Source organism: Roseovarius albus (genome assembly GCF_900172335.1).
Classification (GTDB): Bacteria; Pseudomonadota; Alphaproteobacteria; order Rhodobacterales; family Rhodobacteraceae; genus Roseovarius; species Roseovarius albus.
Genome location: NZ_FWFX01000002.1, coordinates 54,606 through 111,088 on the forward strand (window position 1 = coordinate 54,606; position 56,483 = coordinate 111,088).

Genomic DNA, 56,483 nt, shown 5'->3' on the forward strand with positions numbered 1-56,483 from the left:
TATCAACAGGAGCCCATGCCAAAACAGCATCAGAGTCATCCAGAGAAAACGGATAGGTATATAGTGCCAAGCCATCCAGCCATCCAAACGGCGCGGCGATCAGGATGGCCCCGACGTTGTTGATGAAATGGAGGGCGATTGCTGGTCCAAGTGATCCAGCACGTGCGGTCAGATCTGCCGCCGCAAGACCAAAAGCACTAGCCCACCCAACGATCAGCCAGGCCTGTGAGCCCTTGAGGGACGGATCATAGTGGACCAATCCAAACAGAATGGACGGCAGGCCGAGCCAGATCAGAGGTTGATTGAAACGCGCCGCCAGTTGGCTTTGCAGGTATCCACGAAACAGTGCTTCTTCAGCCGATGTCTGGATCAAAACCCCCAGGAGGCCGGGGATCAGGTAGGCCATCCATAAACGGGTCGGCAGGTTCTTTTCCGGCTCCATCCCGTCGGGCGATGGCAGGATGAGAATGATCAGCGATAATGCGATCAAGGGCCAGAGGGCGTATTTGAACTGTGCCCAGAGAAGCCGGATAGGACCAAAAAGCGTATGCAACGCGCGATCATGAACCAGCCGCGCTGTCATCCACAGTGCGCCAAAAATGATGAGGAAGCTGTAGAGTGTCAGTAATGCCCCACCCGGCGAGGTGCCGTAGATCAGATCATCGCGCGCAGATTGATCTTGTGGCAGAATCTCATTGATCGCCTGAGAAGCAAAAGCCTGAAGCAACAGGAACGTGACAACGATCATCACCAGCCCACCCGCTAGACGGGATAGGCTGGCCGTTGGTAGGGCCGGGTCGGTCAATAGGTGATGGGCCGCATATCGCATAACTTAAAGCTATGATGGCGAGCGCAGGGTTGCAATTCCAAGATCGGTCTCGAGATGAAACTAAGGTTCCCACCAGAGCTGTCTTGCGCCCCGGGTGAAGGGTTCGAAATTGCTCGGATTCTCAGGTGGGAACTTGTTGTTTTACGACGCTAGTCCGGCATCCCAGAACACAATTGCTGTCAGGATGAAGATAACAACAGGCCCTGCGAGATGCGCATATTCCTTCGCTCGAAGAAGCGTCGCTGCCGCAGCCAGCATAATCATCATTCCAAGGCCTGCACCAAAGAGGCGGGTTTCAGGAAAGATAAGCAGAACTGCGACAGCAAATTCCAAGGCTGAGGTGACATATCTAAACCAAGAGGGGTATCCCCATTTTGCGTAACTTTCGCGAATTTTCTTAGGGCCAATTCCGTTTGTCAGCGTGCCAACGACAAAGAAGGCAACAAGGAACCAGATCAAAAAGTGTATCATGTTTGTGGTCTCGCCATATCAATCAGATCAGGGTGCTTACAGGCTGAGAGTGATATGATATCCCACGCGCCGCCCCCGAAAGTTAAGGGTTGCGCCGTGGTCGAAGTAGAACCGACCATTTGGTCAGCGCAGGAGACACCACCCTGCTACTCTATTTTCGGCATTGTTTGGGTATCGTTGATTTAGATTTCCGTCAAGTTCGTTTGGTCACAAATTCACGTTCTGAAGGGTGTGGTTCGGTTGTATCACACTTGTATCGCGCGCGCGGCGCGTCTATGCCCCTAGCTGACTAGATTTCCGGGAGTCCGCCATGACCAAGTTTGATAAAGCAAAACTTCCCAGCCGCTATGTGACCGAAGGTCCGGCGCGCGCACCGCACCGGTCGTATTTGTATGCGATGGGTTTGAGCGAGGAAGAGATTCACCAGCCTCTGGTTGGTGTTGCCACCTGCTGGAATGAGGCGGCCCCTTGTAACATCGCCCTGAACCGTCAGGCGCAGTCGGTGAAAATGGGCGTGAAGCAAGCGCTGGGGACGCCACGCGAATTCACCACCATCACCGTGACCGACGGGATTGCGATGGGACACGAGGGCATGCGGTCATCGCTGGCGAGCCGTGAGGCGATTGCAGATACTGTTGAGTTGACCATGCGCGGCCATGCCTATGACGCGATTGTTGGTCTGGCGGGTTGTGACAAATCCCTGCCGGGCATGATGATGGCGATGGTGCGTCTGAACACGCCGTCGGTTTTCATCTATGGCGGCTCGATCCTTCCGGGTCGCTATGAGGGCCGTGACGTGACTGTTCAGGACGTGTTCGAGGCCGTTGGGCAGCACCAAGCGGGCAACCTGTCGTCGTGCGAGCTGGAGAAGCTTGAAGCCGTGGCGTGCCCGTCCGCAGGTGCATGTGGTGGTCAGTTCACCGCCAACACCATGGCCTGTGTGTCTGAGGCCATCGGTCTGGCGTTGCCAAACTCTTCCGGTGCGCCTGCGCCCTATGAAAGCCGCGACCAGTATGGTGAGGCGTCGGGTCGTGCAGTGATGAACCTGATCGCACAAAACATCCGTGCGCGTGACATCGTGACGCTGAAGTCGCTGGAAAACGCAGCCCGTGTTGTGGCCTGCACTGGTGGCTCGACCAATGCTGGCCTGCACCTGCCTGCGATTGCGCATGAGGCGGGGCTTGAGTTCTTCCTTGATGATGTTTGCGAGATCTTCAAAGACACGCCGTATTTCGTCGACCTGAAACCCGGCGGCGCTTATGTTGCTAAAGACCTTTATGAGGCGGGCGGCGTTCCGGTTGTGATGAAAGAACTGCGCAAAGCGGGCCTGATCCACGAGGACTGCATAACTGCAACTGGCCGCACCATGGGGGAAGAGCTGGATTTGGTCGAACGCGAAGCCGACGGCAAAGTGATCTATCCGGTGGAAACACCGATCACCAAAACTGGTGGTGTTGTTGGCTTGAAGGGTAACCTCGCCCCAGCCGGTGCCATCGTGAAAGTTGCGGGCATGAGCGAAGAGCAACAGGTCTTTACCGGCCCCGCGCGCGTGTTTGAATGTGAAGAAGATGCCTTTGCCGCCGTTCAGGAACGTGCCTACAAAGAGGGCGAAGTTCTCGTGATCCGCAACGAAGGCCCCGCAGGCGGCCCCGGCATGCGTGAAATGCTTGCCACCACAGCGGCGCTCAGCGGGCAGGGCATGGGTAAAAAGGTTGCCCTGATCACCGATGGCCGTTTCAGCGGTGCAACCCGTGGTTTCTGTGTTGGGCACGTCGGACCAGAGGCCGCGCATGGCGGACCGATTGCGATGCTGAACAACGGAGACATGATCACCATCAATGCTCTGACCGGCGAGATCAGCGTCGACCTGAGCGACGAAGATCTGGCCGAACGCAAGAAAGCTTGGGCGGGCCCACGCGAGACAATCTACGCCAGCGGTGCGCTGTGGAAATATGCGCAGCTTGTGGGTGAGACCTACAAAGGGGCCGTCACCCACCCGGGGGGGCAGGCCGAGCGTCACACCTATTTCGACGACATCTAATCTTGAACTGGCCCAGCTAAGCAAAATGCTGGGCCAGTACAAATCTGGATGCAGGTTCATTGTTCGGATTATTTCGCAAACAACAGGATGCGAATAGGCGATAAATTTGAGGTGGGTTGGCAATGACGGGGCCGTTTGATTCGCTAAAGAAGTTGCTGGGTTTGCAAAGCACAGCGCTCTCTGCGAGGGGCTCTGACCAAAATCGGGTGCCCATTCCCGCATCTTCACCCAGCGCTGGGTCCACGAGTTTCCCATTGCCGCATGGTACGGACTGGACATGGCGTCCGGAGTTGTGGTGCACAGAGTTGATGAAGCCTGAAATAGACACGGCAAATTTCGGTGCAAAACTGGGCGCAGAATTGAAGCTCTTTCACGATTGTACACAAGCCGAGATCGCATTGCGCCAGATCCAGATTTCCACGGGACCAAACACCGAAGGCTATGGGTTGAGCGTGGATGTGGCCAAGTTTGACGGCTCATTCCTGTCTTTGGTGCTGGACCTTCCCCAAGACGCGCTGACCGGGTTGCAAAACAGGCACGTCGTCCGGGTTGCAATGAAGGCTGACCTAAGTAGCCCGTTAGATATTTTTACACGATTGAATATCAAGCACGGGCCAAACACCGAACAGCTAGTGCGGCAAATTGCGCTATCGGACGAAGAGGCCATCGCAGAGTTCGATTTAGGCTACAGCGACTTAAATGAGCAGCGACTTGAGAGAGCTTGGGTGGACTTGATTGTAAATAAACCTGAGGGCCGAACGTTAACAGTGCAAGATCTGACCTTATGCCGGTATCCGCGCGCTGAGATTTAGACAGGTTGGTCTGGGAGTGGCGCCTGTTCCTCAAAACGGGTGATCCTTGCTGCTAAACCAGAGCCATATACACCGAAAAACTTAGATCTGACGTACTTGGCGACCCCGGCAGGATTCGAACCTGCAACCTGCCCCTTAGGAGGGAACCGTTCATAGCGCTATTCCTTCTTTGATTTCTGCTGCTTGGGTATTTGTACAGGGCCTTCCTGTACATGGTTTGTACGAAAACGGGCCCTGACATCGGCCTCATCCGTCTCTGCGTGGGCATAGATGCGCATAGGCAAATTGGGGTCTGACCAGCGCCCAGCCTTTGCCGCTGTGACCGGATCGACGCCTTGGCGCACGACCAATTCAGTGAAGAACCCATGCCGCCCTGCTGGGTGCGCAGACAAATACTGGATGCCCGCCCGCTTACAGATTGTCTTCCATCGAGTGTTGTAGCCTGTTGAGCTGCCATAACCGAAAACACGGGCTTTCATCAGCTTGCCGGTCTTGCGGTTCTTGGGCCGTTTGGCTGGCAGTGCGAGAAGCTCGTCCATCATCTGAGGCGAGACGGTGATCCAACTTTCCGGATGTCCTTTCTGCGCTTTTACCCGAACTTTGTTTTCGTGTGGCCGCAGATCGTCTGGCTCCAATGATACGGCCTGATCAATCCGTGCAGCCGTCTCGAACATGAAGCGGACCAGCGCAGCATTGTACGGATCAGCAGCACGGCAAAATGCCTCGATCCATTCCTTATCAGCTGGCGTGCGCTCGACGCGGCTAAGCTTCCCGCGCCGCTTGTCCTGAGCGATGCGCTCAAACTTGTCGTAGGGCTTCACGCGGATGAGAGGCGTGCCTTCCAGCTCATGCGCGTTGTTGATTACAGCACTTGCGGGCGTCACGATCTCACGCCACCAGGTATCGGTCGACGCCTTGGGTTTCAACTTCGGCCCAAGGCTCTTCAATAGCGCACCAGAAATCGCGCCTAGAGACAGGTCCCCGATTGCTTCGACAATCGGGATCAACTGCTTCGCCGCTTTTGGGGACGCGTTGTAGAGCATGATTGCATCAGAGAACGTCTTGCTCGGTTCGTCGCCCACGACATAGCGACGGATCTGACGTTCGGTCTCATGGTTTATCCAGTCCCGTGCGCCCTCTTCTGTAGATGCCTTAGTGCTTCGCCGGTATGGGCCGGCGATTGGCCTGCCGTTGTATTCAATCCACCCCTTGGCCCAGTAGACACGGCCCCTCTTGTAAATTTGGAGCGGCATGACTGGCCTCCTTCAAAAATCGTATCAATCTGCGCGGGCGTGATCAGCATGGTTCGCCCAAGGCGATAGAATGCGCCCGTGTCATTTGCTCGCTCGCGCAACGTGCGTTCCGAAATATCGATCCCCATCCCGGCCATGACTTCGACCCACTGCGCGGGTGTTTTCCCAAGCCCCAGGATCTGAGAGCTGTCTGAATAGTTGGTCTCGGCCATTTCAGTCGTCCTTGTCCGCTTAAGTTGAATCGGCGATGCGCATGGAATCGCTTGTTCTGCACCTTCTGACGTGGTCAGATGTGATTAACAGTAAATGTTCGTCATTTTTTGCAAAGTTCGCGAATTTCGACGAAGTAGTCAATTGGAAAATGTCGATGCCGCAGAAACATGCTGATCTTTTTGCTGCAATGGGTGCTCGTCTCACCATTGCTCGCAATGAAATCGGCTTCTCACAAGCGGCCATGGCGGAAGCTATCGGTGTCTCACCCCGCGCGTATCACAGCTACGAAAAGGGCCAGCGCGGAATGCCTGTAGAAGCCTTGGTCGCGATGGGTGAGCGGTTCGAGGTGGACGTGCCCTGGCTGCTACTTGGCACCAAATCCATTCGGGCGGGGCATGATTTCGAAGCGCTCAAACACATCGAAAGCTCGCTGGATAAGCACCTCACCGATGAGGGCATAAAAATCAAAAGCGAAAAGCGCGGGGCAATCGTGGCCCGTTGGTATCAATCGCATGTCGAAGGCCGTGAAGTGACGGATGACGACGTGCACACATGGATCGAGTTGGTAAGGGAGTAATCTGGTGAACAAGGCAAACAAACGCTGGAACATATTGCGGCACTCAGTCTTGGAGCGAACCCGCCGTGAGGTGATCGAACCCTTTGGGCCACTTTACCTGATCTTCCTTGGAACCAGCGTCTTCTACCTGATTGGTTTAGGCCAACTATTGTTGGCACAACAGTCTGCCGAATACTCGGTTTTTGCTGCCATCCTGATTCTTGCGATCGCTGCAGCTGGCTTGGCGCTTCCATTTTTGACAGGTGCGGTGCTGACCCTACGCGCGGCCGATCGAAAACTGGAACGTCTTCAACGCGGGTGATCCGATGGCCTTCGGTATTTTCATCCATCGCAGCGACTCGATCTACGACGACATTCCCTCGGAGCGGTATCAGTTTCCCAAGCAATACCTCTCGCGTGCCCAACAGTGCGAAGGAGATTGGATCGTCTACCTGGAGCCAAGCAAGGTCAAAGAGACCAAAGGCTATTTTGCTGTCGCTATGGTCCAGGAGATCATTCCGGACCCTAGGAAGCCGGACATGTTCTTGGCGGTGATAGAGCCAGGAACATATCTTGATTTCGGGGACCCCGTTTCATTTCGAGACGAAAACTCAATCGTCGAAAAAGGCTTGTTGAACGATCAAGGCAAGATATCCGGGCGCGCGCAAGCCGCAGTAAGAACCCTTTCAGCTGAAGACTTTGCCCGAATAGTCGAACGTGGCCTTGGACGAGATGAGGACATCCTGCCTCGCGTGGGCGACACGATGCAAATGCCAGGGTTTCAAGATGCTCAAACACCGTTCCAACACATGCCTGCTCGGGAACGAGTCAACCAGCTGACCAATCGCGCGGTTCGCGACCGCAACTTCAGAAAGAACGTCCTGCGCGCCTACGGCGAACGCTGCGCCATCACCGGTCTACGTCTGATCAATGGCGGTGGCCGAGCTGAAGTGGAAGCCGCTCATATCAGGCCTGTAGAGCATGACGGTCCCGACATCGTTAGCAACGGGATCGCCCTGTCCGGGACTGCACACTGGATGTTTGATCGCGGTCTCGTCGGGTTAGCAGACGACCTGACAATTCTGGTTTCCCGTCAAAGCAACGATATCGAAGCCGTGACGTCGATGATCAACTCGTCCGGCAAGACCTTGGTGCCGGACCGCCTCGCTAACCGGCCAAGGACTGAGTTTGTAACCTGGCACAGAGAGAATTGTTTTAAGCAGTAATGGCATATCTATTCTTAGACGACAGTAAGCATCATAGATCCGGATTCTCACTTGCAGCATTCGCCATTTGCGATACGGATCCCACAGAGGAAATGGACGCCCTCTTTCGCGAGTATGGCTTCGATCCGGGCACGTTCGAGTTCAAGTCTTCTGCAACCATGAACGACAACAATAATCTTCAAGCGCTGCGAGACAGCTTGAAACACTTTATCGCACGCAACTGCAAAATGGCCCTATGCATTGTAGATAGTGCAGAAGACACTAGGAAATTAGGCCCCGCTTCGCTGACGCTTTTGCGTAGCGCACTGAAGCATCCCCGGCTCGAGGGCCAGCAGCACGAGGTCTTCTTTGATGAAGGCCTATTCAAACATAAAAGCGCGGCTGAGGCTTTAGTTGCAGGAGATCCGGAACTCCAAGACTGCAACTTCCACTTTGAACAGGATTCCAAGGCGGTAATGGGTATCCAACTTGCGGACATCATGGCCCATACGTGCAGCATTATGCTGTTGGAAGCACTCGGTTATATTACCAAAAAGGTGATCGTCAACGCCCCTGGGGACAGTGTATATGATGGTCTCGAGGTCGAGCTCGGCTTCGAGATGTGGGCAGGGATCCGCTACGCATTTCTCAGCCAAAACAAGCCGAACCCAAAAGACGGTTTCGACCTAGCAAACGTCGACGTTTATCCTTGGGGGTTATTTATTGATGAGAGCGTCAACGAACGAATTGCTCCTGCGGCGATGGACCGATTTGGGGAGAACTATTTGGGGTGCATACATTGATAGTCTTTGACCGACATTGGACCCCCTGCCGGAGTGCTGAAATTGCGGTCCGCCTTGCGGCTTTTCGCGACATCTGTAGAGTTTTGGAGTTTCCGGACATCTTGCTCGATCTAGTGGTTTCGAATTCAACGACAGGAAATCGACCTTTGGCGAAGACTAATATGCCCTGAAGCAGGATGACAGCATGAGCTGAGATGCAAGTGTTCACTCAATCTTCTAAACCTCATCGTTTCGACGGAAAATTATTGCCCCATGAGAAAACAAGAACTCCTAACGAAATCAAGCGGATTACTAGCGCGATTTGCCTATGATGTGCGCGTGAAAAACTCGATGGGGCTTTTCGACATAAACACAATAGCCGAAGACCTGCTGGTACCAGTCTTTTCTGTCGTATTCGATTGTCCGGATCTCCAGAACCAAAATAAAATCCAGATGAATTTTCCGGCGGTTGATCTGGGCTGTTCGAAAAGTAGAGTTTCTCTGCAAATTACTTCCGACGGCTCGAGCGGAAAGGCTCTGAAAACGGTAGAGAAGTTTGAAGAACACGGCTTGGGAAGCGAGTTTGATCGCTTGCTAATCTACGTTCTGACAGAGAAGCAGACGAGTTATTCGTCTAAAAAGCTAGCACAAGCTGCAACGGATTGCTCCATAGATTTTAGCCCTGAGCGGGACATACTAGATTATCAAAACCTATCTCATCTATTGAGCGAACTTCCGGAAGAAAAACTGGAGGCCGTCGCAGACATTCTAGACGGTTTTTTTGCCGCCGAAGATACTGACCGCAAATTTCGGGCGGAACTGAACGCTTTCTTAGAAGTCAGCGTAAGAAAGATCGAAGATGAAAAAAGCTCCAAAAAGTATATTCCATCTGTTTTTGTCGAGACCACAAAGACAAAAGAAGAGATGAGATACTTCGCAAACCCCTTGTTTTTTTGCGAGAAAATCGACGATGCCCTGTCTGACTTCGATTTGGTAGAATACAATAGAATTCTTCAGCTTTCGCACATGCAGCCAATCAGTTTCGACCTAGAAACTACCATTTCATCTCCTTATCCAAACACGCTCTCGGATCTTTTTGGACGTCTGACAACTCAGCTTGATGGCATTTCCCAGATGAAGGCGCACTTGCTTCCATATACTCACGAAGGACAAGCAGAGAAAACGTTCGGCTCGCATGACTACTTGAGTGGTTATTGGGAGGTATTTAGGCACAGTCTGACATATGGCGGTATGGGCTTGGTTCGGTCCCTCGAAGGCATCCAAAAGATGGTTGAACTTGCACACGCAAAGATTTTCCTGGTCACAGGTATGGCGGGTCAAGGCAAAACGAATTTTATTTGCGACCTAGTTGAAAACCAATTCCGAAAGTTTGAAGTCCCAACGATATTTATACCCGCGAGAAAGCTGAACGATTATCCTGGACCGAATCGTCTGCTGTCCTACATCGCAAATAATCGTTATTCTCCTGAGTTCGGTGACCCACATGAGCTCTTTCAACTACTTAATGCTGTCGCTGCCGACTTTGGAAAGCCATTCATAATCGCTATAGATGGTATCAACGAGGTTGGTGACCTGGATGGGTTTGTGTCTGAGCTCAGAGTCTTTTTGGAGGCCCTATGCCAGTACGAGTACATAAAGGTTATTATTTCCTGTCGAAGTGAATTCTTCGATCATAAGTTCTCAGGCCTATTTGAACCTCAGTTCTCAGGATTCATGCACCGTGTGCGAGATCTGAGAAGCAAAATGTCTGACGAAAACAAACTTCAGCTGCTTGCGTCCTATTTGGAGCACTTTAAGGTACGTGGTCGTTTGTCGAGTTACGCTGAAAGGGTGCTACAAGACGACCTAATCTTGCTAAGGATTTTCTGTGACATCAACGAAGATCAGAAGGTTGGTTTCGTACCGGATATCTATAAGGGCGAAATCTTTGAGCGATACCTTATGACAAAGATTCAGGAGTTCCCCAAAGACAAGCAACAAGAGGCTATTTCAACACTCTACCAAGTCTGCGCGAAAATGTTGTCGGTAGGGGACTTCGCCCAAATTGCTCTGGACGGCTTTAGTATGGAGCAAAGGCAGATCATTGACGCTTTTGTAGGAGAAGATATCGTTCTCCGGAGGGAAGTTCCTCCGACTGGGCTCTCCTCTTTGGGCCTTTCCAACATCTCATTCACTTACGATGAGATGAGGGATTTTTTGTTGGCCCACTTTGTGATCAGCCAATTGTCAAAGGACGACCCAGATGCAGTCACTACCATGTTTGGCAATATCAAAAAATGGCCGATCTACGAGGGCTTCTTTCGGTACGCGTATGTTTTATCTCGCAAGGAGCTCAACGACCATGTGATAGCTCTCTGCGAAGCTAACGACGATTTCCAAACCCACTACCTTAACAATCTTCCAGTTCTGTCACCGGACATACAGTCTGAATCCGACGTCTCGACGGTGCATGAGCTGCTTGCCAAACCAGCCGCAGATCGTCAGCTTCGGAGACTGTTTTGGTTCCTTTTCAGGAAACGCGTCCTGACTGATCCTATAAATATTCAGATACTCTTGGATCATTTAGCTGGCCTCGAAGACGCGGGGCTAGAGGCATTTGCAAAGGCAGCATTCTCAAGATCTGAAGGCTATCGAGATGATGAATGGCGGGATCAAATCGGCAGTTTATTGAAGTCTCTTCTTGGTTTAAGTCGCGAGGAACAAATCGGGGTTGGCGAGGCGGCACTTGCAGTGTCGCTGTTCTTTGCTCCTCATGCGCGTTGGGACGAAAGAGAAGCGGTCAAGAACCTATTTTCCGAGAGATTCGAAGTACCAGAGTTTTCTGGTGCGTTAGACCGATGTGCTAAGACAAGTTCAGTGCGTGTCCGCGAATGCCTCGCCGAGATAGCAGAAGGTATCAGTTCGCAATGAGGGATCATGTATTGTTAGTATTACCCACCTCTTGGGAGCCAAACAGGCAGGCATTTCTTACGCAACTTGGGGTATCGGAAGGAGGTCTCGGCGAACAACTTTTCGGAAAGGTGTACAATGCTCTTTTTGTACACTCGACTGAGATGAGACGGGAGTTTGAACGCTACTACGCTGTCGAGTATGGCTCACCTGAAAACTATGCTCGAATTGTGCACGGGCTCGAGTTAGATGACGAAGAACTGGCCCATGATCAGATTTTTTTGGTTACCTGGTTGCCGCAGATTGTCGATGGAGATTATGAAGAGAACCAACTAGACACGGTTCTCGCCTGCATTGAAGAGCTTGAAAGGGCCAACAATGAAGCTAAAACTTGATTTTGTTTCAAATAGTTCGTCGACGTCCTTCGTCTATATCTCAGATAGCGACTTCACTGAGGAGGTTTTCATGAAGGCCGTAGGTGTTGATCCGAATGGTCCCGTAGGTGAACTTTTCCGCGAAATGCATTATGAGATGATCTCTGGAATGCAATACGGTGAGACCATCGCGACGTCCAATCAAGCAGAACAGCTGGCAAACAAACATGAATTCACACCTGACGTAATTGAGCGAATGAAAGAAGCCATAGCCCAAGGAAAATCGGTCTACACAGGTTCTCTCAGTAGCGATGGTCCGTTCGCAGAGTCTTTGTTGTGTATGGAAATGTTTGAAATCAGATCTGATGAATTTTTCATCAACGCATTCAATAACTATTGGTAGATAAATTGCTCAAGTCTGTTCGTTACAGTAGTTTAGGCTACACGTCGTTTTTCAACTCAGAGACCGGATTCTTTGCGAGAATGCCCGACAAAGGAGAGCCTGACCCATTTTGGTCACCTCACGGCCCAGAGCTAATGGACATATCGATAACCAATTGGTGCGATAAGGGCTGTGTCTTCTGCTACAAGTCGTCGACTAAACACGGGCAGCACATGGCGCTGTCAGACTATAAAAACATCATCGATCAAGCTTCCGAAATGGGTGTCTTTCAGGTTGCCTTGGGAGGCGGAAACCCAAACCAGCATCCTGATTTTGTCGAGATTTTAGAATACACTGCTTCAAAGGAAGTTGTGCCGAACTATACGACCAACGGGCGCGGTCTAAGTCGTGAAATCCTGGAAGCGACACGCAAACACTGCGGTGCCGTGGCTGTATCTGCCTACGAACCGTTCAATGAAACAGCTGAAACCATAGAGACGCTGACAAAGTGCGGTATCAAGGTCAACGTGCACTTCATTTTGGATTCAGAGAGCATTGACCTTGCAATTGCATGGCTTCAGGAGCCGCCAGCTTTTTTGTCAGGCATCAACGCCATAATTTTTCTAAACTACAAACCGTCTGGCCGGAAGGTCTTTGAAAAGAAGATGTTGCGGAACAGTGATCGGTTGGATGAGTTTTTCAAGCTGGCAACTTCAAGCCAGCGAAAATTAAAAGTTGGTTTCGACGCTTGTTGCGTAAGCGGTGTCTTCGCTCGAACTAGTTCTAATACCAGCATGGTGGACGCATGCGATGCCGGGCGTTTTTCCATGTACGTCTCTGAAGACCTCTCGGTTCATCCATGTTCCTTCCAGAGCGGCCTTGCAGAGGGCGACAAGCTGACGGACAGTAATTCTCTGCTAGAGATCTGGACCAAGTCCAAAAACATGTCGTCATTTCGTGATTACTTTGCCTCTGACCGCTGCGGAGGCTGCTCGCATCGCTCCAATTGCATGAATGGATGCCCATTGTTCGACGATCTAGTTGTTTGCGGCAACCGCTAAGCTATTATCCCGCGAACGGGGCCATTCGTGAAGTTTCCCGCAATCGACGAACATCAGTGCATTCATTTAGACGGTACAACCTTCACGTCTGAAGCGAACTTTCACTTCCTCGCCAATTAGTGATGCTAGTTAGTCATATATCACGACAACCACCTGTCCTACATCCACTTCTTTTGCATTCAGATCTAGTTCGCGGATGATGTACCGGCCCGCACGGCCGGTGATATGGCGGCGGTAAGTCTTGCCTGTTTGGTCGATGAACAGACAACGAATGTCGCTATAGTCACCCCATATGCCTGCTATGGCCATTAGGGGAATGCCCTCGGGCAGGCGGACGACTTTTTCATAGCCGCGATAGTCGATACCGTATTCTAGGGCTTGCCGGAAACCAAGCGTGAATTGAGGATGGTCAAATTGCATGAAGTGCCTTTCTGCGATTTGGATCTTCGTTCAAAGTGAGTGTCCCGCGCCGCAGTGGCTATCACGGGCCTCTAGCTCTCGTTCAGCCGCTTCTCGGCGTCTTTCGCTAGTTTCCAGCTGGTCTCCAATCTCGCTTGAAGCGTCTCGTAATTCTGCTCCTCGCGCAGCAAGTCGGCCAATGTGGTGACGGACGTGAGATGTGATTTCATCAATAGCGCCACGCAATGTGCCAAGCCATTCACCTTGCTTTCGATCCTGCTGGTCGAGCGTTTCTCCAAGGCGTGCAATTCCTTGGCTGAGCTCTCGCAGGCAGTCACCAATCGTTCGACGGATGCGAGCAATTCGCGCTCCAATGCTGTCAGGGATTGCGTCATCTAAGGCTCCTTGATCTTGATGCAGATGATCGGCGTCTGCGCCAATGTGCAGGTCTTCAATTCGGTCCGTTCGGGGTCCAGCGTCACCCATGTCTGCCCTGCCTGTTCGATCCGGGTCAGGCCAAGCCTCGACATCTCCGAGCGCATGATCAAACCCGTCCAAAACCAACTCGCCAGTAGCACTGTCGCGATCCAGGCTGAGACCATCCCCACGATCACCCAGGGCGAGATCGTTAACCAGCGGCGGATCTTCTCGCTCCGCCTCTCCAGCTCGCTCTTGCTGTCGCTCAGAAAGAACCTGATATCGGTCTCGATTGTATGCAGCGCGCTGGTCGCAATGCTGCTGAAATCGCTCCTGAAGCTCTCCAGCTGAGACTCCATCAAGGCGGCGTGGTCGCTCCGGATCGTCTCCAGATCCGCGTTCAATTTCTCGGCGAGACGGTTCGGCTTGCCAGTCGTCATGGAAAATCTCTCCTTTCAAGCGCCAGCGCTCACCGGTGTCGGGGTCTTTGGCTGTGATGTAATTCTTGCTGGAACGAGGTATCTCGAAGCCCGCGTCGGTGAGCGCATCAACCAGGCTGGCTCGGTCGGTGATGGTGCCGACGCTGATCTGATCGAGGATCCAATCGTGCAGCGCCTCGCGACCTTGCGCGCGCGTCGGCGCTTCAATCGTCACCCTCACTTCGCGAGTGCGTTCTGGGTCCAAAGGGTCTGCCCAACCGTGGATTTGGTTCATCAAATCGCGCAGGCTGGAAAAGGCGCTCTCATGTCCTGGCGGCGCGATGTTCAACGCCTTGCCGGTACTGAGCTCAAGGCGTGGCGTACAGAAGTGCAGCTCGACATTGCCTTCATGCGAGTGGCGCACCCAGAGGCAATCGTATTGATCCCTGTCCAGCCCAGCAAAGGCCAGAGCCTCAAATAGCTCAATGGCCTCCTGCTGGGCGGCGGGGCTGGGGTCATCGCTCTCGGCAAAGCTGATGACACCTGCCGTGTAGCTCCACTTATTGGCGCTCGCATCGATCAGTTCGCGGGTCTGATCGGGATTGCCGTGCAACACCTCGGGCAGCGGGTCGCGGATTTTGGTTTGCGGCTCACCGTTGTCATCGCGGATCAGATTGCGGTTCTCGTCGTAGACCAGAACTTCGCGTGCGGTCAGGTAACCCACGGGTGCCGCGCCGCCGCCAGTTCCGGTGGAGAAGAAAGAGATGATCATTCGATGTTCCCGCCTGTGTGTGCCGCCACGATCTGCGCCAATTGCCTCTCGATGACCACCAGCTGCGTCGCGACCTGAAGCGCATCGATCTGGCTCGCGCGGCCGGATTTGACCGCGCCGTTGATCCAGCGGGAGAGCTGGTTGAGGTTGCCGCCGACACGGGCAATTGCAAAGGTCAGCTTCGGGTCAACACGGGGGACGGGCTTGCGCCGACGTGCCTCGACCAGCCCCAAGGCCTCTCGCATCAGCGTGGCATTGGCCAGGCCAGCGGCGCGCGCTTTGGCCACAAGCGCTGCCTTTTCGGACGGTGTGCATCGAAAGATCACGCTCTCGGAAAGGCCCTCTTTGACGCCGCTTGCGCGCGTCTGGTTGGGGTTTGAAGGGGAGGCTTGCCGCCCCTCACAAGTCCCGCCGATGTAATCGGTGGGTAACCTTGCTCTCTGCTCTTTGTGGGGATCAGTTGCGTTCATGATCTCAGCCCTGCGGCCTCGATTTCGGCGGGGCTGACCAGGTTTGCAGCTAGCAAGGCGGTCACTTGGCCGGGCGTGATGTGACGGCACAGTGGATGGCGATCTGTGACCCATTCGGCCAAGCCTTTCAGCAACTCGGCCTCTTTGGCCTTGCCCTCTTCTCGTGCCTCCTCAACGTCGTGAAGATATTTCAACCAACGGCCAGAGGTGAACCAGTTGTCGGAGAAGCACACCTTGGATCGGGTGAAACTTTCGCTCTCACTCGCATAGGCCCGCACGGCGCCCTCAAGGTCTTTGGCGTCCACACCATCGGCCAGCGCTTGGCGAATTTGTGAAACGCAGACCGCTTTGCCGCGAACGCGATCCTCCGGATAGGCGGACAAAATCTTTTCAGAGACTTCGTCCTCCGCCGCCGCCTTCGCGTGCGAAAGATTTGGTTTTTGATATGGTTTATATCTGTTCTTATAGGATTTGCCCTCTGGGGCAGATGGCTTGCCCTCAGGGGCAAATGCATCATTTTTCCTTTCGGTCGGATCGATTTGCCCATTTGGGCAAATGGAGTTGCCCAGGGCATACCAACAGGTCCGATCATAACGATCATCGCTGAAATTGCCCTTGATGATCAGCTCTGCGCTGACCAGCTTTTCGAGCGCTGTTCGGATCTGCTTCTCGCTCAGATAGGGGAACAACTCGCCGAAGGCAGAGATCGAATTGTAGGTCCAATACCGCCCGTCGCGAAGGTTGCGGCGATTGGCTTGGTTCTTCTCGATCCAGAAGGTGATGTTCTGGAAAATCACCGCCGCGTTCAGGCCAACACGTCCCGCGATTTCGGGATCAAAGCTATGGCGGCTCATGATTGGCCCCCGAAATACGCACAAACGTGCGAATTTTGTACAGGTTTTGTACGAGAAATCAGCCGTTTCAGCTGATTTCGCCGCGAAAGCTCACGGGACTTTTTGCAAGCTTCCGCACAACGTCCTGTAGATAAGCCATATTTTTCAGGTGTTTTTGGCGACCCCGGCAGGATTCGAACCTGCAACCTGCCCCTTAGGAGGGGGCTGCTCTATCCAGTTGAGCCACGGGGCCATTGGGGTTTTTATGGTATATTTCGATCTTGAAGCAAAGAGCAGAAATGCTGGTTGAGACGGGGCGTCGGAAAACTCTATGCCTGCGCAAAACTATATCTGGCAATTGTGCATTCGCGAAGAGATCTCTGTGCGATGCTTTTGCTCGCAATTTGCTTTGAGCAGGCGTAAGGCAAAAGCATGACACGGATCGTACCCCTTGATGACGCACACACATTACCGATTTGGCGGCAGCCTGTGGTGTTGCTGTTTGTCATGGCGGCGGCTTTGCCGGTGGCGTTTTCGACTTGGTCAGCATTGCTGAACAACTTCGTCATTGAGGTGGCCGGATTTGATGGATCGGACATTGGTTGGCTGCATACAGTGCGGGAGATCCCGGGGTTTCTGGCTGTAGGCGTCATTGCGATCATCATTTTCATGCGCGAACAGGTGCTTGGCCTGATTTCATTGATGCTTTTGGGCGTGGCAACGGCTGTGACCGCGTGGTTTCCGACGATGGGTGGGATTTTGACAATCACTATGCTCAGCTCGATCGGATTTCATTATTTTGAGACGGTGAATCAGTCATTGCAATTGCAATGGATCGACAAGAGGCGCGCGCCGCAGGTCTTGGGCTGGATCGTGGCGGCGGGGTCAGCAGCCACTTTGGTGGTTTACATCTTGATCGAGCGCCTGTGGGAGGTATTGGAGCTTAGCTACAATCAGGTCTATCTTATCTCGGGCGGATTTACTGCGCTGGTCGCTCTATTTTGCCTGATTGCCTATCCTCAATTCGAAAGCCCTAACCCGCAGGTCAAGAAGATGATCCTGCGCAAGCGCTATTTGCTCTATTACGCATTGCAGTTCATGTCCGGTGCGCGGCGACAGATCTTTGTTGTTTTTGCGGGCTTCATGATGGTCGAAAAGTTCGGCTTTGAAGTGCATGAGATGACCCGGCTACTGATGCTCAATCTTGTGGCCAATATGGTGTTTGCCCCGCTGATCGGAAAAGCGGTCGGCCATTGGGGGGAACGGCGGGCATTGATTGTGGAATATGTTGGACTGATCGCTGTATTTCTGGCCTACGGCGGCGTCTATTTCTTTGGATGGGGGCTATTGATCGCCTCAGCCCTTTACGTGATCGATCATTTGTTTTTTGCGATGGCGCTGGCCTTGAAGACGTATTTTCAAAAGATAGCGGATCCGGGCGACATTGCCCCAACGGCTGCGGTGGCCTTTACCATCAATCATATTGCTGCGGTTTTTCTGCCTGCGTTGTTGGGATATCTGTGGCTGATCTCCCCCGCCGCGGTGTTTATGCTTGCGGCAGGTATGGCCCTAGTGTCGTTGCTGCTGGCTTTGCTTATTCCGCGATATCCAGAGCCGGGATACGAGACGATTTTCAGTCGTGGACTCGCTGCTCCGGCGGAATAGCCGGGTGGCTTGACCTTGAATGGGCAAGCGACTAGGCGACTTTGGATATGTTTTGAGAGGACCCACCATGCCGACCTATTCCGCCCTGACCACACTTGAGGGAAAAGACAAAGCCGAGGCTTTGGGCGCTGCGTTGGAAAATGTTGAGCCGGAACCAACCGGTATTGGAATTTTCGAAATCGAAGACGATTCCGGCTTGTGGGAGGTTGGCAGTTATTTCCTTGAGGCGCCAGACGAGGTGGGTTTGGCGCTGCTCGCTGCGGCGTTCGGTGCCAAACCTTTTGTCGTGTCAGAAATTCCAGAGACGGATTGGGTTGCCAAGGTCAAGCGTGAGCTGACCCCGGTCGAAGCAGGTCGGTTCTTCGTCTATGGCAGTCACGATGCTGACAAAGTGCCCGAAGGCTCTGAGGCGTTGTTGATCGAGGCTGCGATGGCATTCGGTACGGGCCATCATGGAACCACGCACGGCTGTCTGCAGGCCCTTGATCGCTTGGCCAATGAAGGTTTTGTTGCTAAAGCCGTGGCTGATGTGGGGTGCGGCACCGCTGTATTGGCCATGGGCGCTGCTCGAATTTGGCCAGGCACCTTTTGGGCCAGCGATATTGATCAAGTCGCGGTTGAAGTCGCCGCGGCGAACGTAGCCGCCAATGGTCTTGAGGGACGGGTGAAATGTGTTGAAGCGGCGGGGTTAGGGCACGCCGATCTGAAGGCCGCCGCTCCGTTTGACTTGATCTTTGCCAATATTCTGAAGGGTCCATTGATCGATCTTGCCCCTAGCTTAACGGCAGCTTTGTCGGATGGCGGGTATCTGATTCTATCCGGAATACTGAATGAGCAAGCGGATAAGGTTATCGCTGTTTACGGCGAGTGCGGAAACAGTCTCGTGGAACGTATAGAGATTGGTGACTGGACAACGACAGTACTGTGTCGAATAAGTTGATATTTGGGCGAAAAATGCCTGTGTACGTGGGGTTGCCTTGCTTTTGACCCATTCATAACGTAGTTTTTTCTCATTGCGGTGGGGGCCGTAAATTAGTGAGTGGATGCTGAAAATGAGTGGAGCTTATCAAGACTTCGACACGCGTCTAAAAAAGTTAGATCGTAAACATAGTCGCCTTGCGCATGGCTATTCTGCGCAGGTCAATAAAGATGGATTAATTGTATTTCGACCCAAGCGTCGGCAGATGGCGATCTCGTTGCGCGGGGTTATGCTGCTGGTGATTGGATTCTTGTGCTTTAAGGGATTTTTGGTAGCGCATATTGGGACAACAACCTACGAAAATAGAATTACAGCGCTGCAAGAGGGGACGATGGTTGAACAGGCTGGCGGTTATGTCATGCAGATCGATCCGGTTACCAAAGCGATTGCTGGAAAACTGCACCCTTTCCTGAATTAGGATGCATTTGTGGCAACGCGCTGAGACGCGCATCGGGCCACACCTGTAGTATATAAAAAAACCTGCGCGGTTGTAGCCTGCGCAGGTTTTTTTATCGCATGAGTGAAGAAGCCGCGGAAATTAATGACGTGCAGCAATCTCGTTGATGTCACCGCGGCAAATGCCAATATCTTCAAGCTCGCGGTCGCTCAGCTCGGAAAGAGCGGCGCGGGTTGCGCGTGCGCGGTTCCAGTCAGCAATGACGCTGAACAGTTTTGAGACGCCTTCAAAAACGCCTGCGAAACCTGTGGTCGGGTTTGTTGTTGTATAGGCCATGATGGTCATCCTGATGTGAGAGCGCCCTTGGGCATTTCCTTTGACGCCCAGATAGGAGCGTAAAGGTTTTGTAACAACGCACGGTTTTGCATAGTCCCTATGCAATTTGTGCAACGGTCTTGGGTGGGAGTGCAGGTAGCGCTTGGTCTTTGTTCTTGTTTCGTGCTAGTCGTGGGAAAACAACACGAGCAGGCAAATCATGCGTGTAATTGGAATTGATCCGGGGTTGCGGAACCTGGGCTGGGGCGTGATCGATATGCAGGGCAACCGCTTGACGCATGTGGCCAACGGTATCTGTCAGTCGAAAGGTGATGATTTGGCCGCGCGCCTGTTGTCTTTGCATCAACAGCTTTCGGATGTGATGGTGCAGTACCAACCAGATACAGCTGCGGTTGAGATAACATTTGTGAACAAAGACGGAGCGGGGACGCTCAAATTGGGGCAGGCGCGGGGGATTGCCCTGTTGGTGCCGGCACAGTTTGGGTTGAGCGTAGGGGAATACGCTCCCAACAAGGTCAAAAAAACGGTTGTCGGAGTCGGGCATGCGGACAAGGGGCAGGTCGCGCATATGGTGAAGGTGCAGCTGCCCGGTGTTGAACTGGCCGGGGCAGATGCGGCGGATGCATTGGCGATTGCAATTTGTCATGCGCACCATCGACCTGTTGCAAGCAAACAAAGGATGCAGGCATGATCGGGCGGATTGCAGGGCGGATTGATTACCGCGCCACGGACCATGTGCTGATTGATGTACGTGGTGTGGGTTATTTGGTCTATTGTTCGGAACGTACCTTGCAGGCCTTGCCACGGGTCGGAGAGCATGTTGCACTTTATACCGATCTGTTGGTGCGCGAGGATATTTTACAGCTGTTTGGCTTTACCACATTGGTGGAAAAGGAATGGCACCGGTTGCTGATGTCAGTGCAGGGCGTGGGCGCCAAGGCGGCGCTGGCGATCATGGGCACCTTGGGGCCCGATGCGGTGAGCCGGGCGATTGCGTTGGGCGACTGGAATGCCGTCAAAGCGGCCAAGGGCATTGGTCCGAAGACGGCGCAGCGCGTAGTGAATGAACTGAAAGACAAAGCCCCCGAAGTGATGGCCATGGGGGCAAGCCCATCGGCGACGACGGCACCTGTGGCAGATGTGCCGGTCGACGAGGTGATTGAAACTCCGATGGCCCCGCCCAAAGCACCGGCGGTACAGGAAAATGCGGGCGCACAGGCTGAGGCGCTTTCGGCATTGACCAATCTGGGCTATGCGCCCGGGGAAGCGGCCGCTGCAGTGGTGCAGGTGGCCGGAGATAATCCTGATGCAGGTACGTCTGATATGATCCGGCTGGCGCTCAAATCGCTTGCGCCGAAGGGATAAGACATGTCTGAACCAGATCCCACCGTGCGCCCGGAAGCGTTGCCCGAAGATACGGACCGCGCGTTGCGCCCGCAGCAGCTGGATGATTTTATTGGTCAAGCCGAAGCCCGGGCCAATCTGAAAGTGTTCATTCAGTCCGCCCGCCAGCGTGGCGAAGCGATGGACCATACGTTGTTTCATGGGCCTCCGGGTCTGGGGAAAACCACCCTAGCGCAGATCATGGCCAAGGAGTTGGGGGTTGGGTTTCGTATGACCTCGGGGCCTGTTCTGGTCAAGGCCGGGGATCTGGCCGCGATCCTGACCAATCTGGAACGCAATGATGTGCTGTTCATCGACGAGATTCACCGGTTAAATCCGGCAGTGGAAGAAGTCCTTTATCCGGCGATGGAAGATTTCGAGCTGGATCTTGTGATCGGCGAGGGGCCGGCGGCACGCACCGTGCGGATTGAATTGCAGCCGTTCACGCTGGTGGGGGCGACAACGCGATTGGGATTGTTGACAACACCGCTGCGCGACCGCTTCGGGATTCCCACGCGGTTGCAGTTTTACACCGAGGATGAGTTGCACGAGATCGTGAGCCGTAATGCGCGCAAGCTGAATGTACCTGCGGACTCTGATGGCGCACGAGAGATTGCCAAACGCTCGCGCGGGACTCCCAGGATTGCCGGGCGGCTGCTGCGCCGGGTGGTGGATTTTGCACTGGTCGAGGGTGATGGCACGATTTCACGAACACTGGCCGATGGAGCGCTGACCCGATTAAGCGTTGATGGTCTGGGCCTTGATGGCGCAGACCGGCGGTATCTGCGCCTGATTGCCGAGGCTTATCAGGGCGGACCTGTTGGCATTGAAACGATGAGTGCAGCCTTGTCGGAATCGCGCGATGCGCTGGAAGAGGTGATCGAGCCGTTTTTGTTGCAGCAGGGGTTGATCCAGCGCACACCGCGCGGACGGATGTTGGCCCAACGTGGATGGGCGCATCTGGGGCTGGCCCCACCGCAAAGCAAAAGTCAAAGCGATTTGTTCGGGAAATAGGCCGCTTTTGCAGGTCGCCCACCCTCCCGCCCCGACCTGCAAAAGCGGCCTGAGCGCGCGTCCTCATTTCGTCACTGGCCTGTTCCATAATTGCGGTGTACTGATCAGTACGAATGTTTAAATCCACCCACATCTATAGAGGCCCGGTTCATTGACAGATATCGAGGGTGAAGAGACCCGCGCCAATCTGATTGGGAGCTTATGGATGGTCCTCGCGATGATCGGTTTTGCGATCGAGGATGCGTTGTTGAAGGGCCTGACCATCTCGCAACCTGTGGCCCAGGTTTTGGTCACATTTGGTGTGGTTGGTTTGGTGGCCTTCGCAATTATAGCAAACCTGCGCCGCGAGCCCGTGTTGATTCGGGCGGCAATCTCACCTGCGATGTGTGTCAGATATGTTTTCGAGATTGGCGGGCGATTGTTCTATGTTCTGGCCTTGGCGTTGACGCCGCTTTCGTCGACGACTGCGATCTTGCAGGCAACGCCAATTGTTTTGGTGGCCGGAGCTGCATTGTTTTTTGGCGAAACCGTTGGCTGGCGTCGCTGGTCTGCAGTCGGGTTTGGATTGATTGGCGTCTTGGTGGTTCTCAAACCTGCCGGAGATAGTTTTACAATTTTGTCCATTCTGGCGGTGCTCGGCATGTTGGGCTTTGCAGGGCGGGATCTGGCCAGTCGCGCAGCACCTGCGGCGTTGAGCACATCTGCTCTTGGCGTTTACGGTTTCCTGTCTTTGATCATCGCCGGATCCCTTTACGGATTCTGGGAGCAAAGACCCTTTGTTGCGCCAACGGGCGAAGAAATCGCTGTGTTGGGGGCCGCAGTGGTCTTTGGGATCGTTGCCTATTCGTCTTTGATGCTTGCGATGCGAACGGGCGAGGTCTCAGCAGTAGCTCCGTTTCGCTACTCTAGGCTGCTTTTTGGGATCGGATTGGGCGTGCTGTGGTTTGGTGAAAGTGTGGATCTGCAAATGGTGATTGGCTGCACGATGATTGTGGTATCGGGGTTGTATATTTTATGGCGCGGAAAACGGGTTGCATGAACCCTCGTGTTGATCTGGCGGCGCGGTCTGATAAAGGAACAGCATGACAGACGTGATGACCCCAGAAGAGATCGAAGCTCATTTCACCCGCACAGATGGGCAATACCTGTTCGCCCGATGGCAGCGACCTATCGTGCCGGTGGTGTTTGGCGTCGATGACCAGACACTTGAGATCCTGAAAGGTGCAGTGGAGGCCGGCGTGGCCTTGGCGGGTCATCAGATGGCGGAGACCGATCCGGAACTGGGCGTCAACCTGATGTTCTTTTTCTTCCGGGAATGGGACGAGTTGATTGCTGTGCCAGACCTTGGTCGGATGATCCCTGATCTGGAGCCGCTGGTGGGGCGCTTGAAGTCTGCAGATGCCAATCAATACCGCGCGTTCCGATTTGAAGAAAACGGGGCAATTCGCGCCTGTTTTGTGTTCTTACGGATGGATCAGGCGCTGAGCAAGATGCCAGCGGAATCGCTGGCGCTGGGCCAGGTGGTGCAAAGCCTGTTGCTGTGGTCTGATCAGGCCTTTGCCACGCAATCCCCACTGGCTGTGGCCGAGGGGCACACGATCTTGCGGCCAGATATCGCTGGTTTGATCCGTGCGGCTTACGATCCTGTTATGCCGGTGCAGTCCGGTGACCCTACACACGCCCTACGTCTTTATGCGCGGATGCAAGCAGGTCAGACGTAAACGTGCGTATTCTGTGGCTCACGTTCGGAGTTATCTGTGTCGCACTTGGGGCAATCGGTGTGATTTTACCCTTGTTGCCAACTGTACCCTTCATGTTGCTGGCGGCATTTTGTTTTGCACGGTCTTCCGAGCGTTTGCATCACTGGCTGGTGATGCATCCTCAATTCGGCCCGGCCATTCAAAATTGGCAGGAATACGGAGCGGTCAGTCGTCGCGCCAAACGATTGGCCACGGTATCTGTACTGCTGGTTTGGGGCTTGACGATTGTTTTGGGCGCACCGGGATATGTGATCGCTATACAGGCGGTCGTGTTGAGTGCGGTGATGCTGTTTTTGTGGACGCGGCCCGATTAAATCGGACCGCGCCGGTTTTTTGTAAAGTCTTACTTTTTGAGAGAGTCGCGGATTTCCATCAGGATATCCAGTTCCGAAGGTCCGGCGGGCGCTTCCTCGGCAGGGGCTTCTTCCTCTTTCTTTTTGGCGCGGTTGACTGCCTTGACCAGCATGAAGACAACGAAGGCAATGGTCAGAAAATTGATGATGGCCATGATGAAGCGACCATAGGCAAAAACGGCGGCACCGGCTTCTTCCGCCGCTGCAAGAGAGGCGTATTCGCCACCGTCAAGCACGGCGAACAGGCCTGCAAAATCAATCCCGCCCAGAAACAGGCTGATGACCGGGTTGATCAGATCAGCGACAAGCGAGCCTACAATCGCGGTAAAGGCCGCGCCGATGATGATACCAACGGCCATATCCATGACATTGCCCTTGGCGATGAAGTCTTTGAATTCTTGAATCATGTGAATTGTCCCAGCTTTTCTTGATCATTGGTGGCGAATGCGACCGATTGCGACACGCTTGGCCTATTCATGCTCATTATGTCAGGGGAAAGGCGCGTGCGTGTTCCCTCCTGCAGAAGGTACTTGTACCCTGTTTTCAAGCGTCATAGGGTCCGGCCATGAGCCACAAATTCCCGATCCGCGTTTACTATGAAGATACCGACATGGGCGGTATAGTCTACTATGCCAACTACCTGAAATTCATTGAGCGGGCACGCAGTGACTGGGTGCGCCACATGGGTGTCGATCAAGTTCAGATGATGGAAGAGGACGGTGTTATCTTTGCTGTGCGCCGGGTCGAGGCGGATTTTCATGCGCCCGCAGGCTTTGACGATGAATTGGTTGTGGTGACCAAAACTGTGGCCGTAACTGGCGCGCGTTTAATCGTGGACCAGCAGGTGTTTCGCGATGATGAGTTGCTGTTTTCGGCGCAGGTGACCATTGTCTGCATCGCTGAAACCGGGCAGCCAGCGCGGCTTCCGGCAAATATCCGCCTGATCCTGCACTAAATCCGGGCTTTTTAACCCTGTGATGCGGTTGATGTTGGATTTCCCCTTGGAAATGCGGTAGTTTGCCTCACAAAGGGCCGCAATAAGGCCAATAAAAAAGAGCAGGCAGATGGAAGCAGAAACCCTGGCATTGGCACAGGAGGTTGATTTCTCCTTGTGGGCGCTATTCGCACGCGCCACTTTAATCGTGAAACTTGTGATGTTGATGCTGATCGTGGCCTCGTTCTGGGCTTGGTCGATTATCATTCAGAAAACACTTGTTTACAGACGCGCGCATGAAGAGGCAGATAGGTTTGATCTGCGGTTCTGGTCGGGTGAGCCGCTGGATGAATTGTTTGATGAGATTGGACCGGAGCCCAAGGGGCATTCGGAGAGGATCTTTGCCGCAGGCATGACTGAATGGCGGCGAAGTCACCGAAATGATGGCGGATTGATTGCTGGAGCTACCGCGCGAATTGACCGCAGCATGGACGTGGCCATCGCCAAAGAGGCGGAAGGGTTGCAAAATGGGTTGCAGGTCTTGGCGACGGTCGGTTCAACAGCACCGTTTATCGGCTTGTTCGGGACGGTTTGGGGTATCATGAATGCCTTTATCGAAATTGCCGAGCAGCAAAACACCAACCTTGCGGTGGTAGCGCCGGGGATTGCCGAGGCCTTGCTGGCCACGGGTCTGGGTCTGTTGGCGGCGATCCCGGCGGTGGTTTTTTACAACAAGCTAAGTGCGGACAGTGACCGCATCGTTGCGGGTTATGAGGCCTTTGCCGATGAGTTTGCCACCATTCTTAGCCGCCAGTTGGATAGTTGAGCCATGGGCGCGGGTGTTGTTCAGAAATCGGGAAACGGCGGGCGTCGTCGCCGAGGTGGCGGGCGTAGCCGCCCGATGGCAGAGATTAACGTCACGCCGTTTGTGGATGTGATGCTGGTGCTGCTGATCATTTTCATGGTGGCCGCGCCTCTGAGCATTGTGGGCGTGCCAGTTGAATTGCCGAAAACAGCGGCCAGCGCCCTGCCGGGAGAGCAGGAAGAACCGTTGTCCATTACGATTGCTGCTGATGGACAGGTGATGATCCAGACCACCGAGGTGGAGCGTGGGGAATTGGTGACACGATTGCAGGGCATTGCATCCGAGCGGGACAGTACACGGATCTATCTGCGCGCGGATGGGGCGGTGCCTTATGCCGAAGTAATGCAGGTGATGGGCGCGCTGAACCGGGGTGGGTTTTCGGATATCGGTTTGGTGACCGATACCGGCGGCCCCAGCCTTGATGGGCAAGGCGGCTGAGGCTGGGCGGACACGAGGTTTAGACCGGGTGAACACAGGTCAGATCATATCGGGTGTTGGTCACTTGGGCCTGATTGCGTTTGCGCTGTTTGGCGGGGCGTTCCAGTCGGAACCGTTGCCGATGGAGGTTAGTGAGGTGACAGCCATTTCAAGCGAAGACTTTGCCCTGCTGATGGCGCAAACTCAGGCGCCTGATGCTGTGGCCAATGTCGACACGCCTGAACCACCCGAGGCGGGCGAAGCGGTGCCTGATTTAACGTCTGATACGGATGAAACCCCGGTTGTTGCGCAGCCCGAGGTGGCTGAGCCTGATGTGCCGGATGAGGCGCCTGACGTTGCAGAACTTGCCCCGCCCGAGGCCGAGGTGACGGATGAGGCCCCGGTGTTGCAGCCGCCTTCGGAGGAAGTTGCAGTCCTGCCAGAAATAAATCCCGAATCTCAACCACGTCCTGCGGATGTCATCGCCCCTGAGGCGGTAGAAGCGCCCGAACCGGATGTGCGGATCGATGATGTCGATCAACAGGAAACCCAGCCTGATGAAGCCGAAACAGTGGTCGAGGATGAGCAGGAAGAAACTGCCCGGCAAGAAACCACGACAGAGATTGTAACCGAGGCTGAGGAAGAAGAGGACGCGCCTATCGCACCTACTGCTTCTGTGCGGCCAGTAGCGCGCCCGTCACGACCAGTTGAAGAGCCGGCAGAAGAGGTTGTGCAAGACGTACCATCCACCGAAAACTCATCAGTTGAGGATGCATTGGCCGAAGCGTTGGGAACTACGCAGACCGAAACACGTCCCGCTGGACCGCCGTTGACCGCTGGTGAAAAAGACGCCCTGCGCTTAGGGGTGCAACAATGTTGGAATGTGGGTAGTCTGAGCACAGATGCCCTGCAAACCATCGTGGTTGTGGCTTTTCAAATGACCGAGGATGCAAAACCTGTCGCCAATTCGATCCGCATGGTCAGTTCCAGCGGTGGCAGCAGCAGTTCCGCCCAACAAGCCTTTGATGCCGCGCGCCGGGCAATCATCCGTTGTGGTGCACGCGGCTATGATTTACCCGCCGAGAAGTATGACCAATGGCGCGAAGTTGAGATCACCTTCAATCCCGAAAACATGAGGATTAAATGATGAAACATGTTCTGACCCTTTTGGCAGCTTTCCTGATCGGGGCCACGCCTGTCGCTGCGCAGGACAGTCAGCCCCTTAAGATCATCGTGGATCAGGGTGTGATTGAACCACTGCCCTTTGCGGTGCCGGATTTTGTGGCGGGGTCTTCGGCCTCGGCGGAATATGCGCGCAACATTGCACGGGTGGTTTCGGCAGACCTGAGCGGCACGGGGTTGTTCCGGGAAATCCCGTCAAATGCCTACATCAGCCAGATCACCAGTTTTTCCAGCCCGGTTCAGTTTGCCGACTGGAAGGCGATCAACGCCGAGGCGCTGGTTACAGGGTTCGTGAACGTCGATGCCTCGGGCAAGCTGGTGGTGCAGTTTCGGGTATATGATGTCTTTGCCGGGCAGGAGATGTCACAGGGCCTGCAGTTCGTTGGCACTCCGGATGGCTGGCGACGCATGGCGCATAAGGTGGCGGATGAGGTTTACAAACGCATCACTGGCGAAGGGGCATATTTCGACAGTCGAGTGGTGTTTGTCTCGGAAACCGGGCCCAAGAATCAACGTGAAAAGCGGCTTGCGATCATGGATTACGATGGGGCGAATGTCTCTTACCTGACGGACAGTTCGTCCATCGTTTTGGCACCACGGTTCTCTCCCTCTGGATCGCAGGTGCTCTACACCAGCTATGAAAGCGGCTTTCCCAGGATCAATGTTCTGGACGTTTCCAACGTTGCTCGTCGCGCGCTTGAGGGGCAGGATGGGACGATGAGCTTTGCGCCACGCTTTGCCCCGGATGGGCGCACAGTGGTTTATAGTCTGACGCGGGGCGGGAATACCGACCTCTACACCATGGATATCAACACAGGGGCCAGCCAGCGCCTGACCAATGCACCTTCGATTGAGACCGCGCCGAGTTTTAGTCCAGATGGTAGCCAGATCGTCTTTGAAAGTGATCGCTCGGGCACGCCGCAGCTTTATGTCATGTCGTCTGGCGGAGGCGAGGCCACGCGTATCAGCTTTGGCAAGGGCCGCTATGGTACGCCGGTCTGGTCGCCACGTGGGGATTACATCGCCTTTACCAAGCAATCCAAAGGGCGGTTCCATATTGGCGTTATGCGCACCAATGGCAGCGAAGAGCGATTGCTGACCGCTTCCTTTCTGGATGAAGGGCCGACCTGGGCCCCGAATGGTCGGGTGATCATGTTCACACGTGAAACCGCCGGGGCCAGCGGGGCGTCAAGCCTGTGGTCAGTAGACATCACCGGGCGAAATTTGCGTCAGGTGGCCACCAATACAGGGGCCAGCGACCCGGCTTGGTCACCGTTGCAGAATTGAACAGCCATGCGTTCCCAAAGTGAGGGGCGTGTGATATGAAAAGACAAAAGAGCAGTTGAAAATAAAAACGAGGCAATGAGATGAATATCCTGAGCAAGACAATGATTGCCTGTGTCGGTTTGGCACTGGCAGCCTGTACGCAGCCTGAGTATCTGCAAGGTGTTGACGGCAACGGCGCTGGTTCAGGCGCGTATGGAAGCGGTAGCGCGCAAGATCCGACGTCGCCACTGTATTTCCAGCAAACTGTTGGGGACCGCGTGTTGTTTGCCGTGGATCAGTCCACGATCAGCCCGGAAGGAGCCGCCACTTTGGATGGGCAGGCGCAGTGGTTGATGACCAACACGGCCTACTCAGCGATCATCGAAGGTCACGCAGACGAGCAGGGCACACGCGAATACAACCTCGCGCTGGGCGCGCGCCGTGCCAATGCGGTGCAAGAGTATTTGTTGAGCAAAGGTGTTGCCGGTAATCGCATGAAAGTGGTGAGCTACGGTAAAGAGCGCCCACTTGAAGTGTGTAGCGACGAAGCCTGTTATAACAAGAACCGCCGGGCGGTGACTGTGGTTTCGGCCATCCCGAATAGTTAAATTAAGGGCCAGAGTAATGCGCTTTTTGTTTCCGGTCATTGTGGGTTTGGTGCTGACGGCACCTGTTGGAGTGCTGGCACAAAGCCAGGATGAAACACTTGCTGATATCCGGCAGGAGCTTTCAGTGCTTTATGTTGAGATCCAGAAACTCAAGCGCGAGCTGAGCACGACAGGAGCTTCGGGGCAACTGACCGGGGGCGGTAGCCTGATTGACCGGGTCAATGCGATTGAAAGTGAGCTGCAGAGGCTCACGTCGAAAACCGAAGAGCTTGAGCACAAAGTTGTGCGCGTAGCCCAAGATGGCGGAAACCGGATCGGGGATCTGGAATTCCGCCTGTGCGAGCTGGAAGCCAAGTGCGATATAGGTTCATTGGAACCGGGCAGCACTTTGGGCGGTGTGACGGCTGGCAATGACACAGGCGGCGGAGTGGTGACACCTTTACCATCTGTGGAAGGCGAAGAAGAGGTCGAGCTGGCCATCGGAGAGCGTGCCGATTTTGAAACGGCCCAAGCCGCATTGGAATCCGGAAGTTATGCGGCGGCTGCGGAGCAGTTTGCCAATTTCCAGACGAACTACCCAGGCAGCCCTTTGAGTGGGCAGGCAGGTCTGTTGCGTGGTCAGGCGCTTGATGGTGCTGGCGATAAAACGGGTGCGGCACGGTCCTATCTCGACACATTCAGCGCAGCCCCCAACGGACCGCAGGCCCCGGACGCGCTCTATCTGCTCGGCAACTCTCTGGGGCAATTGGGGCAGACCGATGAGGCTTGCGTTACACTTGGCGAGGTTGGCGTGCGCTTCCCCGGATCAGAAGCTGAGGGCAAAGCACGCGCAGCCTTGTCCGAATTGGGATGTCAGTGACAGGCAAAACCGGGCTGCTCCACAACCGGGTGACCGGCTTTTTCCTCCCGGCCTCTCCTGAAATGCTAGGCGTGGCTGTGTCTGGTGGGAGCGATTCTCTGGCGTTGTTGCATATTTTGCGTGATTGGCAGGAGGAGGGCGGCTCAAAGATTTACGCGGTGACGGTGGATCACGGTTTGCGGTCGGAGGCAGCGGAAGAAGCCGAGCAGGTTGCCCAGCTTTGCAGTGGTTTGGGGATCCCTCATCAGACATTGAAGTGGCAGGGCTGGGATGGGCAGGGTAACTTGTCCGATCGGGCACGACGCGCGCGCTACAGATTGATGGCGGACTGGGCCGAAGCGCAGGGGATCAGCCACATTGCCATTGGCCATACTACAGATGATCAGGCCGAGACGTTTTTGATGCGACTGGCACGCGAGGCTGGCGTTGATGGATTATCAGCGATGGCGGAGAGCTGGCGGCAGGGGGCAGTTACTTTTTGCCGACCGATGTTGAACGTCACCCGCAAAGAGCTGCGTGAAGACTTACAGGCGCGCGATGTGCAATGGATTGATGATCCCAGCAACGAAGATGATACATATCAACGGGTCCGGGCGCGTCAGGCAATGGGGCATCTGGCAGATCTGGGCATAACCGCGCGAGGATTGTCGACCGTCGCGAAACACATGGCGGAGGTGCGGCAGACGCTGTATTGGTATGTGTTTCTGGCCGCACGCGAATGCGTACGTTTTCAAGCGGGCGATATCATCATTGACCGTAAAGGATATCGTGCTTTGCGGCCCGAAGTGGCGCGGCGTCTGTTACAGATGGCGCTGAAATGGATCAATGGCACAGATTATGCGCCGCGTGGCCGGGCAATGGATTTGTTATTGGAATCGATCAGAGGTGGAACTGATATGACACTGCAGGGGTGCCTCATCCGGGTTGGTCAAGAACAGCTTCGGGTTTCGCGGGAGGCGGATGCCGCTGCTGAAACCAAGACCGAGATCTCAGATATTTGGGACGGGCGTTGGCGTGTGATTGCGCCGGAAAATGCGATGGATTTGAAGGGTTTGGAAATCCGTTCTTTGGGTGAATCTGGCCTGCCTTTTTGTCCGGATCGGCGTGACAGTGGTCTGCCAGCAACGTCGCTCAGAGCCAGTCCGGCAGTGTGGCAAGGGCAGGAAGTTCTAGCCGCGCCGTTGGCGGGACTGCATAATGGTTGGCAGGTTGAGTTGATTCGAGACGAAGATCATTTTTTCTCAATGCTATTATCGCATTGAACATAACCGTATGATCTCTATTTAAGATAGGCAGGGCTTGTGCTATGGGCAGGCCCACCTGAGACGTGAGGAGAGTTTCCTTGGGCAACGCACGAAATATCGCTTTCTGGCTGGTTCTGTTCCTGCTGATCCTAGCACTGTTCAACCTGTTCAGTGGATCCGGAAGTATCAACCAAAGCAAAACGGTTAAATACTCGGAATTCGTGGAACAGGTGGATTCGGGGTCTGTCAGTCAAGTAACCTTGGACGGCGAAAACATCCGTTATCGTGATACCGCTGGAAAAGACTTTGTCACCATCCGCCCAGAGGATGCTGAAGTCACCAAGTTGCTGCTTGAAAAGGATATCCCATTCACGGCCGAACCACAGCAACAATCCGGATTCCAGTCCTTCTTACTAGCTCTTGCGCCGTTTATTCTTTTGATCGGGGTCTGGGTCTATTTCATGAATAGGATGCAAGGTGGTGGCAAAGGCGGCGCGATGGGCTTTGGTAAGTCCAAGGCCAAAATGCTGACCGAAAAACATGGCCGTGTGACCTTTGATGACGTCGCGGGTATCGACGAAGCCAAAGAAGAATTGGAAGAGATTGTTGAATTCCTGCGCAACCCGCAGAAATTTTCACGTCTTGGTGGCAAGATTCCGAAAGGCGCGTTGCTTGTGGGCCCTCCTGGCACTGGTAAAACATTGCTCGCCCGGGCCATCGCTGGCGAGGCGGGTGTGCCGTTCTTTACCATTTCTGGTTCTGACTTTGTGGAAATGTTCGTGGGTGTTGGTGCTTCGCGTGTGCGCGACATGTTCGAACAGGCGAAAAAGAACGCGCCTTGTATCGTGTTCATCGACGAGATTGACGCCGTAGGCCGCCATCGTGGTGCCGGATATGGCGGTGGTAACGACGAGCGCGAGCAGACATTGAACCAGTTGCTGGTCGAAATGGACGGTTTTGAAGCGAACGAAGGTGTGATCATCATCGCGGCGACCAACCGCAAAGATGTGCTGGATCCTGCGTTGTTGCGTCCGGGCCGGTTTGATCGCCAGGTCATGGTAATGAATCCTGACATTAAAGGCCGTGAGAAAATTCTGGGCGTGCATGCGCGCAAGACCCCGCTGGGCCCGGATGTAGATCTGCGTATCATCGCGCGCGGTACACCGGGGTTCTCGGGTGCGGATCTTGCGAACCTTGTGAACGAGGCAGCATTGATGGCCGCCCGTGTTGGACGCCGTTTCGTCACCATGGAAGACTTTGAGAACGCCAAGGATAAGGTCATGATGGGCGCGGAACGGCGCTCGATGGTCTTGACCGATGATCAAAAAGAGAAGACCGCCTATCACGAAGCCGGCCATGCTGTGGTTGGCTTGGCATTGCCGCAGTGTGACCCGGTTTACAAAGCGACGATCATTCCACGTGGTGGCGCGTTGGGGATGGTTGTGTCTTTGCCTGAAATCGACCGTCTGAACTGGCACAAATCTGAATGCGAAGAAAAACTGGCCATGACCATGGCTGGTAAAGCAGCTGAGATTATTAAATACGGTCCTGATAATGTTTCAAACGGCCCAGCCGGTGACATTCAACAGGCCAGTGGTCTGGCGCGGGCCATGGTTCTGCGTTGGGGCATGTCTGACAAGGTCGGTAACGTTGATTACGAGCAGGCCCACGAAGGTTACAGCGGTAATGCGGCTGGGGGCTTCTCAATTTCAGCGAACACCAAGGAGTTGATCGAGGATGAGGTCAAACTCATGATTGATCACGCCTACGAGCGCGCCTACAAAATCCTGACCGAGCGCAAGGATGATTGGGAGCGTCTGGCACAGGGGCTTCTGGAATATGAGACCCTGACGGGCGAAGAGATTGAGCGTGTGATGCGCGGTGAACCGCCTGAAGACAGCGGGGGTGATCAGGCCTCGGATGAGCCTGAAAAGCCATCCGTTACTGCGATCCCGAAAACCCAACCCAAAGTGACGGGCGGGGATAGTGAAGGCGGGTTGGAGCCCGAGCCGACGGCATGAATTCAGCACAGCAAACACCCGACTGGAATCCAGGCGCATATGCCCGGTTCCACGATCAGCGCCTGCGCCCGGCATTGGATCTGCTGAATGCTGTGGGCCAGATGAGTGCTGGTGATGTCATTGATCTGGGTTGCGGCAATGGTGCGATGGGCAAGGCACTGCGTGCCCGGGCCGGAACGTCGCGTGAGGTGATCGGTGTTGATGCCTCGCCCGCGATGCTGGACAAGGCGCGTGGCGAGAAAAGCTATTCCATTTTGCAGCAGGCAGACATAAATGACTGGCATCCGCGTCGTGCGCCTGGACTGCTATTTTCTAATGCAGCGCTGCACTGGGTCGGAAACCACGAACAGTTGATGCCTCGGTTGGCCTCCATGCTGGGCAAAGGTGGGACCTTGGCCATCCAAATGCCGCATCAGAACAAGGCTCCTTCGCATCGGGTTTGGCTGAGCTTGGTGGAAGAGCTATACCCCGGTCGGGTTGAGAAGATGGGAACACCCGGAGTGATGGCCCCGGTTAAATACGAAGAGTTGCTTGGGCCTTTGGGGCAGTTCCGCCTTTGGGAAACCGAATATTATCAGCGCCTTGTGGCCGAAAAAGGTAGCCATCCGGTGCGTCGCTTTACCGAAAGCACCTATGCTCGCCCGATCTTGGATGCTTTAGATGCCGAGGAAAAAGCGGATCTGATTGCGCGATATGAGGATGTCATGCATTCGGCCTATCCTGTGCGCGAGGATGGTTCAGTTCTGTTTCCGTTCCGCCGAATGTTCTTTACCTTAACAGTGTAAGAGCTCCGCACTACAGCTTAAATCACACCGTTTAATCTAATGCGGTTAGCGCTAGGTTACCTTTGCTTGTGGGGCGCCTGCCGGGAATTTTTTCGCGGTCGATAGCGCCGTCGATTGTGTGGTGAACATCGCGTAGAAATACATCATCATCAAAATACCACGTGTGCGCCTTTCGTAGAGCGGTTAGCTCGGGGTCGATTTTCTCTTTGTAATATGCGCCACAAAATATATCGACGGCTTTGCTTGGAACCCGATCCGGTAATCCAATTCGACCGACCCTAGGGGAGACACCAATGCGTTTGACATTGGCCAGCGTAAGTACATTGTCATACGGATTGTAGTAGTTGGTCATACGTACGCAGTGGCGATATAGCGAGCTACTTTTCGATGCGCCATCCCGCATCGCTCTAGACGATACATCGCCAGCAACAAACATGATCTGACTAACGGTCCAGTTCTTTTGCGCAATTGATGCGATGTCATCGGCATCATCGAACGCCTCACGCACAACGTAGCATCCCATCGAATGGGCCAATATGTGCTGATTTATCCGACAATCCGGGCGTTGCAGGGACGCGAAGGTCTTTATGCCTTCGTTTACGAGCCTGAGCATTGTCTGTTTGGCGTCATGCCTGTCCTCAAGGTAGTTGAGCGCAGTATCTGCACTGGGCCAGTCAAAGCTAATAATCGTGCCTTTGTAACCGTGTTTGGCTAATCCGTTTTGCAGCTTTCGATGGCGCGTAACCACTTGTTCAGGGGTATTGTTATACCCGTGAACATAAAACAAGATATCCCCGACAGGGACTCCGCTCTCTGAGCCAGTGATGGCATCTTTTTGAACAGATTTAATCCAGTCGCGTTTACTGGTTTTATGTGCAGGCGCTGGTGTTTGCCCTGATGGGACATCTAAAAAATGTGTGGCACCTGGTTCATTTCCGAACCGACCCTTGGTTATGTTTCGAACGCACATAATGTAAGTCATGCTTCTAATCCCAAAATGTTTAAATTATTCGAAGGAATATACTACAGAATCGAATCTCTTCAAAGTTGACTGAGGAAGTCGAACATTAAGAGATTTCATCTCTTGGCGTAAAACACTGCTTCAACCACGCGATAACAGCTTCTACTTCCGGGCGTTGAGCTTGCGTGGCATCATTGCGCGCGATGTAGTGTGACTGGCCCAGGGGCACCGATGCTCCAACTATCGAAATGTCGCGTCCTGTTTGAATGGCCTGGGTTGCGAAACGCTCTATTAGCATTGCGCCTCCCATGCCTGCTTGGACCATTTCGCCCGCTGCAACTGACGTATCGACGACATGGCGTGTTGTTCCTGCTGATTGCTGAATGTCGAACGCCGCCAGATAGCGTGCCCAATGGTCGTCAAAGCCCAGAATATGTATGCGGTCAAGTTGTTCCAAATCCTGAAGGCTTTTGATCGAAGACGCTGTTTGTGATCCGCAGACGGGCACGATGCTTTCGTCTGACAGTTTTTCAAGATGGGCCCCCGCATGTTTTTGCGGGGCAAGGATAATATCTAGATCCGCGGCTTTTTGTTTTGTGGCTTCGGGCCAGATTGAGGTCACGAATTGTACGCCAATCTGGGGGTGCTGTTGGCAAAGGGTTGCCAGTTGCGAAGATAGCCAGACGTTGCAGGCCATCGAAGCGCGGATGATCACGTGATTGGCTAGATCCGGGCCAAACAGACCGCGTGTTGAGAGACCAATAGTGTTCAACCCATCCCGGACCGAGGGCAGGTAAGCCTCTCCGACATCTGTCAAACGCAAGCTCTTGGCACGGCGGATGAACAGTTGCTGTCCGAGCTTCTGTTCAAGCGCCTTGATATGTTGACTGATCGCGGTTTGTGTCAGGCTCAGTTCATGCGCCGCCGCAGTAAAGCTCAAGTGGCGCGCTGCGGACTCGAAGCTGCGCAGCCAGTTTAAATTGATGTTTCGTTGGAGCATTTGTCATAAGTTATTTATGTTCATGAGCCCCTATACTTTCATTTTTCTTTTTCAATTACCATTGCCAATATGAACCCCAATTGAAACTGGCTGTCTTGCCGGATGGCCGCATGAATGAATTGGGAGGCTTCATGGACCAAGCGATATTCAAGACCCATTCCGATATGGTGCTCAACCTTGTCGAACTGGAGCGTTATCCAATCGCTGATCTTGACCAAGGACCGGGTGCCGCATTTCTGGCTGAGTGTCAGGCCCAGATGGAGGAACATGGTTGGTGCAATCTGGATGGATTTATTCGTGAAGATGCGCTTGAAGCACTAGCAGCGGAATCCAATGCATTGCTCCCCAACGCGCCCGTATTGACCATTAAACGCACAATTTACCAAGGAGCCGTTGATCCGGATGCCCCCTCGAATGATCCGCGTCGTCAGGAATATATGCACAAGGCGGTCCAATTGGCGGATGACCAGATTCCAAAGGAAACCTTGCTGCAGCAATTGTACCAATCGAATCTGTTGACCGAATTTGTCCGCCGGGTGCAGCAAAAGCCGCAGCTTTATCGCTGTGCAGATGAATTTCAAGCACTCAATGTCGTGGCCCTTCAGCCAGGAAGCTGGCACGCATGGCACTATGACACAACGGAATGCACAGTCACGCTGCTGTTGCAGGCGGCCGAGGAGGGCGGTGAATTTGCTTTCCTACCAAATTCACGGACCGATGTCAGCGAAGATAAAAATGCGGTCACGCGGTTGTTGACGGGCGACATGTCTGCCGCACAAACGTTCAGCCGAGGTGCAGGCACTTTCACGCTGTTTCGGGGCGGATATTCCCTGCACGGAGTAACAAAAGTGCAGGGAGCGCGCCCACGCGTCACGGCCATTCTGACCTATGATGAACAGCCAGGGCGTGTCCTGAGCGACGACGTCAACATTCGTATCTATGGCGAGCGGGTTGAAAAAATCCTCGCCGAGCGCGCCAGCGCCTAAGCAAAAGGAAAGACAAACATGAAAACCGCACTTCTTGTCATCGATGTTCAGATGGCTTTTGTACATGACGACGCTGCGGGCGCAGAACGGTCTTGCCGTGAGGCAGAGGCAAATATTGAGACATTGCTAAAAGTGTTTCGTGACCGGGGCGATAAGGTAGTCCATATCCACCACCATGGCTCTGATGCAGATGATCCGTTTAATGCCAATGCTCCCGGCGCAGTGGTGCAACCTTTCGCGGCCCCGACGGATGGTGAAGCGGTGGTGGTCAAGCATGTCGCCAGCGGATTTGTAGGTACTTCGCTGGAGGAGGATTTGCGTGCAGAAGGTGTGGAGCGGCTGGTTGTATGCGGTGCAACCGCCAATCACTGTGCTGAATCGACCACGCGTTCGGCTGGAAATCTGGGGTTCGACACGATCTATACTGCTGATGCGGTCTGGGCCTATGGTGCGACCGGGCCTGATGGGATTGTACATGATGCCGAGCAGATCCATTCAGTCACATTGGCCAACCTGCACGGTGAGTTTGCGACGGTTTTACCGACTGAGGGAGTGTTGAAGGCCTTGTCTTAAAGCAGTTTGTCAGCGCGAATAGAACCGATCACGCAGTTCTTGGCGTAGTTTGACGCGTTCCTGATAGGTCGCGTTGAACTTTTCCTGTGGGATGCCCTCCCAAACGTCGGACCAGACCCGTATTTTGTTACCGCCATAGATTTTGGCGAGGTCCTCGTTTGTATAACCGCGTCGCCACAACTCATCAGTTATGGCGGCTAGAATTTTGGCCATCTCTCCGCTGCCGGTTGCACCGCGCTGAAAGGCTTTCAGCATGTAACCGTCGTCATCGTAGATATCTGGGTTGGCTTCAACGAATGTGTTGATCAAGGTTTCGTCAAACATGTCGTCGGTGGCAATGCCAACGTGATCAACGCCGACCAATTTGACGTAATAGTCAATCATATCTGCAGCTTGCTGAGGCGAAATATCTTCGGGCCAAATGCCATCCATCATCCATTCGGTGAAAGTGGGTGATACATAGCCACCCGAGTTTGCTGCGCGCAGGGCTTCTTCGTCGGTGATGTTGCGGTAACAGCCCCGTGGTGTCGCCTCTGGCTCATTGGCGTACAGACCGGCAGGAATAGAATGCGTATAAACATAGGGAACACCGGGATAATTTTCATCCATGTAATCCATTGCATCCGTCGCGGTCTGTTTGCCTGTGTGGCTCAGGTCCAGCAAAATCCCATAGCGCACCAACTCGTCAATCACGTCCTCACCATAGGGTGTCAGCCCGATGTCGCGGCCGTTGAAGGCGGCAAGAGATCCTGATCCGGTTCTGAAGATGTCGTTATAGGCCAAGATCATGCTTTTGATCCCCATGTCGGCCAGTATCGCCATGCGCTTGGGGTCGCCATCAAGGATAGTGGCGGTTTGAGAGTTCCAGATGACAGCGGTTTTCCCCTGCAAATGTGCCGCCTCAATATCGCGGGTGTTGTGAACGACTAGGTAGTTTTCAGGCTCTTCCGACATGGCCGAGCGAAAATGATGGTGTTGATCCAAAAGGTCGTTGAAAGTCATACCTGCAGCGGTCAGCGTCATTTCATGCCCAGTGATGCCATTGTCGCGGGCGCGTTGGAAGTATTCCAGCAACTGTTGGTTTTCTACCCAACCGGTGCCGTAAGGGCTGGCCAGCATTCCCAATACTATAGTGTCTTTGACAAATTGAGCGGCCTCTTCTGATGCTGGCCAGGTTTTCGCCTGCTCGCTAGCGCTTGCAGCATGCGCCAAGGCGGCCGTTAATAGTAGCGATGCAATCGTGTTTTTCATCTTCCCCCCCTAGATGAAATATGAATCAAGGCTAGGATGCAGCGACGGGTTGTGTCAAATGTCGTGCAAAACGCATCTGTAATACCCAGTAGCTCCCCCTTCGTGGTATTGACGTAGAGCCATGGTCCGTCAACAGTGCGGATGATCGTGTGGAAGGACAGTATATGCCTGCTTTGAAACCGACAGATTTTAAGGCCGAGATTGTTTGGCTGGGGCGAGTAGAGAACAACGAAGGCTCGATACGCTCTGTTCCTCTGAATGAAATGCAACTCAGTCTTGCCGGGGCTGACGGAGAGTTGCATTCCGGTGAGACACGCCCCTCTTGCGTACGGGTGCGATCTCAACACCCCGAAGGGACCATCATTCGCAATACGCGGCAGCTGTCGGTGGTGTCCGAAGAAGAGTTAGGCATCATTGCAGAGGAAGTCGGATTGGATGAGATCCACCCGGAGTGGTTGGGGGCTTCGGTTGTGGTCCGGGGCATTCCGGACTTTACTTATGTCCCTCCGTCGTCTCGGTTACAAACCGAGGAAGGCACGACGCTTGTGGTTGATATGGAAAACCGTCCCTGTAATTTTCCTGCGCGGGAGATTGAGAAGGATCGTCCAGGTCACGGAAAAAAGTTCAAGAAAGCAGCAACTGGACGGCGCGGCGTGACCATGTGGGTGGAGCGCGAAGGTAAGTTAAGCGTTGGAGATACACTTACTCTTCACATTCCCGATCAACCGATGTGGTCGCATATTGACTCTGCACGCCAAACCGGAAATTGAGTTTCCGATACGAAACTGAACCGTGGCATTCCGACGTAACAATGGCGGTATGTGTCGGATTCGCATTTTGTATACGACGGAAGACTCGGTATAGCCGAGTTAGCTTTAAACCGCATTGCGGCGACCAGAGGACACAACATGAGCTATAAATCCGACATTGAGATTGCACGCGAAGCCAACAAGAAACCGATTCAGGAAATCGGCGACAAGCTTGGCATTCCAACCGAACACCTGCTGCCCTACGGCCATGACAAAGCAAAAGTCAGCCAAGAGTACATCAACTCTGTTCAGGGTAACGAAAACGGCAAGCTGGTCCTGGTGACAGCGATCAACCCAACCCCAGCCGGTGAAGGTAAAACCACCACCACGGTTGGTCTGGGTGACGGTCTGAACCGTATCGGTAAAAAAGCCATGATCTGTATCCGCGAAGCCTCGCTTGGCCCCAACTTCGGTATGAAGGGCGGTGCTGCTGGGGGTGGTTACGCTCAGGTCGTTCCAATGGAAGAAATGAACCTGCACTTCACAGGTGACTTCCACGCGATCACATCGGCGCACTCGCTGCTGTCGGCCATGCTCGACAACCACATCTATTGGGGCAACGAGCAAGAAATCGATGTTCGCCGTGTTCAATGGCGTCGCGTTGTCGACATGAACGACCGTGCTTTGCGCCAGATCACTGCGTCCTTGGGTGGCGTTTCCAACGGCTTCCCACGCGAAGCAGGCTTTGACATCACTGTGGCGTCGGAAGTCATGGCGATCCTGTGTCTGGCCAGCAACCTGAAAGATCTGGAAAAACGTCTGGGTGACATGATCGTGGCCTACCGCCGTGACCGCAGCCCTGTCTTCTGCCGCGACATCAAAGCCGAAGGCGCGATGACTGTTCTGTTGAAAGATGCAATGCAGCCAAACCTGGTGCAAACTCTGGAAAACAACCCGGCGTTCGTTCACGGCGGCCCATTCGCCAACATCGCACACGGCTGTAACTCGGTCATCGCAACAACAACCGCTCTGAAAATCAGCGACTACGTTGTGACTGAGGCTGGCTTTGGTGCCGATCTTGGTGCCGAGAAGTTCATGAACATCAAATGCCGCAAGGCCGGTCTGGCCCCATCGGCGGTTGTTCTGGTTGCGACAGTGCGCGCGATGAAAATGAACGGTGGTGTTGCCAAGGCTGATCTGGGTCAAGAAAACGTCGATGCCGTCACTGCGGGTTGCCCGAACCTGGGTCGTCACATCGAGAACATCAAATCCTTTGGCGTTCCAGTTGTCGTTGCGATCAACCACTTTGTCACTGACACCGATGCCGAAGTACAAGCGGTCAAAGACTATGTTGCTGGCCACGGTACCGAAGCTGTTGTGTCTCAGCACTGGGAATTCGGCTCCAAAGGGTCGGAAAACCTGGCGAACAAAGTTGTTGAGATCGTTGAAGGTGGTACTGCCAACTTCGCACCGATCTACCCAGACGACATGTCGCTGTTCGACAAGGTTGAAACCATCGCCAAGCGTATCTACCGCGCTGACGAAGTTCTGGCTGACAAGAAGATCCGTGATCAGCTGAAACTGTGGGAAGAGCAAGGCTATGGCAACCTGCCGGTCTGCATGGCGAAAACCCAGTACAGCTTCTCGACCGATCCTAGCCTGCGCGGTGCGCCAACTGGCCATTCGGTTCCAGTGCGCGAAGTTCGCCTGAGCGCGGGTGCTGGCTTTGTTGTTGTTGTCTGCGGTGAGATCATGACCATGCCTGGTCTGCCCCGCACACCAGCGGCAGAGACCATTCATCTGAATGACGGTGGACAGATCGAAGGTTTGTTCTGATCATTGGAAATGAAAAACATAGGCCCGGCGAATTGCCGGGCCTATTTCGTTTGTATAAACGAAAACAGAAATCGTAAAAAATAAAGGACGCAATCATGGCTGCGCAAATCATTGACGGGAAAGCCTTCGCGGCGACTGTTCGGGAAAAAGTAGCAGGGCACGTCGCCCGCCTGAAGGAAGAACACAACATCACGCCAGGTCTGGCAGTTGTTTTGGTCGGTGAAGATCCAGCCAGCCAAGTTTATGTTCGCTCCAAAGGTAAGCAAACCGTTGAGGTTGGCATGAACAGTGTTGAGCACAAGCTGGATGTGGACACATCAGAGGCCGATCTGCTGGCGCTGGTTGACCAGCTAAATAATGACCCAGCCATCCACGGCATTCTGGTACAGCTTCCGCTGCCCAAGCACCTGGACGAAGATCTGGTGATCAATTCGATCTCGCCGGCAAAAGATGTGGATGGTTTCCACATTTCAAACGTCGGCCTGCTGAGCACGGGACAGAAAAGCATGGTGCCTTGCACCCCGCTGGGTTGCCTGATGATGCTGCGAGATCACCATGGCTCGCTCTCCGGCATGAATGCCGTTGTGGTTGGTCGCTCAAACATTGTTGGCAAGCCTATGGCCCAATTGTTGCTGGGCGATAGCTGCACCGTCACAATCGCACACAGCCGCACCAAAGACTTGCCTGACGTTGTGCGCCGCGCTGACATCGTTGTCGCTGCCGTTGGACGCCCTGAAATGGTTCCAGGTGACTGGATCAAAGAAGGTGCCACGGTTATCGATGTGGGTATCAATCGTATCGAGCGTGACGGGAAGAATGTTCTGGTTGGTGATGTCGATTTTGCCAGCGCATCCGAACGCGCAGGCGCCATCACCCCCGTTCCCGGCGGTGTTGGCCCGATGACGATTGCCTGCCTGCTGGCCAATACCGTGACGGCGTGTTGCCGAGCGAACGGTTTAGCGGAACCCGAAGGCCTCACGGCATAAATTATTGATAATAAATAATATTTAGAAAGCCCCGGAGTTGATCCGGGGTTTTTTGAGCATATTTGGTTATAAAAAATGACAAAAGAGCGCCACTATTTTAGCGCGCCACTAATTTGAGTGACGAAAAAGATAGGGGGACTGGATGCGGGAGTTTCCCTCTTTCTTGATCAAAGTGGGAACGAGATAGTTAACTATAGGCGGTTAAATGAATTTATGCGCTGTCCTAACAAATGGGGTCTATCCATAGGTGGTTTAATATTGACAAAGTTATCCGAGCAAAATTTCAGGCATTGTTTGAACGACACATTCAAGAGATTGCGTTCAAGCCTGACGTTATTTGTTTGGGTGGCCGCAATTGTTGTTGCCGCGGTCGCCGGGCCGTTTGGAACATTTTACAAGATGGCACCAGTTGAACGTTTCGCTTTTTGGACGATCATCATTACTGTCGCCCTGGTTTTGGCATACTCGTTTCGGTTTCTTACATTGATTGTTTTGGGCTACAATAAACCCCAAATAGTCGACGCTTGTATTGTTGTGCTCCTCACGATTTTTGGTGCGCCAACTTTGTGGTGGATAGCTCAGCGGGTTGTGCAAGACGAAACCATGTTCATGTTTGGTTTTTCGTCGATGTTTTTGTTTGTCGGCGTGATATCAGCGGCTATCTACGCTGCACGCCGATTAATCCCAGGTTTGGAGGATACGGCTTCTGAAGAGGTATTCGCTTATGCTCCGATTGATGAAGCCGCGCTGCCTCCCGCAATGCGATCTCAGCCCCGATTATTGCAGAGATTGCGGATTGAACCTGCCACGAGAATTTTGCGTTTGAGCGCTAAAGATCATCTTGTTGAAGTGGTAACTGACGGCGGCGCCGAAATGCTTAGGATGCGTTTGGTTGATGCTATTGAGAAAATGGAGCCAGTCGTCGGATACTGCACACATCGCTCACACTGGGTTGCAGAAGACGCCATTGAGAGTGTTGAACGCGTAAGTGCTCAGAAGATCTTTTTGGTACTTAGCAATGGTGACCGGGTTCCCGTCAGCAAAAAATACCGGCCGCATTTAGAGGCGGCGGGTATCGTTTAACGAGCGTCCTTCAACTTGGACTAATTCACAATCTTTTCGTCTTTGACGAACATGTTGGCCCAGGCGCGGTCAATCAGCTCCGGGGACATCTGATAGGGGATACCTTCAAAGTCGCAAATCGAAATCATTTGATCGATCAAAAAGATCGGCTGATAGTTCGCATAGACATTGTTGATCGTTGGGTATTTTGTTTTCAATAAGTGGACTAGTGCAGCCTCATCCAACGGCATCTGACGTTTCTTGGCGACCATTGCGAAAATTTTGAGGAAATCTTCTTGAACGGGGCCATCGATTTTGATTTTGAAAAAGATCCGGCGCAAGGCGGCTTGGTCAAAGATTTTATTGGGGTGAAAGTTGGTAGAGAAGATGACCAACGTATCGAATGGGACTTCGAACTTCTCACCTGATTGCAGTGCCAGAATATCTTTGGCTTCCTCGAGCGGAACAATCCAACGGTTAACCAAAGATTGGGGTGGTTCTGCCTGACGACCAAGGTCATCGACAATAAAGATGCCGCCAGTTGATTTCAGCTGTAACGGAGCCTGATACGTCCGGGCGGTGGGGTTGTAGACCAGATCCAGCATGTCCAGAGACAGCTCACCCCCGGTGATGACAGTTGGCCGTTCACAGCGTACATAGCGCGTGTCAAATGTCCGACGGCGACGCAGAGAGTTTGGATCGTCCGATTCAACCTCGGCTTTGGAGTGCACAATGGGGTCATAGACCGTGATTACTTGCCCGGCATATTCGATGGCGCGAGGCACATATATTTTGTCGCCCATTGCATCGCGGATACCGTTGGAGATCGAAGATTTGCCGTTCCCCGGGGGGCCGTACATCAGAATCGAACGACCGGCGGAGACCGCAGGGCCGAGGTGATCCAACAAGCTGTCGGGCAGCACGAGGTGACCCATTGCGCCAGTCAGTTCGTCTCTGGTAATCTGGATGTTACGGATCGATTGGCGTTTGACCTGCTCGCGATAAACTGCAAGAGGCACCGGCATCGGGCCAAAATACTCAGATTGGGACAGGGCATCCAAGGCACGCGATTTTCCTGCGTCAGTAAGCTGATAACCCATCTCGCCACCTGAATTGGCATTCAGCGTACCGGTGGCCTGAAGCAATTTTTGCTCACGCGCCATATCAACCAGTTCTTGTGTGACAGCACGGGGAAGACAGATCGCCTCTGACAATTCCGAGACCATATCGATGTTTTTGCGAAATATTGTCTTGATCAGGATGTCGCGCATCATCACGATGGGCAGCTGCATTTCCTCCATACGGCTGGGAGGAGGAGGGGGCTGAACGCCTTGTGAAACCTGCATATTCATTGGTCTGGTCTGCCGCTTAGTTGCAATATAGTCCGCGCTCTGCGGATCAGAGATATTATCTGGGGCAAAGGGGCCAAATTATGGTGATCGTCGGGCGTCTGATGGGCCTTAGCCGTGGGCTAGGCTCCGTAGACCAGTCCCAGAACAAGATAAATGACCAAGGTACTGGAGAGCGCAAACCCCATGGGGAATTTTTTACGTTGCGCTGTCCAACTGACCCATTCTGGGGCAAGGGACCGCAACGAAGTATGTTTGGCAACGCGATGAGTGCAATAACATGCCAGCAGGTTGGCAGAAAAGATGATGCATAATATCGAGACATCTGCGGGAACGATGAAGGGCGCGGCTGAAGCCATGAACTTTGAATCCCCACCACCCATAAGGCCCGCAGCATTTGCGACGACTCCCAGTACAAATACGATGACAAAACTTGCAAACCGCCATCCATATTCCGACCAGGTGGGTATTGCAAAGAGGCCGATTACCAGAAAAATTGCGAGCAACGTGTCAACTGTCCAGTTCGGGATGCGCATGGAGCTTAAATCGCTCCATGTGATCCAAAGACAGATGGGCGTGACAAATGGTAAGAACCACAGCGCCTGTGTAGAGGTCAAATGCATCTGAGGCCTGCTTTAATTTGCGACGTTGGCTTCTAAGGTTTCCAAGCTGCGCGCCGCTTCTTCGAAGTGTTGAGGATGCGTATCAACTGCGTCACGAAGGAGGCCCTTTCCGATCGAAGTGTCCCCTTGCTTGATCGCAGACAGCCCCAGCGTATAGAGAAGCTGCGCGCGCTCTTCTTGCGATGTTTGCATTACGGGCATGGCGTACTTCTTTTGCGCACCGCGGGCCAAAATCAGATTGTTCTTGGCCGTAAACAAGGAATCGTCCTGACGGATTGCATCCGCAAACAGGCGCTCCGCGCCTGCATAATCGCCGCGGCTGAGCTTCGAATACCCCCAGTTGTTCATCACTCCAGCGGGGCGTGTCGTCAGCCCGACTGCGATTTCGTAAAAGCTATCGGACTTTTTCCATTCTTTGTTGCTATCCGCGACCATGGCTTCAAGACGATAGCGTTTGAAAGTCTCATGTGTGGGCGGGATCTGATCCAGCGCCTTATTCGCGCGATCCCATTCATTATTGCGAATAAGAGCGTCGGCATAATTCACACGGTCCGAGTCCTTCGCATCTTTGTGTTCAATGACGCGTTTCCACGCTGCTACAGCCTCGGTATTCCGCTTGGCCCGAACTAAGGAGAGCGCTAAGCCACGCTGCAGATCGATACGATCTGGCTTCGCACTCAGGGTACGCTGAAAATAGGCGACGCCTTCATTGGGGTCTGCTGCTGATAGCATCACATCGCTAAGATTGCTATCGTCGATGACGTTTACATCCTGAAATGCTCGGTCAACGTCTTGATCTTCGGAAGATTCACAACCTGCAAGTGCCAATGCACCCGCAGCGCATAGCGATAGGAAAACCGGATGGCGCATGTTTGCGTCCTTTTACTGCCTCAGCCTCATTATGGTATCTGGCTTATTGTGAAGTCTCCGCTCCCTCGCCGTACCACTTTGTAATCTTGCTCTATCGTTCCATCATAAGCAGAATTTTCAGATTTTGCGAGCGCTAAGCGTAAATTATCGCGAATTGCGTCACTTTCGCCATTATCTAATGCAAAAGCGCGGCGAAACATCTGTTCCGCCTCGGGGATTTCTCCCTTTTCGATCAAGATTACGCCAATATTGTTCCAAATTTCAGGGGAGGTTTCGTTCTCTTCCAGAGCTTGACGAAGTAGGCGTTCCGCGGTGTCTAGACGCCCAAGACCGAGGTTTGCAGTGCCGATACCAGCCAATACATCCGACGATAAACCATTTTCGAGCGCTGCACGTGAATAAGCGTCAATAGCCAGTTCATATTCCTTGGCATACATGAGGCGGCGCGCAACAAGTAGATTGTCGACACTTTCCTCATTTTTTGCCAAGCCCGGCGCATACGGATTGTCCGGATCTGAATTAAAACCCTCGCTACAGGCTGCGAGGGAAAAGATGATTGCAAATGCTGCCCCTGCTCGGGTCATGGTGCCTCAGGTTTTTATCCGCCGGTGGACATCGAAAACAGTTCAAGAATACCCAGAATGGATGGGCCGACGAGAATGATCAACAGTGCAGGAACTGTAAACATCATGGTTGCCAATGTCATCTTGGTTGGCAACTTGTTGGCCTTTTCTTCGGCGCGCATGACACGTTTGTCACGCATCTCTCCAGCATAGACCCGTAAGGCGTCAGCCACCGATGTACCGAATGTTTGTGATTGTATCAAAACGGTTACAAAACTTGAAATGTCTTGATTGCCGCAGCGCTCTGCCATTTCATTCAGCACAGAAGGCTTGTCCCGTCCTGCTTTGATTTGGTGTGCTACAATTTCATATTCTTCCGCAAGGGCCGGGTAGGAGACGTGGATTTCGCGCGCAACCCGGATGATGGACTGGTCAAGAGATTGGCCAGCCTCGACACAAGTGAGCATCATGTCAAGGCTGTCGGGGAAGCCGTTTGAAATTTCTTCCTGACGAGTTTGTTGGCGTTTGGTAACCCAATATTTGGGGAGCATGTACCCAGCCGCGCCGGGTCCCAAAATGTAAAGCAATGTTTGTTGCGTTGTGGTTTCGCCATTTGAAACAAAAAACAGGAAATAGAAAACGCCAAGTACCAAGAAGCCAATTCCCAATGCGAATTGGGCAAAGTGAAAATACCGGACAGCATCGCGATTGCGATAGCCAGCTTGCATCAGTAGTAATCGAATTTGAGACAGTTGTTTTTCGTTCTGCGGCTCCAGAAACGTAGCGTACTTGTCCAGCTTCTTGTTCTGTTTCGCGCTGCGAAGTTTGGTTGTCTTTTCCTTGACAGGTTGGCCCGACCGTGTTGCTTGCTTCAGCTTTTCCAGCGGATCTTTCCGCTGATTTAATATCAATGGAATCGTAATAAGCACCAACAGGAGACCTGCAGTTCCGACTGCGATGATTGGACCAAAGGGGCCAAGCGTTTCCGTGAGAAATTCCAGCATCTGAAAGAGCTCCGATGATTGATCTGCGGCTCAAACCTTGATGTCTACAAGGGCACGCATAACGATGAGATTGACAACAAGCAGTGCTCCGACGAGCAAGCAGGCTGGGATAAACCAAGGATGAAGCATGGCTTCGTCATAATAGTCTGGTTTGATCATCTGAATGCCAATCATGGCTGCAATTGGGAATCCAGAAAGAAACTTACCGGACCATTTGGCCTCGGCGGTGATCGCTTTGACTCGACGAAAGAGGCGGAAGCGAGAGCGGATCACCTTTGCCAAGCCATCTAGGATTTCGGCCAGGTTACCACCTGATTGCTGTTGGATAGTAACCGCAACCGCCAAAAAACGCAGATCCTGCATGTCCAACCGTTGAGCCATATCCTTGAGCGCTTCCCCAACGTCTCGTCCGTAAGCGGCTTCGTCGGCAATAATGCCAAATTCTGTGGCCAAAGGATCGGGAACTTCTGTAGCGACAATTGAAATCGCCGACGAAAATGGATGTCCCACTCGAAGAGACCGGACCATAAGTTCGATCGCATCAGGAAGTTGTTCTTCCATCATCGCCATACGTTTGTTTGCCTTCATACTGATCCAGGTAAAGACCCCGCCAACGCCCATGGCAACGGACACGAGGACGCGGACAGGAAGCGCGGTGGCTGTGGCGACCGAAAGACCAACAAAGGCGACAAAGCAAAGCAGCACCATGATCATGATCAACTGTCTCGGAGTGAAGGCTATCGCGGCTTTTTGAGCTTTGTCCGACAGAATGGAATAGAGTGGAATCCGTTGCGCTTTGAGGTGCTGTTGCATCTCTTTACGCAGTTTTTCCATAACTTCTTCGCGGTTCCCACTTTTATCGAGCATCTCCAGACGACGATTGACACGATTGTTGAGGCTGATCGATTTTCCGAAAACCGTCAGATATAGACCTTCAACAAGGACTAGAACGCCAATGAAGATCAGGCCGTAAATAATTGGTTCTACGCTAAGGGTCATGGCTGTTACTCCGCTGCGACAGGCTCGTAAATGCTTGGGGGTAAATCGTATCCCCAGAGACGGAAACGTTCGGAATAGTTGGATCGCACGCCTGTTCCCGTGAAATGGCCGATAATCTTGTTATCAGGTGTCAGGCCAACACGTTGGAAGCGAAAGATTTCCTGCATCGAGATCACGTCCCCCTCCATGCCGGTGATTTCAGTGATCGACACCATGCGACGCGAACCATCTTGTAGACGGCTTGCTTGCACCAGAAGGTTTACAGCGCTGGCGATTTGGCTACGAACCGCTTTGAGTGGCATTTCGATGCCAGCCATTGCGACCATGTTTTCCAAGCGAGAGATGGCATCACGGGCGTTGTTGGCGTGGATCGTCGTCATTGATCCGTCGTGGCCGGTATTCATGGCCTGCAACATGTCGATAACTTCTTCACCACGCGTTTCGCCCACAATGATGCGGTCGGGACGCATCCGCAGTGCGTTCTTCAAACAGTCACGCGGAGATACCTCTCCCTTTCCTTCAACGTTAGGGGGGCGGCTTTCCATACGTCCGACGTGAATCTGTTGTAATTGAAGTTCGGCAGTATCCTCGATGGTGAGGATGCGTTCGTCATTGTCGATGAAGCCGGACAGAGCATTCAACGTTGTCGTTTTACCAGAACCTGTACCGCCCGAAACGATTACATTCAGTCGTGTGGCAACAGCCGCTTGTAAATAAGCGGCCATTTCCTCAGAGAAAGCTCCAAATCTGACCAGATCATCGATTCCCAGTTTGTCCTTTTTGAATTTGCGGATGGAAACAAGAGATCCATCAACAGCAATCGGTGGGACCATCGCGTTGAATCGCGACCCATCGGCAAGACGGGCGTCGACATAGGGGTTGGATTCATCTACGCGACGGCCTACAGCCGAAACGATTTTGTCAATAATTCTGAGAAGATGTTTTTCGTCTTTGAATGTGATGTCACTCAATTCGAGCCTGCCGTCCCGCTCAACGAAGATTTGATGCGGGCCGTTGACCAGAATATCGTTGACAGTATCGTCTTTGAGTAAGGTTTCTAGAGGCCCAAGCCCTTTGACCTCATCATAGAGCTCTTGCGTGAGCAATGTGCGATCTTCGCGGTTTAGAACAATACTGCGTTCTTCCAACACCTCGCCGGCGATGGAACTAATCTCGGCCTTTAGGTCAGATTCGGTCGCCTGATCAAGCGCGCCCAAATTCAGATTGTCGAGTAGAGATCGGTGTAGGTCTAGCTTGATGTCAGTTAGACGCTCTTTACGTTTGCGCTCGCGATCAATGGGTGCGGCTTTTGCCACCGCAGTTGGAGCAGGTTTCCGCAGGCTGACATGACTCGACGCTTGCTCAACTGGTAATGTCGGGACCGACTCGACAACAGGTTGATTTGCAGCGGGTTTTGCCGGAGTGCCAGATGATTTTTTGTATCTTGAAAACATATTCTACTGTCTTTCTCAGGCTGCTTCTTCGGCATCTTCGTTACCTAGCTCGTGCAAGGACGCTGCAAGTTTGGCTATTTCGCGTCGAAGCGGGTTCTTTGCTGCGGTCGTGGCCAAAGGCGTGCCGTGATCGCCGGCCTGCATGATGGCCCGCCCCCCATCCGGAAGTTGAACTTCAACGCTGATTTCCAGGCTTTCCGCCATGCGCTTGACCCGTGATTTTCCGCTCAGATCGGTAAAGCGTGGAGCACGATTGAGGCAAAATCGTAATTTTTCAATTGGCAATTCTTCTGCCTTGAGTGCCCGCTTGAGACGTAATGCGTTCTGAGCCGAGCGCATATCCAACTCTAGCGTGGTGAAATAAATTTGTGCGGCATGAAGCACAGTTTCAGTCCACAAAACCAGAGAGCCGGGCATGTCAACGATGACGTAGTCAAAGTGACGGCGTGCCATTTCGACTATGCGGCTGACATCTTCCGGGGTAATCATATCGAGAGGTAGAATGTCGGGAGGCGCGGTCAGAACCCAGAGTTTTTCCTCGTGGGAGACCAAAGTTTGCTTGAAAATGACATCATCCATGGCCTCTGTATCGGACCACAATTCATAGACAATGTCGCGCCGTGGAAGATCAAGATAGGTTGCCACCGTGCCGGTTTGTAGGCTCAGGTCCAACAAGCATACACTTGGTGGGTTGTCCTTGCTGACATTGGCCAGCTCCCACGCCAGATTGACGGCAAAGGTTGTGGCACCGGTGCCTCCGGCAATTCCTTGTACGGCCAGTACGACACTGTCATTCGCGGGGCCAGAAGCATCGAAGGCGGCACCTTGCTGCATGATCTGCACTTCGGTATCGCGTCTGCGCAATCTGTCTATCGCAGCTTGCAGTTCATTTTCCGGTAAGGGGTAGGGCACAAATTCATCAGCACCTTGGCGAAGGAGTTGATGCAAAGACGTGGGGCTGACATCTTCAGCGATCAGGATCACTTTGACCTCGCGAGATTTCGCAGCAACGATGACCTCTCCAGGAATGGACATGTCATTTTCATCGCTTTCGTCTATCGCTATCGCGATAAATTCCATCTCTTCTGATTCAGGCTGGTTGAAGAACGCTAAAGCTTCGGCGAAATTGAGGGCACCCCAGTTGTCGCCCATCGCCGTTTCCATATCTTCAATTAAAAGGTCGAAATTCTGGATGTCCCGGCTGATTGTGCAGGCGGAAAGAGAATTGTTTTCCTGTTCGCTGTTCGAGCTACCCATATTTTTTCAACCTATTATTCTGTTCGTTGCCCAAGCGCACGGGTGAGATATTCACCCGATAAACGGTGTAAGGCTGCTCCAAGATTCGTAAGAATGAAGGTGCAAGTACCTCAGTGTTGAAATCTGGAAGGTAATCTTGGCAACATTAGGGCTAAAAAAACGTAATTGTGCGATTGGTGGTAACAAAAAAATCCCGCCGTTGAGGCGGGATATTTAAAGTTACTGAGATGTCTTATTTACTATTCACCGGATCCCGCTTCAGTTGCGTCTCTTTGGATGTAGCTTTCACGAGTGGCGGATTCGACATATTCGCGTTGAATTACCTCGGCATATTTTCCATCAATTGGGATTGGTGGGTCCTGTACAAATCCGGTTACCTCGGTGACAGTCCGGCGGTTCCGACGTTCGCGACCTTCAGTCACGATCAGAGGTTGCGTTTCGCCGAAGGAGACGACTGCCTCGAGCCGGCTGCGGCTTATTCCCAAAGTCGAGAGGTATGCTACAACCGCGTTTGCACGGCGTTGACCTAAACGTTTATTGTAAGCGCTTGAGCCAACCTTATCCGTGTGACCGTAGACCCGGAACCGAATTTCGGGGAATTGACGGATCCAATTTGCCTGTTCCTTCAGCGCGATGCGTGCATTCGAATCTAGTTGGGCAGAATCAAAGGCAAAGGTGACCGTGCTTGGAACTTCGTCGGCAAATCGGTGTGCCAAATCGATGACGTAGGACCGCTCGCCAGTGTGAACAAGATGATTGTTCATAGTTGGGTTCCCAAAGTTAGGTCCCTCAACGATCGAACCGGCTTCATCTGAGCAGGCCGCTACTGATATGAGCGCTGCAGTGATAATGAAATGTTTCATGTGTCCTGCCCTTCCTTAATCCATGACATAGCCATAGGAGCCGCTGAAGTCTTGCTTTGCAACTTCACCGGTGGCTGATCCAGGTTCGACATCTCGCGCGACACGCCCGTTCCAGAACAAATCTGCTTCGGACGGAAGTTTGACGCGATCCGTTGGAAGTGCCAAAGCTTCGCCTCGTGTTGGGCTTACCAAGTGAGCCGAAACAATAATCACCAGTTCAGATTGCGAGCGCTGATAGTCTGCACTACGGAACAGGCTGCCAAGTACTGGGATGTCTCCCAACCAAGGAACCTGGTTGTTGTTATCCCGAAAATCGTCTTGCAGCAGACCTGCGATCGCGAAACTTTGCCCGTCACGCAATGCAATAGTAGTTTTAGCCTGGCGGGTGCGGAAGGCGTCAATTTGAAATCCATCAGCCACGATCCCATTGCCCGGGTCAAGTGAAGAAACACTAGTGCCAAGTTCCAGGTTAATGACATCGTCATCTAGAACCCGTGGTGTAAATAGCAACTGAATACCGAACGGTTTGAACTCAATCGAAGTCGTGTCATTGTCCTGCGCAACCGGAACGGGATATTCACCACCTGCCAAAAATTCGGCTTCTTGCCCAGACAGGGCAGTCAAGTTTGGTTCAGCCAAAGTCCGAACCAATCCTTTTGTTTCAAGAGCTTGTAGTAAGATGCCGATTTGGGTTGAGCCAATGTCAAATCCAATCAGAGCAGCGCCTGCATTGTTACCAGAGATGACTGCGGGTTGGGAACCTGCTGCGGCTGATCCTAGGTTGGCACCCGCAATACCTACACCAAGGCCGCCACTGACCCCGCCGAGACCATCAATCGCGAGTGATGTCGATAGTTGCTTAGATACGCTGCGCTGCATTTCGGCAAAGCGAACTTTCAGCATGACCTGTTGTTGGCCTGAAACTGACATCAGATTGGAGACGCGCTCAGGTGCGTAACGTTGTGCCAAGTCTAATGCTCGGTCCATGCGAGTGATGCTGGAAACCGTACCAGAAAGGACGATGCCGTCGTTTGCGGTGCGTACTTCGATTCTTTCGCCCGGTAGAATTTGCTGCAAGCGTTCTTTGAACTCTGCAACATCTGCTGCGACATGCACCTCGACGTTCGTGATAAGACGTCCGGTCTCGTCAAGAAGAGTGAGTGTCGTACGCCCCGGGGACTTGCCCAGGATGTAGATTGTGCGATCTGATAGCGTTGAAAAATCCGCAATTGCCGGGTTGGCAATGCTGAGTTCCGCAAATGGGGTGTCACTTTCAACAACGATCGCACGGTTCATAGGAACGCTTAAATTCCGTGCGGTGCCATTTCGAACAACCTGCAGTGTTTCTGCGTTCGCTGTGGTCAAAACTGGACCACTCACCATAACAGCGCCCACCAGGGCGGCTTTTATAAGTCCTGCAATTTTCATGTGACCTGCCTTTCCGATCACGCCTCTGTTTCGGGTCTTGGTGCCCGTGTTATTTTGTGAGACTGCGACAATTCGGATTCTTTTTCAAGAATCAATAACTTTTTCGCGGAAGTTAGAGTATTTTTCTGGTGATAGTTGCCTGAATGCGACGAGACGCCCTTTGCCAAGGCGCCTCAAAGCCAGTTGATTATCGTGTTGCTTTTAGTTTGTGCAGGGGATCGGTGTTGCGATTACTTCACCACCGCGCCGAGTCTTGACCGTGCAAACTTGCGGCTTTTCGACTTCGGGTGCTTTTTCCTCTACAACCACTTCTGCCAAGCCCAGCAAGCTGCGTTGGTCGACTTCGATGGCGTCTGCAACGCTGTCGTCTTCAGCTCCAACAAGAGACAATGAAAGTCGCCCAGTGGATTGCGCTTGTGCCAATGATGCAACTTGCTGCGGGCGAGCCGATACGGTGACTGTTCTGGCAAGAATAGCTTCTGTTGTATCAACATTTGAAATCTGATCGACGGCGATCAGTTTGACACCTGTTTCAATCAACTTTGTGACTTCACCCGTTGAATTAGCCGCAGTTCGTGCCCCATTTCGGCCGATATTACCGGTCCAATAGACGTCAACACGATCTCCAGGACGCAGAAACCCAGAGACACCACTGGACACATCGACTCTAATCGCGAAGGCACGCATGCCCTTCTCCAACTGAGACGTAATGCCTGCTTCTTGTCCAGGTTCTGTAACCTTGATTCCCAAGATAGCTTCAAATGGCTCTATAGTACGCAAGACCTTCCGAGGGGAAACGTTTCCGTTCGGAAACAACTCATCTTCCTCACTAAACGTGCCTTTGGGTAAGGAGCTTTTGGGGAAAGCGATTAGCTTGACGTCTTCCACTCTCAGCCTTTGACCATACTTCAAGGGTTTATCGGCAACATATATATCGACAGTTTCAATATTGGGCGCGCGCTGAGAGCGCTCGTGTGCAAGTTCAGCCTGAGTTTGTTGTATGAAGTTTTTCGCCATGTACACAGCGAATCCCGCCAATCCTAGACCAACTACCAAGACAAGTCCGAACACCAACCGCATGGCGATTCCTTTCAAGCAACTGCTATTTTGTGGGCGCTGTCATGCGACAATCAATCAAATGTATATGTGGTGATTGTGGCGAAATCAGGGATAGTCAGTGGAATAAAATGGCTGATAAAGGGACGTGGTGACACATATTTTCGCTTCAAAAGAAGACTTAGCCAAACGGTTATTCCGAGGACACGACAGTCGCGGCGACTCCGGCTGATGTACGATTTGCGAGCGACATCGTCCCATCTCTAGTTGAATTCCATGCAGAGATAGCCAAACCGATGATTGCGGCGCTCAACACCACCCAATCAACAGTAACTGCGCCTCGTTCGTCATTTCGGAATTGCTTAAATATTACGAGCATATCGCACCCTTTCGCTTGGCTATATACTATAGCGAGGATCAAAAATTACGTGATGCGAGCTTTGTAACTTTCAATGAATTTTGGCCGCAATTCAATTTTGCGGCCAAATTATCTCTATTCAGGCCGTCGGGTGCCCAACTGAGTTATTAGTCAGTGGCAACACCTGTAACAGACGTCGCTTTAACGCCTTTTTCGATGTTGTTGGCCAGTGAGCCTACACCGTTTTTGACGGTCGCAACACCTGCAACGCCAAGGCCAACAACAGCAGCTGTCAGTACGACCCAGTCAACTGTGACCGCGCCTTCTTCGTCCTTGCGGAATTTTTTCAAAAATTTAATCATAGTAGTCCCTCCAAAGGATCAGATTTAAGTCTCTAACCACTTCAACAGATGGGAACCTAATTAGTCAGCAGGTCCGCTGCCGTTGCGGTATGGCTAAATATAGCCAGCGGAATCGGGCAGGATTGGGGCGGCATTAGAGCCATTTTTGTGAGGTCGTTGAAATTTAAGTAAAAACAACTTAATGCATTGATAGATAACAAAATTAAGTTCATTTTTTGATTTGCTTATGTGGTGTAAAGGTGGAGTCTTGCCGTAATTCAATTTGCTTTGGTTTCTAAAATAAGCACAATGCAAGCTAAAAAATCCAGTTTTTGGGATAATCAGGCAACAAAGATTAAGCAGAGCGTTGAGAATATGGGCAAGAAAGTAATTTGGCTTCTATGTGTTACGCTTTTATTGCCTATCATGGCTGTTGCGGACGATCCCCCTCCCTTTAAGGAATTCACCTTTAAACGCGAAAAGCCACCCAAGCCTGGGACCAAGAAACTTATTACGGTCCAGATTGAACCCGAACCTGAACGCCCCAAAGAAGTTGCCAAACCAAAACCTGAAAAAGAAGTTCCTGCTGTACCAGACGTTACCGGTGGCAAGTATGCTTGGTTTTGGCAGGAGGTCTCACCTGCGGC

Annotated in this window: 60 protein-coding genes and 1 tRNA gene (2 of these 61 cut by a window edge); 36 read left to right on the forward strand and 25 right to left on the reverse strand. The window is 53.1% G+C overall.

All coding sequences use genetic code 11. The features are described 5' to 3' along the window. Positions 1-829, reverse strand: the 5' portion of a protein-coding gene (locus tag ROA7450_RS02975; protein ID WP_085804198.1) for a CPBP family intramembrane glutamic endopeptidase. It extends 53 nt beyond the left edge of the window; the window shows 829 of its 882 coding nt (coding positions 1-829); the start codon lies at positions 827-829; the stop codon falls past the left edge of the window. Between the two features lie 141 nt (positions 830-970). Further along, positions 971-1,300: a DoxX family protein gene (locus tag ROA7450_RS02980; RefSeq protein ID WP_085804199.1), complete on the reverse strand. Its 330-nt coding sequence runs from the start codon at positions 1,298-1,300 to the stop codon at positions 971-973. Positions 1,301-1,610: 310 nt separating this feature from the next. On the opposite strand from ROA7450_RS02980, the gene ilvD reads away from it, so the two are divergent. After that, complete coding sequence (ilvD, locus tag ROA7450_RS02985) at positions 1,611-3,341, forward strand: dihydroxy-acid dehydratase (RefSeq protein ID WP_085804200.1); 1,731 nt, start codon at positions 1,611-1,613, stop codon at positions 3,339-3,341. A gap of 122 nt (positions 3,342-3,463) precedes the next feature. Beyond that, positions 3,464-4,153, forward strand: a complete 690-nt coding sequence (locus ROA7450_RS02990; protein ID WP_234999405.1) for a DUF6478 family protein — start codon at positions 3,464-3,466, stop codon at positions 4,151-4,153. A gap of 158 nt (positions 4,154-4,311) precedes the next feature. Here the strand turns inward: ROA7450_RS02990 and ROA7450_RS02995 are convergent, their stop codons facing one another. Next, positions 4,312-5,406 (reverse strand): tyrosine-type recombinase/integrase, encoded by a 1,095-nt coding sequence (locus ROA7450_RS02995; protein ID WP_085804201.1) that lies wholly within the window; start codon positions 5,404-5,406, stop codon positions 4,312-4,314. Positions 5,407-5,773: 367 nt separating this feature from the next. Between ROA7450_RS02995 and ROA7450_RS03000 the strand changes: the two genes are divergently transcribed. The 8 genes from ROA7450_RS03000 (at position 5,774) to ROA7450_RS03035 (ending at position 12,889) form a co-directional block, all read left to right on the forward strand. Continuing rightward, positions 5,774-6,196 (forward strand): helix-turn-helix domain-containing protein, encoded by a 423-nt coding sequence (locus ROA7450_RS03000; RefSeq protein WP_009810479.1) that lies wholly within the window; start codon positions 5,774-5,776, stop codon positions 6,194-6,196. Positions 6,197-6,200: 4 nt separating this feature from the next. Then, complete coding sequence (locus ROA7450_RS03005) at positions 6,201-6,497, forward strand: hypothetical protein (protein WP_085804202.1); 297 nt, start codon at positions 6,201-6,203, stop codon at positions 6,495-6,497. A 4-nt stretch (positions 6,498-6,501) separates the two neighbouring features. Continuing rightward, positions 6,502-7,401, forward strand: coding sequence for an HNH endonuclease (locus ROA7450_RS03010; protein ID WP_085804203.1), 900 nt, complete (start codon positions 6,502-6,504; stop codon positions 7,399-7,401). Next, positions 7,401-8,183, forward strand: a complete 783-nt coding sequence (locus ROA7450_RS03015) for a DUF3800 domain-containing protein (RefSeq protein WP_085804204.1) — start codon at positions 7,401-7,403, stop codon at positions 8,181-8,183. The genes ROA7450_RS03010 and ROA7450_RS03015 overlap by 1 nt, the downstream gene beginning before the upstream one ends. A 252-nt stretch (positions 8,184-8,435) precedes the next feature. Next, complete coding sequence (locus tag ROA7450_RS03020; RefSeq protein ID WP_085804205.1) at positions 8,436-11,093, forward strand: SMEK domain-containing protein; 2,658 nt, start codon at positions 8,436-8,438, stop codon at positions 11,091-11,093. Beyond that, positions 11,090-11,467, forward strand: a complete 378-nt coding sequence (locus ROA7450_RS20925; RefSeq protein WP_085804206.1) for a hypothetical protein — start codon at positions 11,090-11,092, stop codon at positions 11,465-11,467. Before ROA7450_RS03020 ends, ROA7450_RS20925 begins: the two co-directional genes overlap by 4 nt. 70 nt (positions 11,468-11,537) lie before the next feature. After that, positions 11,538-11,849, forward strand: a complete 312-nt coding sequence (locus tag ROA7450_RS03030) for a hypothetical protein (RefSeq protein WP_143534340.1) — start codon at positions 11,538-11,540, stop codon at positions 11,847-11,849. A gap of 134 nt (positions 11,850-11,983) precedes the next feature. Continuing rightward, positions 11,984-12,889 (forward strand): radical SAM/SPASM domain-containing protein, encoded by a 906-nt coding sequence (locus ROA7450_RS03035; protein ID WP_234999447.1) that lies wholly within the window; start codon positions 11,984-11,986, stop codon positions 12,887-12,889. Positions 12,890-13,018: 129 nt separating this feature from the next. Here ROA7450_RS03035 and ROA7450_RS03040 read toward each other — a convergent pair whose 3' ends face one another. The 5 genes from ROA7450_RS03040 to ROA7450_RS03060 all read right to left on the reverse strand — a co-directional run bounded on the left by ROA7450_RS03040 (position 13,019) and on the right by ROA7450_RS03060 (position 16,452). After that, positions 13,019-13,309, reverse strand: coding sequence for a hypothetical protein (locus ROA7450_RS03040; protein WP_085804208.1), 291 nt, complete (start codon positions 13,307-13,309; stop codon positions 13,019-13,021). 30 nt (positions 13,310-13,339) lie between these two features. Then, positions 13,340-14,896, reverse strand: coding sequence for a relaxase family protein (locus ROA7450_RS03045; protein ID WP_085804209.1), 1,557 nt, complete (start codon positions 14,894-14,896; stop codon positions 13,340-13,342). Continuing rightward, positions 14,893-15,366 (reverse strand): plasmid mobilization protein, encoded by a 474-nt coding sequence (locus ROA7450_RS21240; protein ID WP_234999407.1) that lies wholly within the window; start codon positions 15,364-15,366, stop codon positions 14,893-14,895. Before ROA7450_RS21240 ends, ROA7450_RS03045 begins: the two co-directional genes overlap by 4 nt. Continuing rightward, on the reverse strand, positions 15,363-16,220 hold the full coding sequence (locus tag ROA7450_RS03055) for a hypothetical protein (protein ID WP_085804210.1): 858 nt from the start codon (positions 16,218-16,220) through the stop codon (positions 15,363-15,365). Before ROA7450_RS03055 ends, ROA7450_RS21240 begins: the two co-directional genes overlap by 4 nt. A gap of 155 nt (positions 16,221-16,375) precedes the next feature. Continuing rightward, positions 16,376-16,452, reverse strand: a tRNA-Arg gene (locus tag ROA7450_RS03060). A gap of 179 nt (positions 16,453-16,631) precedes the next feature. Between ROA7450_RS03060 and ROA7450_RS03065 the strand changes: the two genes are divergently transcribed. From ROA7450_RS03065 to ROA7450_RS03075, 3 genes are all read left to right on the forward strand, one after another. Then, positions 16,632-17,864: an MFS transporter gene (locus ROA7450_RS03065; RefSeq protein WP_085804211.1), complete on the forward strand. Its 1,233-nt coding sequence runs from the start codon at positions 16,632-16,634 to the stop codon at positions 17,862-17,864. A 67-nt stretch (positions 17,865-17,931) separates the two neighbouring features. Then, positions 17,932-18,804, forward strand: coding sequence for a 50S ribosomal protein L11 methyltransferase (locus ROA7450_RS03070; protein WP_085804212.1), 873 nt, complete (start codon positions 17,932-17,934; stop codon positions 18,802-18,804). Positions 18,805-18,916: 112 nt separating this feature from the next. Then, the gene (locus tag ROA7450_RS03075) at positions 18,917-19,261 is read left to right on the forward strand and encodes a hypothetical protein (protein ID WP_234999409.1); all 345 of its coding nucleotides are present in this window, start codon (positions 18,917-18,919) and stop codon (positions 19,259-19,261) included. A gap of 120 nt (positions 19,262-19,381) precedes the next feature. Here the strand turns inward: ROA7450_RS03075 and ROA7450_RS03080 are convergent, their stop codons facing one another. Continuing rightward, on the reverse strand, positions 19,382-19,576 hold the full coding sequence (locus ROA7450_RS03080) for a DUF1127 domain-containing protein (protein ID WP_085804621.1): 195 nt from the start codon (positions 19,574-19,576) through the stop codon (positions 19,382-19,384). 199 nt (positions 19,577-19,775) lie between these two features. Here ROA7450_RS03080 and ruvC point away from each other — a divergent pair, with 199 nt between their 5' ends. From ruvC to ROA7450_RS03110, 6 genes are all read left to right on the forward strand, one after another. Continuing rightward, entirely contained in the window at positions 19,776-20,267 is a 492-nt protein-coding gene (ruvC, locus tag ROA7450_RS03085) for a crossover junction endodeoxyribonuclease RuvC (RefSeq protein WP_085804214.1), read from the forward strand. After that, positions 20,264-20,941: a Holliday junction branch migration protein RuvA gene (gene ruvA, locus ROA7450_RS03090; protein WP_085804215.1), complete on the forward strand. Its 678-nt coding sequence runs from the start codon at positions 20,264-20,266 to the stop codon at positions 20,939-20,941. Before ruvC ends, ruvA begins: the two co-directional genes overlap by 4 nt. Before the next feature lie 3 nt (positions 20,942-20,944). Continuing rightward, positions 20,945-21,973, forward strand: coding sequence for a Holliday junction branch migration DNA helicase RuvB (gene ruvB / locus ROA7450_RS03095; RefSeq protein ID WP_085804216.1), 1,029 nt, complete (start codon positions 20,945-20,947; stop codon positions 21,971-21,973). A 151-nt stretch (positions 21,974-22,124) separates the two neighbouring features. Next, a complete protein-coding gene (locus ROA7450_RS03100) occupies positions 22,125-23,012 on the forward strand; it encodes a DMT family transporter (RefSeq protein WP_268808442.1) in 888 nt (295 codons plus the stop codon). Between the two features lie 55 nt (positions 23,013-23,067). Then, complete coding sequence (locus ROA7450_RS03105) at positions 23,068-23,694, forward strand: type 2 periplasmic-binding domain-containing protein (RefSeq protein ID WP_200812924.1); 627 nt, start codon at positions 23,068-23,070, stop codon at positions 23,692-23,694. 2 nt (positions 23,695-23,696) lie between these two features. After that, positions 23,697-24,047, forward strand: a complete 351-nt coding sequence (locus tag ROA7450_RS03110; RefSeq protein WP_085804218.1) for a YbaN family protein — start codon at positions 23,697-23,699, stop codon at positions 24,045-24,047. A 29-nt stretch (positions 24,048-24,076) separates the two neighbouring features. On the opposite strand, the gene mscL is transcribed toward ROA7450_RS03110, so the two are convergent. After that, complete coding sequence (gene mscL / locus ROA7450_RS03115; RefSeq protein ID WP_085804219.1) at positions 24,077-24,493, reverse strand: large conductance mechanosensitive channel protein MscL; 417 nt, start codon at positions 24,491-24,493, stop codon at positions 24,077-24,079. Between the two features lie 158 nt (positions 24,494-24,651). Between mscL and ybgC the strand changes: the two genes are divergently transcribed. From ybgC to ROA7450_RS03165, 10 genes are all read left to right on the forward strand, one after another. Next, positions 24,652-25,041 (forward strand): tol-pal system-associated acyl-CoA thioesterase, encoded by a 390-nt coding sequence (ybgC, locus tag ROA7450_RS03120; RefSeq protein WP_085804220.1) that lies wholly within the window; start codon positions 24,652-24,654, stop codon positions 25,039-25,041. A gap of 109 nt (positions 25,042-25,150) precedes the next feature. Next, positions 25,151-25,846: a protein TolQ gene (gene tolQ / locus ROA7450_RS03125; protein ID WP_085804221.1), complete on the forward strand. Its 696-nt coding sequence runs from the start codon at positions 25,151-25,153 to the stop codon at positions 25,844-25,846. 3 nt (positions 25,847-25,849) lie between these two features. Continuing rightward, positions 25,850-26,323: a protein TolR gene (gene tolR, locus ROA7450_RS03130; protein WP_085804222.1), complete on the forward strand. Its 474-nt coding sequence runs from the start codon at positions 25,850-25,852 to the stop codon at positions 26,321-26,323. Between the two features lie 28 nt (positions 26,324-26,351). Further along, complete coding sequence (gene tolA, locus ROA7450_RS03135; RefSeq protein ID WP_085804623.1) at positions 26,352-27,449, forward strand: cell envelope integrity protein TolA; 1,098 nt, start codon at positions 26,352-26,354, stop codon at positions 27,447-27,449. Further along, complete coding sequence (tolB, locus tag ROA7450_RS03140) at positions 27,446-28,771, forward strand: Tol-Pal system beta propeller repeat protein TolB (protein WP_085804223.1); 1,326 nt, start codon at positions 27,446-27,448, stop codon at positions 28,769-28,771. The genes tolA and tolB overlap by 4 nt, the downstream gene beginning before the upstream one ends. An 80-nt stretch (positions 28,772-28,851) precedes the next feature. Next, entirely contained in the window at positions 28,852-29,358 is a 507-nt protein-coding gene (gene pal, locus ROA7450_RS03145; RefSeq protein ID WP_085804224.1) for a peptidoglycan-associated lipoprotein Pal, read from the forward strand. Between the two features lie 16 nt (positions 29,359-29,374). Next, positions 29,375-30,217, forward strand: a complete 843-nt coding sequence (gene ybgF, locus ROA7450_RS03150) for a tol-pal system protein YbgF (protein WP_085804225.1) — start codon at positions 29,375-29,377, stop codon at positions 30,215-30,217. After that, positions 30,208-31,479 (forward strand): tRNA lysidine(34) synthetase TilS, encoded by a 1,272-nt coding sequence (gene tilS / locus ROA7450_RS03155; RefSeq protein ID WP_143534342.1) that lies wholly within the window; start codon positions 30,208-30,210, stop codon positions 31,477-31,479. Before ybgF ends, tilS begins: the two co-directional genes overlap by 10 nt. Positions 31,480-31,559: 80 nt before the next feature. Beyond that, a complete protein-coding gene (gene ftsH / locus ROA7450_RS03160; RefSeq protein WP_085804226.1) occupies positions 31,560-33,482 on the forward strand; it encodes an ATP-dependent zinc metalloprotease FtsH in 1,923 nt (640 codons plus the stop codon). Further along, positions 33,479-34,267 carry a methyltransferase domain-containing protein gene (locus ROA7450_RS03165; RefSeq protein WP_085804227.1) on the forward strand — a complete coding sequence of 263 codons (789 nt, stop codon included), beginning with the start codon at positions 33,479-33,481 and terminating at the stop codon, positions 34,265-34,267. Before ftsH ends, ROA7450_RS03165 begins: the two co-directional genes overlap by 4 nt. A 31-nt stretch (positions 34,268-34,298) precedes the next feature. On the opposite strand, the gene ROA7450_RS03170 is transcribed toward ROA7450_RS03165, so the two are convergent. Continuing rightward, positions 34,299-35,249, reverse strand: a complete 951-nt coding sequence (locus ROA7450_RS03170; protein WP_085804228.1) for an alpha/beta hydrolase — start codon at positions 35,247-35,249, stop codon at positions 34,299-34,301. Positions 35,250-35,334: 85 nt separating this feature from the next. Continuing rightward, positions 35,335-36,228, reverse strand: coding sequence for a LysR family transcriptional regulator (locus ROA7450_RS03175; protein WP_085804229.1), 894 nt, complete (start codon positions 36,226-36,228; stop codon positions 35,335-35,337). Between the two features lie 80 nt (positions 36,229-36,308). On the opposite strand from ROA7450_RS03175, the gene ROA7450_RS03180 reads away from it, so the two are divergent. After that, positions 36,309-37,214, forward strand: coding sequence for a HalD/BesD family halogenase (locus tag ROA7450_RS03180; RefSeq protein WP_234999414.1), 906 nt, complete (start codon positions 36,309-36,311; stop codon positions 37,212-37,214). An 18-nt stretch (positions 37,215-37,232) separates the two neighbouring features. Continuing rightward, the gene (locus tag ROA7450_RS03185; RefSeq protein ID WP_085804230.1) at positions 37,233-37,787 is read left to right on the forward strand and encodes an isochorismatase family protein; all 555 of its coding nucleotides are present in this window, start codon (positions 37,233-37,235) and stop codon (positions 37,785-37,787) included. Positions 37,788-37,796: 9 nt separating this feature from the next. On the opposite strand, the gene ROA7450_RS03190 is transcribed toward ROA7450_RS03185, so the two are convergent. After that, entirely contained in the window at positions 37,797-39,038 is a 1,242-nt protein-coding gene (locus ROA7450_RS03190) for a membrane dipeptidase (protein ID WP_085804231.1), read from the reverse strand. Between the two features lie 164 nt (positions 39,039-39,202). On the opposite strand from ROA7450_RS03190, the gene ROA7450_RS03195 reads away from it, so the two are divergent. From ROA7450_RS03195 to ROA7450_RS03210, 4 genes are all read left to right on the forward strand, one after another. Next, the gene (locus tag ROA7450_RS03195; RefSeq protein ID WP_085804232.1) at positions 39,203-39,808 is read left to right on the forward strand and encodes an MOSC domain-containing protein; all 606 of its coding nucleotides are present in this window, start codon (positions 39,203-39,205) and stop codon (positions 39,806-39,808) included. Positions 39,809-39,946: 138 nt separating this feature from the next. Then, positions 39,947-41,623, forward strand: coding sequence for a formate--tetrahydrofolate ligase (locus ROA7450_RS03200; protein WP_085804233.1), 1,677 nt, complete (start codon positions 39,947-39,949; stop codon positions 41,621-41,623). A gap of 95 nt (positions 41,624-41,718) precedes the next feature. Beyond that, a complete protein-coding gene (gene folD, locus ROA7450_RS03205; protein ID WP_085804234.1) occupies positions 41,719-42,609 on the forward strand; it encodes a bifunctional methylenetetrahydrofolate dehydrogenase/methenyltetrahydrofolate cyclohydrolase FolD in 891 nt (296 codons plus the stop codon). Positions 42,610-42,903: 294 nt separating this feature from the next. Then, positions 42,904-43,692, forward strand: a complete 789-nt coding sequence (locus tag ROA7450_RS03210) for a LytTR family DNA-binding domain-containing protein (protein ID WP_159453987.1) — start codon at positions 42,904-42,906, stop codon at positions 43,690-43,692. 20 nt (positions 43,693-43,712) lie between these two features. Here the strand turns inward: ROA7450_RS03210 and ROA7450_RS03215 are convergent, their stop codons facing one another. From ROA7450_RS03215 to ROA7450_RS03270, 12 genes are all read right to left on the reverse strand, one after another. Then, positions 43,713-45,023, reverse strand: a complete 1,311-nt coding sequence (locus ROA7450_RS03215) for a DUF8689 domain-containing protein (protein ID WP_085804236.1) — start codon at positions 45,021-45,023, stop codon at positions 43,713-43,715. 119 nt (positions 45,024-45,142) lie between these two features. Next, positions 45,143-45,643: a prepilin peptidase gene (locus ROA7450_RS03220; protein WP_085804237.1), complete on the reverse strand. Its 501-nt coding sequence runs from the start codon at positions 45,641-45,643 to the stop codon at positions 45,143-45,145. A 12-nt stretch (positions 45,644-45,655) separates the two neighbouring features. Next, positions 45,656-46,513 (reverse strand): tetratricopeptide repeat protein, encoded by an 858-nt coding sequence (locus ROA7450_RS03225; protein ID WP_085804238.1) that lies wholly within the window; start codon positions 46,511-46,513, stop codon positions 45,656-45,658. A gap of 29 nt (positions 46,514-46,542) precedes the next feature. Beyond that, entirely contained in the window at positions 46,543-47,097 is a 555-nt protein-coding gene (locus ROA7450_RS03230) for a tetratricopeptide repeat protein (RefSeq protein ID WP_085804239.1), read from the reverse strand. A gap of 14 nt (positions 47,098-47,111) precedes the next feature. Then, positions 47,112-48,080: a type II secretion system F family protein gene (locus tag ROA7450_RS03235; protein ID WP_085804240.1), complete on the reverse strand. Its 969-nt coding sequence runs from the start codon at positions 48,078-48,080 to the stop codon at positions 47,112-47,114. Positions 48,081-48,110: 30 nt separating this feature from the next. Beyond that, the gene (locus ROA7450_RS03240) at positions 48,111-49,079 is read right to left on the reverse strand and encodes a type II secretion system F family protein (protein WP_085804241.1); all 969 of its coding nucleotides are present in this window, start codon (positions 49,077-49,079) and stop codon (positions 48,111-48,113) included. Positions 49,080-49,084: 5 nt separating this feature from the next. Beyond that, entirely contained in the window at positions 49,085-50,533 is a 1,449-nt protein-coding gene (locus ROA7450_RS03245; protein WP_085804242.1) for a TadA family conjugal transfer-associated ATPase, read from the reverse strand. Positions 50,534-50,548: 15 nt separating this feature from the next. Next, positions 50,549-51,790, reverse strand: a complete 1,242-nt coding sequence (locus tag ROA7450_RS03250) for a CpaE/TadZ family protein (protein ID WP_085804243.1) — start codon at positions 51,788-51,790, stop codon at positions 50,549-50,551. Positions 51,791-52,029: 239 nt separating this feature from the next. Beyond that, the gene (locus ROA7450_RS20720) at positions 52,030-52,653 is read right to left on the reverse strand and encodes an OmpA family protein (RefSeq protein ID WP_143534343.1); all 624 of its coding nucleotides are present in this window, start codon (positions 52,651-52,653) and stop codon (positions 52,030-52,032) included. Positions 52,654-52,668: 15 nt separating this feature from the next. Continuing rightward, positions 52,669-54,081 (reverse strand): type II and III secretion system protein family protein, encoded by a 1,413-nt coding sequence (locus ROA7450_RS03255; RefSeq protein ID WP_143534344.1) that lies wholly within the window; start codon positions 54,079-54,081, stop codon positions 52,669-52,671. 201 nt (positions 54,082-54,282) lie between these two features. Further along, on the reverse strand, positions 54,283-55,161 hold the full coding sequence (gene cpaB, locus ROA7450_RS03260; protein ID WP_085804244.1) for a Flp pilus assembly protein CpaB: 879 nt from the start codon (positions 55,159-55,161) through the stop codon (positions 54,283-54,285). A 501-nt stretch (positions 55,162-55,662) separates the two neighbouring features. Next, positions 55,663-55,857, reverse strand: coding sequence for a Flp family type IVb pilin (locus ROA7450_RS03270; protein ID WP_085804245.1), 195 nt, complete (start codon positions 55,855-55,857; stop codon positions 55,663-55,665). Between the two features lie 405 nt (positions 55,858-56,262). On the opposite strand from ROA7450_RS03270, the gene ROA7450_RS03275 reads away from it, so the two are divergent. Continuing rightward, positions 56,263-56,483 carry the start of a lytic transglycosylase domain-containing protein gene (locus ROA7450_RS03275; RefSeq protein WP_234999416.1) on the forward strand. It continues 553 nt past the right edge of the window, so 221 of the gene's 774 nt are visible here — the first part of the coding sequence; it begins with the start codon at positions 56,263-56,265; its stop codon lies off the right edge, out of view.

Coding starts and splice junctions, on each gene's coding strand:
- ROA7450_RS02980 (WP_085804199.1), bottom strand. CDS start 1,300: ATGATACACTTTTTGATCTGGTTCCTTGTTGCCTTCTTTGTCGTTGGC.
- ilvD (WP_085804200.1), top strand. CDS start 1,611: ATGACCAAGTTTGATAAAGCAAAACTTCCCAGCCGCTATGTGACCGAA.
- ROA7450_RS02990 (WP_234999405.1), top strand. CDS start 3,464: ATGACGGGGCCGTTTGATTCGCTAAAGAAGTTGCTGGGTTTGCAAAGC.
- ROA7450_RS02995 (WP_085804201.1), bottom strand. CDS start 5,406: ATGCCGCTCCAAATTTACAAGAGGGGCCGTGTCTACTGGGCCAAGGGG.
- ROA7450_RS03000 (WP_009810479.1), top strand. CDS start 5,774: ATGCCGCAGAAACATGCTGATCTTTTTGCTGCAATGGGTGCTCGTCTC.
- ROA7450_RS03010 (WP_085804203.1), top strand. CDS start 6,502: ATGGCCTTCGGTATTTTCATCCATCGCAGCGACTCGATCTACGACGAC.
- ROA7450_RS03015 (WP_085804204.1), top strand. CDS start 7,401: ATGGCATATCTATTCTTAGACGACAGTAAGCATCATAGATCCGGATTC.
- ROA7450_RS03020 (WP_085804205.1), top strand. CDS start 8,436: ATGAGAAAACAAGAACTCCTAACGAAATCAAGCGGATTACTAGCGCGA.
- ROA7450_RS20925 (WP_085804206.1), top strand. CDS start 11,090: ATGAGGGATCATGTATTGTTAGTATTACCCACCTCTTGGGAGCCAAAC.
- ROA7450_RS03030 (WP_143534340.1), top strand. CDS start 11,538: ATGAAGGCCGTAGGTGTTGATCCGAATGGTCCCGTAGGTGAACTTTTC.
- ROA7450_RS03035 (WP_234999447.1), top strand. CDS start 11,984: ATGGACATATCGATAACCAATTGGTGCGATAAGGGCTGTGTCTTCTGC.
- ROA7450_RS03040 (WP_085804208.1), bottom strand. CDS start 13,309: ATGCAATTTGACCATCCTCAATTCACGCTTGGTTTCCGGCAAGCCCTA.
- ROA7450_RS03045 (WP_085804209.1), bottom strand. CDS start 14,896: ATGATCATCTCTTTCTTCTCCACCGGAACTGGCGGCGGCGCGGCACCC.
- ROA7450_RS21240 (WP_234999407.1), bottom strand. CDS start 15,366: ATGAACGCAACTGATCCCCACAAAGAGCAGAGAGCAAGGTTACCCACC.
- ROA7450_RS03055 (WP_085804210.1), bottom strand. CDS start 16,220: ATGAGCCGCCATAGCTTTGATCCCGAAATCGCGGGACGTGTTGGCCTG.
- ROA7450_RS03065 (WP_085804211.1), top strand. CDS start 16,632: ATGACACGGATCGTACCCCTTGATGACGCACACACATTACCGATTTGG.
- ROA7450_RS03070 (WP_085804212.1), top strand. CDS start 17,932: ATGCCGACCTATTCCGCCCTGACCACACTTGAGGGAAAAGACAAAGCC.
- ROA7450_RS03075 (WP_234999409.1), top strand. CDS start 18,917: ATGAGTGGAGCTTATCAAGACTTCGACACGCGTCTAAAAAAGTTAGAT.
- ROA7450_RS03080 (WP_085804621.1), bottom strand. CDS start 19,576: ATGGCCTATACAACAACAAACCCGACCACAGGTTTCGCAGGCGTTTTT.
- ruvC (WP_085804214.1), top strand. CDS start 19,776: ATGCGTGTAATTGGAATTGATCCGGGGTTGCGGAACCTGGGCTGGGGC.
- ruvA (WP_085804215.1), top strand. CDS start 20,264: ATGATCGGGCGGATTGCAGGGCGGATTGATTACCGCGCCACGGACCAT.
- ruvB (WP_085804216.1), top strand. CDS start 20,945: ATGTCTGAACCAGATCCCACCGTGCGCCCGGAAGCGTTGCCCGAAGAT.
- ROA7450_RS03105 (WP_200812924.1), top strand. CDS start 23,068: ATGACCCCAGAAGAGATCGAAGCTCATTTCACCCGCACAGATGGGCAA.
- mscL (WP_085804219.1), bottom strand. CDS start 24,493: ATGATTCAAGAATTCAAAGACTTCATCGCCAAGGGCAATGTCATGGAT.
- ybgC (WP_085804220.1), top strand. CDS start 24,652: ATGAGCCACAAATTCCCGATCCGCGTTTACTATGAAGATACCGACATG.
- tolQ (WP_085804221.1), top strand. CDS start 25,151: ATGGAAGCAGAAACCCTGGCATTGGCACAGGAGGTTGATTTCTCCTTG.
- tolR (WP_085804222.1), top strand. CDS start 25,850: ATGGGCGCGGGTGTTGTTCAGAAATCGGGAAACGGCGGGCGTCGTCGC.
- tolB (WP_085804223.1), top strand. CDS start 27,446: ATGATGAAACATGTTCTGACCCTTTTGGCAGCTTTCCTGATCGGGGCC.
- pal (WP_085804224.1), top strand. CDS start 28,852: ATGAATATCCTGAGCAAGACAATGATTGCCTGTGTCGGTTTGGCACTG.
- ybgF (WP_085804225.1), top strand. CDS start 29,375: ATGCGCTTTTTGTTTCCGGTCATTGTGGGTTTGGTGCTGACGGCACCT.
- tilS (WP_143534342.1), top strand. CDS start 30,208: ATGTCAGTGACAGGCAAAACCGGGCTGCTCCACAACCGGGTGACCGGC.
- ROA7450_RS03165 (WP_085804227.1), top strand. CDS start 33,479: ATGAATTCAGCACAGCAAACACCCGACTGGAATCCAGGCGCATATGCC.
- ROA7450_RS03170 (WP_085804228.1), bottom strand. CDS start 35,249: ATGACTTACATTATGTGCGTTCGAAACATAACCAAGGGTCGGTTCGGA.
- ROA7450_RS03175 (WP_085804229.1), bottom strand. CDS start 36,228: ATGCTCCAACGAAACATCAATTTAAACTGGCTGCGCAGCTTCGAGTCC.
- ROA7450_RS03185 (WP_085804230.1), top strand. CDS start 37,233: ATGAAAACCGCACTTCTTGTCATCGATGTTCAGATGGCTTTTGTACAT.
- ROA7450_RS03190 (WP_085804231.1), bottom strand. CDS start 39,038: ATGAAAAACACGATTGCATCGCTACTATTAACGGCCGCCTTGGCGCAT.
- ROA7450_RS03195 (WP_085804232.1), top strand. CDS start 39,203: ATGCCTGCTTTGAAACCGACAGATTTTAAGGCCGAGATTGTTTGGCTG.
- ROA7450_RS03200 (WP_085804233.1), top strand. CDS start 39,947: ATGAGCTATAAATCCGACATTGAGATTGCACGCGAAGCCAACAAGAAA.
- folD (WP_085804234.1), top strand. CDS start 41,719: ATGGCTGCGCAAATCATTGACGGGAAAGCCTTCGCGGCGACTGTTCGG.
- ROA7450_RS03215 (WP_085804236.1), bottom strand. CDS start 45,023: ATGAATATGCAGGTTTCACAAGGCGTTCAGCCCCCTCCTCCTCCCAGC.
- ROA7450_RS03220 (WP_085804237.1), bottom strand. CDS start 45,643: ATGCATTTGACCTCTACACAGGCGCTGTGGTTCTTACCATTTGTCACG.
- ROA7450_RS03225 (WP_085804238.1), bottom strand. CDS start 46,513: ATGCGCCATCCGGTTTTCCTATCGCTATGCGCTGCGGGTGCATTGGCA.
- ROA7450_RS03230 (WP_085804239.1), bottom strand. CDS start 47,097: ATGACCCGAGCAGGGGCAGCATTTGCAATCATCTTTTCCCTCGCAGCC.
- ROA7450_RS03235 (WP_085804240.1), bottom strand. CDS start 48,080: ATGCTGGAATTTCTCACGGAAACGCTTGGCCCCTTTGGTCCAATCATC.
- ROA7450_RS03240 (WP_085804241.1), bottom strand. CDS start 49,079: ATGACCCTTAGCGTAGAACCAATTATTTACGGCCTGATCTTCATTGGC.
- ROA7450_RS03245 (WP_085804242.1), bottom strand. CDS start 50,533: ATGTTTTCAAGATACAAAAAATCATCTGGCACTCCGGCAAAACCCGCT.
- ROA7450_RS03250 (WP_085804243.1), bottom strand. CDS start 51,790: ATGGGTAGCTCGAACAGCGAACAGGAAAACAATTCTCTTTCCGCCTGC.
- ROA7450_RS20720 (WP_143534343.1), bottom strand. CDS start 52,653: ATGAAACATTTCATTATCACTGCAGCGCTCATATCAGTAGCGGCCTGC.
- ROA7450_RS03255 (WP_143534344.1), bottom strand. CDS start 54,081: ATGAAAATTGCAGGACTTATAAAAGCCGCCCTGGTGGGCGCTGTTATG.
- cpaB (WP_085804244.1), bottom strand. CDS start 55,161: ATGCGGTTGGTGTTCGGACTTGTCTTGGTAGTTGGTCTAGGATTGGCG.
- ROA7450_RS03270 (WP_085804245.1), bottom strand. CDS start 55,857: ATGATTAAATTTTTGAAAAAATTCCGCAAGGACGAAGAAGGCGCGGTC.